General features: G+C 29.1%; 56 protein-coding genes (1 of these 56 only partly in view). 16 read left to right on the forward strand and 40 right to left on the reverse strand.

The features are described from left to right. Positions 1-11 precede the first annotated feature (11 nt). The 13 genes from FMG_RS08895 to FMG_RS08960 all read right to left on the reverse strand — a co-directional run bounded on the left by FMG_RS08895 (position 12) and on the right by FMG_RS08960 (position 7,299). Positions 12-1,004: a DNA cytosine methyltransferase gene (locus FMG_RS08895; protein ID WP_012289884.1), complete on the reverse strand. Its 993-nt coding sequence runs from the start codon at positions 1,002-1,004 to the stop codon at positions 12-14. Between the two features lie 110 nt (positions 1,005-1,114). Then, entirely contained in the window at positions 1,115-1,561 is a 447-nt protein-coding gene (locus FMG_RS08900) for a hypothetical protein (RefSeq protein ID WP_012289885.1), read from the reverse strand. 18 nt (positions 1,562-1,579) lie between these two features. Next, positions 1,580-2,008, reverse strand: a complete 429-nt coding sequence (gene dut / locus FMG_RS08905) for a dUTP diphosphatase (protein WP_012289886.1) — start codon at positions 2,006-2,008, stop codon at positions 1,580-1,582. Between the two features lie 11 nt (positions 2,009-2,019). Next, positions 2,020-2,622, reverse strand: coding sequence for a hypothetical protein (locus FMG_RS08910; RefSeq protein ID WP_012289887.1), 603 nt, complete (start codon positions 2,620-2,622; stop codon positions 2,020-2,022). Positions 2,623-2,640: 18 nt separating this feature from the next. Then, a complete protein-coding gene (locus tag FMG_RS08915; RefSeq protein WP_012289888.1) occupies positions 2,641-2,883 on the reverse strand; it encodes a hypothetical protein in 243 nt (80 codons plus the stop codon). Positions 2,884-2,918: 35 nt separating this feature from the next. Further along, complete coding sequence (locus FMG_RS08920; RefSeq protein WP_012289889.1) at positions 2,919-3,713, reverse strand: hypothetical protein; 795 nt, start codon at positions 3,711-3,713, stop codon at positions 2,919-2,921. A 51-nt stretch (positions 3,714-3,764) separates the two neighbouring features. Then, complete coding sequence (locus FMG_RS08925) at positions 3,765-3,971, reverse strand: hypothetical protein (RefSeq protein WP_041250685.1); 207 nt, start codon at positions 3,969-3,971, stop codon at positions 3,765-3,767. Further along, the gene (locus FMG_RS08930; protein ID WP_012289890.1) at positions 3,972-4,544 is read right to left on the reverse strand and encodes a hypothetical protein; all 573 of its coding nucleotides are present in this window, start codon (positions 4,542-4,544) and stop codon (positions 3,972-3,974) included. Positions 4,545-4,881: 337 nt separating this feature from the next. Then, a complete protein-coding gene (locus FMG_RS08940) occupies positions 4,882-5,118 on the reverse strand; it encodes a hypothetical protein (RefSeq protein WP_012289892.1) in 237 nt (78 codons plus the stop codon). Positions 5,119-5,247: 129 nt separating this feature from the next. Then, positions 5,248-5,784, reverse strand: coding sequence for a siphovirus Gp157 family protein (locus tag FMG_RS09485; RefSeq protein WP_012289893.1), 537 nt, complete (start codon positions 5,782-5,784; stop codon positions 5,248-5,250). Positions 5,785-5,963: 179 nt separating this feature from the next. Next, positions 5,964-6,227 (reverse strand): hypothetical protein, encoded by a 264-nt coding sequence (locus FMG_RS08950; RefSeq protein WP_012289894.1) that lies wholly within the window; start codon positions 6,225-6,227, stop codon positions 5,964-5,966. Between the two features lie 43 nt (positions 6,228-6,270). Next, positions 6,271-6,483 carry a hypothetical protein gene (locus tag FMG_RS08955; protein WP_012289895.1) on the reverse strand — a complete coding sequence of 71 codons (213 nt, stop codon included), beginning with the start codon at positions 6,481-6,483 and terminating at the stop codon, positions 6,271-6,273. A 144-nt stretch (positions 6,484-6,627) separates the two neighbouring features. Next, the gene (locus FMG_RS08960) at positions 6,628-7,299 is read right to left on the reverse strand and encodes a hypothetical protein (protein ID WP_012289896.1); all 672 of its coding nucleotides are present in this window, start codon (positions 7,297-7,299) and stop codon (positions 6,628-6,630) included. A 257-nt stretch (positions 7,300-7,556) separates the two neighbouring features. Here FMG_RS08960 and FMG_RS08965 point away from each other — a divergent pair, with 257 nt between their 5' ends. The 5 genes from FMG_RS08965 to FMG_RS08980 all read left to right on the forward strand — a co-directional run bounded on the left by FMG_RS08965 (position 7,557) and on the right by FMG_RS08980 (position 10,585). Then, entirely contained in the window at positions 7,557-7,991 is a 435-nt protein-coding gene (locus FMG_RS08965) for a hypothetical protein (protein WP_012289897.1), read from the forward strand. A gap of 15 nt (positions 7,992-8,006) precedes the next feature. Then, entirely contained in the window at positions 8,007-8,132 is a 126-nt protein-coding gene (locus FMG_RS09925) for a hypothetical protein (protein WP_262348804.1), read from the forward strand. A gap of 102 nt (positions 8,133-8,234) precedes the next feature. Then, the gene (tnpA, locus tag FMG_RS08970; RefSeq protein ID WP_012289898.1) at positions 8,235-8,630 is read left to right on the forward strand and encodes an IS200/IS605 family transposase; all 396 of its coding nucleotides are present in this window, start codon (positions 8,235-8,237) and stop codon (positions 8,628-8,630) included. Continuing rightward, positions 8,631-10,052 carry a hypothetical protein gene (locus FMG_RS08975; protein ID WP_012289899.1) on the forward strand — a complete coding sequence of 474 codons (1,422 nt, stop codon included), beginning with the start codon at positions 8,631-8,633 and terminating at the stop codon, positions 10,050-10,052. Between the two features lie 221 nt (positions 10,053-10,273). Further along, the gene (locus FMG_RS08980) at positions 10,274-10,585 is read left to right on the forward strand and encodes a hypothetical protein (RefSeq protein WP_148161032.1); all 312 of its coding nucleotides are present in this window, start codon (positions 10,274-10,276) and stop codon (positions 10,583-10,585) included. A 77-nt stretch (positions 10,586-10,662) separates the two neighbouring features. Here the strand turns inward: FMG_RS08980 and FMG_RS08985 are convergent, their stop codons facing one another. The 8 genes from FMG_RS08985 to FMG_RS09020 all read right to left on the reverse strand — a co-directional run bounded on the left by FMG_RS08985 (position 10,663) and on the right by FMG_RS09020 (position 14,371). Continuing rightward, complete coding sequence (locus FMG_RS08985) at positions 10,663-11,292, reverse strand: hypothetical protein (RefSeq protein WP_041250686.1); 630 nt, start codon at positions 11,290-11,292, stop codon at positions 10,663-10,665. Between the two features lie 134 nt (positions 11,293-11,426). Next, positions 11,427-11,852 (reverse strand): hypothetical protein, encoded by a 426-nt coding sequence (locus FMG_RS08990; protein WP_012289902.1) that lies wholly within the window; start codon positions 11,850-11,852, stop codon positions 11,427-11,429. Further along, on the reverse strand, positions 11,852-12,070 hold the full coding sequence (locus FMG_RS08995; RefSeq protein ID WP_012289903.1) for a hypothetical protein: 219 nt from the start codon (positions 12,068-12,070) through the stop codon (positions 11,852-11,854). Before FMG_RS08995 ends, FMG_RS08990 begins: the two co-directional genes overlap by 1 nt. Positions 12,071-12,098: 28 nt before the next feature. Beyond that, positions 12,099-12,674, reverse strand: a complete 576-nt coding sequence (locus tag FMG_RS09000; RefSeq protein ID WP_012289904.1) for a hypothetical protein — start codon at positions 12,672-12,674, stop codon at positions 12,099-12,101. Positions 12,675-12,705: 31 nt separating this feature from the next. Next, positions 12,706-13,191, reverse strand: a complete 486-nt coding sequence (locus FMG_RS09005) for a hypothetical protein (protein WP_012289905.1) — start codon at positions 13,189-13,191, stop codon at positions 12,706-12,708. 5 nt (positions 13,192-13,196) lie between these two features. Beyond that, entirely contained in the window at positions 13,197-13,676 is a 480-nt protein-coding gene (locus FMG_RS09010) for a hypothetical protein (RefSeq protein ID WP_148161033.1), read from the reverse strand. Positions 13,677-13,709: 33 nt separating this feature from the next. After that, positions 13,710-14,081, reverse strand: a complete 372-nt coding sequence (locus tag FMG_RS09015) for a hypothetical protein (protein WP_012289907.1) — start codon at positions 14,079-14,081, stop codon at positions 13,710-13,712. A gap of 14 nt (positions 14,082-14,095) precedes the next feature. Beyond that, positions 14,096-14,371 (reverse strand): helix-turn-helix transcriptional regulator, encoded by a 276-nt coding sequence (locus FMG_RS09020; protein ID WP_158297419.1) that lies wholly within the window; start codon positions 14,369-14,371, stop codon positions 14,096-14,098. Positions 14,372-14,898: 527 nt separating this feature from the next. Here FMG_RS09020 and FMG_RS09025 point away from each other — a divergent pair. From FMG_RS09025 to FMG_RS09045, 5 genes are all read left to right on the forward strand, one after another. Then, a complete protein-coding gene (locus FMG_RS09025; protein WP_012289909.1) occupies positions 14,899-15,675 on the forward strand; it encodes a ParA family protein in 777 nt (258 codons plus the stop codon). A gap of 12 nt (positions 15,676-15,687) precedes the next feature. Then, entirely contained in the window at positions 15,688-15,942 is a 255-nt protein-coding gene (locus FMG_RS09030; RefSeq protein ID WP_012289910.1) for a hypothetical protein, read from the forward strand. 212 nt (positions 15,943-16,154) lie between these two features. Beyond that, positions 16,155-17,021, forward strand: coding sequence for a sigma-70 family RNA polymerase sigma factor (locus FMG_RS09035; protein ID WP_012289911.1), 867 nt, complete (start codon positions 16,155-16,157; stop codon positions 17,019-17,021). 624 nt (positions 17,022-17,645) lie between these two features. Further along, entirely contained in the window at positions 17,646-17,882 is a 237-nt protein-coding gene (locus tag FMG_RS09040; RefSeq protein ID WP_012289912.1) for an AbrB/MazE/SpoVT family DNA-binding domain-containing protein, read from the forward strand. A gap of 3 nt (positions 17,883-17,885) precedes the next feature. Continuing rightward, entirely contained in the window at positions 17,886-18,965 is a 1,080-nt protein-coding gene (locus tag FMG_RS09045) for a tyrosine-type recombinase/integrase (protein WP_012289913.1), read from the forward strand. 93 nt (positions 18,966-19,058) lie between these two features. Here FMG_RS09045 and tnpA (FMG_RS09050) read toward each other — a convergent pair whose 3' ends face one another. Then, complete coding sequence (gene tnpA, locus FMG_RS09050; RefSeq protein ID WP_012289914.1) at positions 19,059-19,472, reverse strand: IS200/IS605 family transposase; 414 nt, start codon at positions 19,470-19,472, stop codon at positions 19,059-19,061. Between the two features lie 97 nt (positions 19,473-19,569). On the opposite strand from tnpA (FMG_RS09050), the gene FMG_RS09055 reads away from it, so the two are divergent. Next, positions 19,570-20,961 (forward strand): RNA-guided endonuclease InsQ/TnpB family protein, encoded by a 1,392-nt coding sequence (locus tag FMG_RS09055; RefSeq protein WP_012289915.1) that lies wholly within the window; start codon positions 19,570-19,572, stop codon positions 20,959-20,961. Between the two features lie 158 nt (positions 20,962-21,119). Here the strand turns inward: FMG_RS09055 and FMG_RS09060 are convergent, their stop codons facing one another. The 8 genes from FMG_RS09060 to FMG_RS09095 all read right to left on the reverse strand — a co-directional run bounded on the left by FMG_RS09060 (position 21,120) and on the right by FMG_RS09095 (position 34,331). Continuing rightward, positions 21,120-21,725, reverse strand: coding sequence for a TPM domain-containing protein (locus FMG_RS09060; protein WP_012289916.1), 606 nt, complete (start codon positions 21,723-21,725; stop codon positions 21,120-21,122). Between the two features lie 926 nt (positions 21,726-22,651). After that, positions 22,652-23,170, reverse strand: a complete 519-nt coding sequence (locus FMG_RS09065) for a hypothetical protein (protein WP_012289917.1) — start codon at positions 23,168-23,170, stop codon at positions 22,652-22,654. Positions 23,171-23,178: 8 nt separating this feature from the next. Then, positions 23,179-23,874, reverse strand: a complete 696-nt coding sequence (locus tag FMG_RS09070; protein ID WP_012289918.1) for a hypothetical protein — start codon at positions 23,872-23,874, stop codon at positions 23,179-23,181. Between the two features lie 22 nt (positions 23,875-23,896). Next, positions 23,897-25,537, reverse strand: coding sequence for a hypothetical protein (locus tag FMG_RS09075; protein WP_012289919.1), 1,641 nt, complete (start codon positions 25,535-25,537; stop codon positions 23,897-23,899). 126 nt (positions 25,538-25,663) lie between these two features. Next, positions 25,664-29,896 carry a toprim domain-containing protein gene (locus tag FMG_RS09080; protein WP_012289920.1) on the reverse strand — a complete coding sequence of 1,411 codons (4,233 nt, stop codon included), beginning with the start codon at positions 29,894-29,896 and terminating at the stop codon, positions 25,664-25,666. Further along, complete coding sequence (locus FMG_RS09085; RefSeq protein WP_012289921.1) at positions 29,897-32,791, reverse strand: hypothetical protein; 2,895 nt, start codon at positions 32,789-32,791, stop codon at positions 29,897-29,899. It abuts the gene before it with no gap. Further along, positions 32,791-33,876: a hypothetical protein gene (locus FMG_RS09090; RefSeq protein WP_012289922.1), complete on the reverse strand. Its 1,086-nt coding sequence runs from the start codon at positions 33,874-33,876 to the stop codon at positions 32,791-32,793. The genes FMG_RS09085 and FMG_RS09090 overlap by 1 nt, the downstream gene beginning before the upstream one ends. Before the next feature lie 14 nt (positions 33,877-33,890). After that, the gene (locus FMG_RS09095) at positions 33,891-34,331 is read right to left on the reverse strand and encodes a hypothetical protein (protein ID WP_012289923.1); all 441 of its coding nucleotides are present in this window, start codon (positions 34,329-34,331) and stop codon (positions 33,891-33,893) included. A gap of 577 nt (positions 34,332-34,908) precedes the next feature. On the opposite strand from FMG_RS09095, the gene FMG_RS09490 reads away from it, so the two are divergent. Next, on the forward strand, positions 34,909-35,631 hold the full coding sequence (locus FMG_RS09490; RefSeq protein WP_012289924.1) for a C39 family peptidase: 723 nt from the start codon (positions 34,909-34,911) through the stop codon (positions 35,629-35,631). A 62-nt stretch (positions 35,632-35,693) separates the two neighbouring features. On the opposite strand, the gene FMG_RS09105 is transcribed toward FMG_RS09490, so the two are convergent. Continuing rightward, on the reverse strand, positions 35,694-36,023 hold the full coding sequence (locus FMG_RS09105) for a hypothetical protein (protein ID WP_012289925.1): 330 nt from the start codon (positions 36,021-36,023) through the stop codon (positions 35,694-35,696). Between the two features lie 350 nt (positions 36,024-36,373). On the opposite strand from FMG_RS09105, the gene FMG_RS09495 reads away from it, so the two are divergent. Genes FMG_RS09495 through FMG_RS09125 form a run of 4 tightly spaced genes read left to right on the forward strand, consistent with a single transcriptional unit; the run spans position 36,374 to position 38,857 of the window. Further along, positions 36,374-37,042, forward strand: coding sequence for a glucosaminidase domain-containing protein (locus tag FMG_RS09495; protein WP_012289926.1), 669 nt, complete (start codon positions 36,374-36,376; stop codon positions 37,040-37,042). Then, positions 37,042-37,473, forward strand: coding sequence for a hypothetical protein (locus FMG_RS09115; protein WP_012289927.1), 432 nt, complete (start codon positions 37,042-37,044; stop codon positions 37,471-37,473). Before FMG_RS09495 ends, FMG_RS09115 begins: the two co-directional genes overlap by 1 nt. A gap of 15 nt (positions 37,474-37,488) precedes the next feature. Next, positions 37,489-38,148, forward strand: a complete 660-nt coding sequence (locus FMG_RS09120; protein WP_012289928.1) for a hypothetical protein — start codon at positions 37,489-37,491, stop codon at positions 38,146-38,148. Beyond that, positions 38,141-38,857: a hypothetical protein gene (locus tag FMG_RS09125; RefSeq protein WP_012289929.1), complete on the forward strand. Its 717-nt coding sequence runs from the start codon at positions 38,141-38,143 to the stop codon at positions 38,855-38,857. Before FMG_RS09120 ends, FMG_RS09125 begins: the two co-directional genes overlap by 8 nt. Positions 38,858-38,943: 86 nt before the next feature. Here FMG_RS09125 and FMG_RS09130 read toward each other — a convergent pair whose 3' ends face one another. From FMG_RS09130 to FMG_RS09170, 9 genes are all read right to left on the reverse strand, one after another. Continuing rightward, complete coding sequence (locus tag FMG_RS09130) at positions 38,944-40,443, reverse strand: albumin-binding GA domain-containing protein (protein ID WP_041250687.1); 1,500 nt, start codon at positions 40,441-40,443, stop codon at positions 38,944-38,946. A 602-nt stretch (positions 40,444-41,045) separates the two neighbouring features. Beyond that, complete coding sequence (locus FMG_RS09135; RefSeq protein WP_012289931.1) at positions 41,046-44,165, reverse strand: G5 domain-containing protein; 3,120 nt, start codon at positions 44,163-44,165, stop codon at positions 41,046-41,048. 189 nt (positions 44,166-44,354) lie between these two features. Beyond that, positions 44,355-44,996 carry a class A sortase gene (locus tag FMG_RS09140; RefSeq protein WP_148161038.1) on the reverse strand — a complete coding sequence of 214 codons (642 nt, stop codon included), beginning with the start codon at positions 44,994-44,996 and terminating at the stop codon, positions 44,355-44,357. Next, positions 44,986-45,537, reverse strand: coding sequence for a SpaA isopeptide-forming pilin-related protein (locus FMG_RS09145; RefSeq protein ID WP_012289933.1), 552 nt, complete (start codon positions 45,535-45,537; stop codon positions 44,986-44,988). The genes FMG_RS09140 and FMG_RS09145 overlap by 11 nt, the downstream gene beginning before the upstream one ends. After that, positions 45,524-46,183 (reverse strand): sortase, encoded by a 660-nt coding sequence (locus FMG_RS09500; protein ID WP_158297420.1) that lies wholly within the window; start codon positions 46,181-46,183, stop codon positions 45,524-45,526. Before FMG_RS09500 ends, FMG_RS09145 begins: the two co-directional genes overlap by 14 nt. Positions 46,184-46,217: 34 nt before the next feature. After that, positions 46,218-48,155 carry a SpaA isopeptide-forming pilin-related protein gene (locus FMG_RS09155; RefSeq protein ID WP_012289935.1) on the reverse strand — a complete coding sequence of 646 codons (1,938 nt, stop codon included), beginning with the start codon at positions 48,153-48,155 and terminating at the stop codon, positions 46,218-46,220. 1 nt (position 48,156) lies between these two features. Continuing rightward, entirely contained in the window at positions 48,157-48,900 is a 744-nt protein-coding gene (locus FMG_RS09505) for a class C sortase (RefSeq protein WP_012289936.1), read from the reverse strand. A 40-nt stretch (positions 48,901-48,940) separates the two neighbouring features. Next, entirely contained in the window at positions 48,941-50,893 is a 1,953-nt protein-coding gene (locus FMG_RS09165) for a SpaA isopeptide-forming pilin-related protein (RefSeq protein ID WP_012289937.1), read from the reverse strand. Between the two features lie 38 nt (positions 50,894-50,931). After that, positions 50,932-57,671 carry the 3' portion of a Spy0128 family protein gene (locus FMG_RS09170; RefSeq protein ID WP_012289938.1) on the reverse strand. It continues 2,788 nt past the right edge of the window, so the window shows 6,740 of its 9,528 coding nt (coding positions 2,789-9,528); its start codon lies off the right edge, out of view; it ends in the stop codon at positions 50,932-50,934.

Raw genomic sequence — 57,671 nt, forward strand, 5'->3', positions numbered from 1 at the left:
AGGGGAGAGAACTAACAATATACTGACATTATATGACTTTTTATATTCATTGCGATTACAAATGCTAAATTGATTGGAACTGCATTTCCTATCATCTTATATCCATCATTCACATCTTTATAGTAGAAAATAAAATCATCGGGAAATCCCTGAATTCTAGCACATTCTCTTACTGTCAATCTTCTATACAGTTTTTCCTTACCTGGTACAAATATATGTTTATCCTTACTAATTTTAAGCATTTTAGGGGCTTGTGGGTGCAATTGACATTGTCTTCCAGAAGCTTGAATTGTAAAGGCCGGCTCATTCCACGACCTAACACGATTTCTACTCATAAATATAGGGGAATAAGAACCAGTAAAGTATTCGTGATTTGTAACCTTACAATTATCACCATTAGTCTTGTTTCTATTCAAAGAAGGTATTGCTGTATCTTTCAAATCATATATAGCATCTTTCAGGGTAGGCTTATAATTGAATTTTTTTGGAGGATTATCAAAACATATGTTTAAATCTTTTCTGAAGCCAACATAAAAAATTCTTTTTCTATCTTGAGCAACACCATAATCAGAAGCGTTTAATAAGTGTATAAAAACATCATATCCAGCTTTGTTAAATTGTGAAATTATACTTTGAACAGCTTTATTATGTCTTTTTGCCATCATTCCTTTTACATTTTCCGCAAGAAAAAATTTAGGACTTTTATCTCGTAAAATCCTTATATATTCATAAAACAACTGCCCTCTTGGATCCTCTATCCCTTTTAGAGAACCGGCTTCACTCCAAGACTGACAAGGAGGGCCGCCTATTAAACCGTCACAATCTGGAAGTTCATTAGACCTCACATTAGTTATATCATCTTTAATCAGCCTTGTTTCATAATTCTTTTCATAGGTTTCCCATATTCTTTTGTCATATTCATTAGCCACTAAAACATTAAATCCCGCTTTAATAAAGCCTAAATCTAATCCACCAGCACCAGAAAATAAACTTATAAGATCCATTTAATCCCTTTCTTATTATTCTCCTTTGTTTCTTTGTTATATGTAATATATCAACAAGTGACAACACCACAAATAAGTAACCAACCTAGAACATGTAACAAAACCCCATGTTATGGGGCAGGGGAATAATCAATTCTTAAGGCAATTAAGATTTGTTTTTTTTGCTCAATCAACTTAGCTAATTTATCATATTCAGATTTGTTAGATACGTCAGAGCAATTTGAATTCATATTCATTGCTTTGTCTATTTTTTGAGATACTTCATCTAACATTGAAGCAAGCATAAACCCATCTTTATTAAACTTTACGCCTAAGATATCATCACGTTTTAACAAATAAGCATCTTCTTCGGATTCAGAATATATAAATTCCGAATTTTGATTATCTACAATGTTTTGATTTCTATTGCAAATCATCTTAAGATCTCTATAATTAAGTTTTAGATAAATTCCATTAAGATTTGTTTTAAGTTTTACTAAACAGTTAAAATGGATTAGATCAGCTTTATAATTGATTATGTTAAAATTTTCCGAAATTAATTTCTTTGTATCTTCCATAATATTCCTCCTATATTCCTATCTATTTGTGCTTCCAAATCCACCAGCACCTCTTTCAGTTTCGCTTAGTTCGTTTAATGTATCTACTTTTTGCAAATCAACTGAAGTATATGGTACTATAATCATTTGTGCGACATACTCACCGTCTTCGATAGCGATATTTTCATTACCATAGTTAAAGAATTTAAGCTTAATCGCACCACGATAGTCAGAATCGATAATCCCTACGGTATTTTGTAGTGCTAAATGTTTTTTAGTTCCAATAGATGAACGGGGAACGACCATTCCGAAGCAACCTTGTGGTATTTCTACGTGAATTTTCGTATTGATATCTACATATTCTTTAGCCTTTACTGTTGTTTTTTCGTCTAAACAGGCTGGAAGATCAATTCCTGCACTGTCCTTTGTTCCTACTTTTAAGTTGTGTTTTTCTGTGAAATATTTCATAATTTATTCTCCTATTTTTGTTTCAAATTTTTATCTAACATTTCAAAAATATGTTCGAATATTTTGACAATGTCGTCTATTTCGTCTGTCGTACTGTGATAACTCATAAAGTGTTGTCCTAAGCGGTTAATACCTATTTGAAGGTAATTATCATCATCTAAAGATAGTATTTTTGTTGTTACGTTGTCTTTTTCAATAGAATTTATAACTAATTTATCGTCTTTTTCAGAAAATGCGTTCATTAGACTTTCGACTATATTGATTAGGTCTGAAGCGTGTTCGGGAGTTATGCACACATCACAATTTGATGATAATTCTATCAGTTCCATAATGTCATATTCGTCACGATTGTTATAAACTTTATTATATTCTTTAAAATAAACATTATACTCAGGCAAATTGCTATAGTCATTATAATCTGACATTATGTTTATAAAATTAAAATAGGTTTTAAGTTTATCTTTATCGTAATTTTTTGAATTGATGACAATTGGGAAAAATGATATATCATCTAAAAATTCATTGTCTGTGAAACCTAAAATGCAGTCATTATAAGAGAAGATAGAAATATTATCTATTTTCTCTATATTTAGATTTGTTTTTTCTAATTTCATAAAATTTTTACCTTTCTTTTAGTTTTTCCAATTTTTTAATTTTTTATCGAGTTTTTCTTGATATTCTTTACTTACATTACCGAATAAATTCGACACATCAAGAGTTTTAAAATTTGACTTTTGATAAAATTCACTTTGATTAATGTTAATTTTAGAAGTATTTTTAGAGTTCAAAACAATTTTAATACTTGTAAATGAAAGTATTATGCTGATCACAGACATTATTATTGTCAATGTAGTTATAAAATGTTTTGTTTTCATTTACTTTCCTTTCTTTTATTTTTTTAAAATTTCTATTATTCCCAACTAATTACAATCCATTGATTTTCTGTATTGTTGATGTTCTTTATTAACTTTTGCGATATCTCAAAATTATTTTTTAAATCGTCTTGCAAAATTTTTATTAAGGTATTTGCCTTAATAGGGTTATTTTTTAATGATTTTTCGAACCTTTTTTTATTTTTCTTGTAATAATTGTCTTTTTCTAATTCTTTTAATTGTTCGGTTTGGATATTTAAAGTAACATATCCTTTATTATTTACAGGTATCAATAATATTTCATTTGAATCACTATGTTTTGTCGCAATGTCTATCATATTTTGCAAAAATTCTTGTTGAAAACTATTTATAGATTTTTTGTTTGGTTTTTCAAGTTTAAACGTTTGAATTTCTTGCGTGTTTCCTCCTATTTGATCTAATATTTCTGGATGTGAATTTTTCAAATATATACAGTAGCCTGTCAAAAGAATCAACATCACCAAAGTTAGTCCAAATATACTCCATGTTCTATACCAATCGATAGTAGATTTTATATATTCAAACAATTGTAATAATGTAATGCCTAAACTAATTATTATTACACAAATAAAAAGAATTATTGTTATAATATCCATTGTTTTTGCTATTCCTAATAGACATGTTACAAACATGATGATACTATCAATTAAAAGAATAGGATAAAACATATCTAGCCATGGTTGAATTGCCTTTCTAGTTGAATAGTCTATATTATCTGTTAAATTCAAACATAATAACCATAATACAACAAAACACACAATACTTATTAAATTTATTTTAATTACCGTCTCCATTATTCCTATCCTTCAAATCTCTTTTTCTTATTAGTCTTTCCATTTTATTTCTTAATCCAAAACACTTAGTGTACATATAACACCAAAAATTGCCAATAATGCTAAAAGTACGACTATTGTTGCTTCTAGCCTATTATCTATAGATTCTACAGAATTTTCGTATTTTACAGTTACATAAATCGACAATGATGTTGTTATAAACGCAATAAAAGTTGTTATAGTTTGAATAACAAATACAAACATTATCTTTGTACTCACTTACTTCCAACTAATAACAATCCATTGATTTTCTACACCATTGGATTCTTTTATTGTTTCTTGTGTTACCGCAAAATCATCGTTTAAGTCGTTTTTTAATATCTTTATTAACGTTTCTGTTTTAATAGGGTTATTTTTTAATGATTTTTTAAATTTTTCTTTATTCCTTTTAAAATAGTGATTTGTTTCTAATTCTTCAAATTGATTAGTTTGAATATCTAAACTGATATACCCTTTGTTGTTTAGTGGCATTAATGTTATTTGTTTCGACTTATTATTTTTCATTTTAACATCTATGATGTTTTGCAAAAATTCTTGTTGAAATTTTGTTATATATTTTTCATCGGCTCTTTCGATCTCAAAATGTTGATTAAACTTTTTAGCGTTTTGTTGTTCTCTACTATCATCCCAACATTTTGCATCATATATTATGCCAATTACTAGCAATATTACAACAAATATTCTAAGTACATGATAATTGTAATTTCCTTGAATCCAACGTTTCAGATCATATCCGAGAATTATTACTAATAGTATCCAAAGAGCTATCATAATAATTTGATATTTTCCCATTATTTATTTTCCTTTCTTTTTTTAATATTGAGTTATAATATTCAAATTTGTTATACCCACATAACAGGTTGCCCATAAAAATACAAAAAGTCACTTGTGATTAACCCACAAGTGACAAATGACTTTTTTAAGCTAAAAAATCTACAACGTATAAATCTAAAAACCCGAACAAATACCCGATACCCGCCCATAACAGTATTAGTTTACGATATTTTTTGTTGTTAGTTCTATAATATTTCACATGCAAAAAAGCTTCCAACAGTATTATCGGAATGAATTCGCCTAATAGTATTATTGTTAACAAACGCTCATTATTCGACATCAGTTTCTCCTTAATTTAGTGCCAACGACTGAACACGATCTTTTCTCTTCGATACACAGATGAATTAGCTATAGGTTGGTCTGGTTCTGCTGCAAAATTGTTTTGCAATAAAGTACACAAGTTTTCTTTTAACTCTTCATCAGACATTTCAGAAGCTTTTTTTAATCTGTTTTTATTTTTGAACAAAATATTTTGATTATTTGTAAAAACCTCTCTGTTATCTTTATCGTACCAAACTGGGAATAAAATCATATTTATCTCTCCTTTAATTAATTATATATGTAGAATATCAGGAACAGGGCAGTGGTCAATAAATTAACAATCCTACTACAATGTACCAAACAGACACAAAAATAGGGGAGACCAAGCTCCCCTTAAATGTTATCTAATTCTTAATGATTCACTATATTCTAATTGAACACCGTCAATTATCAACCCTTGATTAGCAATATCGTCATATAGTTTTTGTTTGTCAGGTTTAGGCGGTTGAGGTATCAGATACTCATCAGATAGTTTTGCTTCATCTTCAATAACAACCTTGCCTTTTCCTTTAGCTAGTGTAAATGTATATAATGCTGTTTTAAGTTTTTTCTTGTCACAAAGATTAAACAATGTTGACAAAGCCGATTTCAAAAAACTTATAGAATTATTAAAGCTATCTTTTCTTGCTTTAAGCCTTTTAATTTCTTCATCAATCTCTTTGACATTGTTTTCTAAATGTTTTATATAACCAGCTGTATTATTCGCTTTTTCTTCTAAAGATTCGGTAGAGTCTCTAAACTTTTCAAGCAATAATTCACGCTCTAATTTAATCCTGTGTTCATCCATTTCTGTTTCAGGAACCATTTGATTAAGCTCTGCTAATCTCTCAATAATTTGGTTAAGTTGAACGTTTTGTTCGTATAATGTGTTTTCCATAATTTTCTCCTTTGTTTTTCTTATGTATGTAATATATCGACAAATGACAAGACCACAAATAATTAGCACACCTATGACATGTACCAATATATAAATAAAAGCCCCCACAAAGATTAATTGTGGGGGAGTGTTTCTAAGGAAATATTGACTAATTTATATATTTTTTATTTTTGGGCTGATTAAGTTTTAGGAATAATTCTCATATTCCACGATTTTCTTCCCGTGATTTCCTCTGCTCTTTTCTCGGCTTTCATTACAATATCAAACTCTTCGCAAATTAGTCTATTAAATGGATCCCCATTTTTTATTTCTTCTTCTGTCATTTCTTTGTTGTATTGTTCGTATTTTCTATCCCACTCATCCTCATAAGCTTTTTGGCAGTCTTTTATAGTTTTTGCTTTTTTCAAAGCACATCTGTATTTGTTACTCATCCTGTATCCCATAATATACACTCCTTTATTGTTTTCTTTTATTTTATTTGTTTTGCTAGTTCCACAAAAGCATAAATATCAATTTAAGCCATACGAAGTTTAATAAAAAGAAGAAAATGCTCATTATTATTAATATAAAACTTAATGACTTACAATCTGCTGATGTTAAATATGCACATACTAACGCATGTTTTGATACAATATTTGTCGCAAAAATTAAACATATTATTAGCAAAAATAGTACGATTTGTGCTACAATAGCTATCATTATTGTCCTCCTTTGTTGTTTTCTTATGTATGTAATATATCGACAAGAAACATGTATATGAATTATTCGCTAGGCTATACGTTGAACCTACCTATGAGTAAAAAATTGCCCCACAATATTGTAGCGGGGCATTGTTCATTCAAATTATAGTTGATATTCTGTTTGCAATATTGATAGCCAACTTTTGACTTCTTCATTTGTTTTGCAATTAATGTGTCCGATTGGCTCGTTATTTTTGAAAATTGTTATTTGATTTTTAATATCAAGCCTTGATGATGGAGAAATAATAACTGTACAATCTTTATTTTTCGTTTTTATAGGGTCTAATAAAGGCTCTAAATCTACATTATATGCCCAATCAGATAAAATTCGATCATAAATAAATTTAGTTATTAGGTCGATATTTACAATTTTCGTTATTAGCATTTTTTCACTCTCGAAAAAGCCATTATTTATAAAATCTTGATTAACAAAATCTGATATCATATCTTCAATTCTATTAATAGTATCTATCATTACAAAACATTTATAATTATCGAAAAACTCTATCTTTACTATGGTATCGGGCGAAAGTTTCTTTCTATCAAAACGCTCTAATAAATCTTTTTTTAAAGTTTCGTAATTATTTACCAAACTATTAAGATCTGTACTATTAGTTGAACCATATGGAGCAGATTGACTCGTTTGGATCCAATCATTACCCACATCAGTTATTTTTTCTATCTCGTATTGAACAATATGTTCAGCCGAAAACCAGTCTCCATCCATCAAAATGTTTTTCCCTACAAGTTCTTTTTTTGATTTTACAGTTATCATAATCTACTCTCCTTTTTATTCATTGTTTTCTTATGTATGTAATATATCGACAAATCACAATGAAATTATTTATTTGTGACACTACAAGATGTACCCATACTCACATATGTTTCCCAAATTATATCAACGAAATAGCTAGATAATTCCAATCGACAATATTATAACGATTGAACAAAAGTTTATTAGGGGCTTATTTAATTTTTCTCTAATGTTTTGTGATAAAATAATGATAAATACATGGTAGAGGAGTTTTGTTTATGGATTTAGAAATTAGGAAGTTAGAAATTTGGAAAGCACGAGAAGCATTAGGTTCTGGAATGCCACTAGAAGAAATCGCAGAGAAAACCGGATTAGACTATGAATTAATTGTAGGGCTTCGAATGGGATATATGGAATTCGAAAATCTTAGAATATCACAGGTTATGAAACTTATTGAGTTAGGCGAAAACGAGTGCATAAAAGAAGACTATAGAGAATTGATGGGGTATATAGGTATTGGCTCTTTTAACGAAAACAGTGACTACGTTGCGATTGTGAGAGACTATGAATTATATGGTTATCAGCCGATTATTTCTTATTATCTACAATCTGAATTCAGTAAAATCAATCAACAATGCGAAATTGTAAAAGTAGAAGATGCTTTGAAAGAAATGGAAAAGTACTGCTACGTTGAACCGGAAGACGAATTTTAGATTGTAGGCGGAAAAATGAGTTCAAAAACTATTGATATAGAAAAAATAAAATTATTGTTAGAAAACGAAGCGTTCAAATCTGAACTAATCGAACAAAGCACAGGTGTTAACAATAAAGCTCCAGAAAGCCCCCGACTTTAGTCGTGGAGATGAATGGGAAACAACCTTTAAAGAAAAATTTAAAAGATAGTTTATTATTGATATATCTATTATTATATGGCATAATAAATGTAGGTGATATCAATGGTTAACTACACTAGAAAAAAAGGCATAGTATACAAACATCAATTTCATATTATCTTTTGTCCTAAATATAGAAGAAAAGTATTAGTAAACGGAATTGACGATAGATTAAAAGAGATATTTCTAGAAATCGCTAAGGATGAAGAAATAGATATAAAGGCTATAGAAATAATGCCAGATCATGTTCATCTATTTATAGAATTTGACCCTAGAAAAAGTCTTCATAGAGTAATAAAAGCACTAAAAGGGAAATCTTCTAACATACTAAGGAATGAATTTCCAGAGTTAAAAAGTAAAATACCAAGTTTATGGACTAGAAGCTATTTCTCTTGTTCTGTAGGACACATAAACGACAAGGTAGTAAAAAAATATATAGAACAACAGAAAGGTGTATAAATGAAAGCTAAGACATCATCGTATGTAGTTGAATATGAACTATTGACAACTACTAGAGATAGAAAAAGTTTGGAAAAGAAATTTAATAGTGCCAAGTCTATATACAATGCTTGTCTTAATGAGTGTTTGAAAAGACTTAAAAGATTAAGAAACAACGAAGAATACAGCAGTCTTTTGAAAGAAAAATCAAGTAAGGAAAGAAACAGAAAACTTAAAGAAATAGAACTATCTTTGAACTATTCAGAATACGACATGCATAAATATGTTAAAGACATAAGAAAGCTGTATGCTAAACATATCGGATCTCAAGAAGCACAAAAACTTGCTACTAGGGCTTTTCAGACAGTGGGAAAACTACACTATCATATTGCTGATAAAGTTAATTTTAAAAACAGATATAGCGATATGTCTGTTGAGAACAAAAGCAATAATACAGGTCTTAGATTAAAAGATGATATCGTAATATGGAATGATTTAAAGCTAAAGATTAAAGAAAAGAAAAATGACATATACAATATCCAATCAAGAAACGATAAGACTAAATACATTAGAATACTTAAAAGAACAATCAGAAGAAAGACTAGATATTTCGTTCAAGTAATCAAAGAAGGTATTCCTCCTAAGAAAAGAAACTACGGAAAAGAATCAGTCGGTATTGATATCGGAACATCATCCGTTGCTATAGTATCGGATAGTTGTGTTAAATTAGAAAAGCTATCTAATACCGAAAATGAATACAAAAAATTGAGACGATTAGATAGAAAACTAGAACGATCTAAGAGAATAAATAATCCCAAAAACTATAATGATGACGGAACGGTTAAAAAGGGCTCAAAAAGATGGATATATTCTAATAGATACATTAAGTTAAGGCAAAAAAGAAAAGACTTGTACCGTAAATTAGCGACTAAAAGAAAAGAATATCAAGAAATATTGGCAAATAAGATAATAGAATTAGGTGTAGATATTAAAGTCGAAACAATGAGATTTAACGCCCTGCAAAAAAGAGCAAAGAACACAACGATAAACAAAAAGAACGGAAAGATTAATAAGAAAAAGAGATTCGGAAAGTCTCTTTGCAATAACTCTCCTTCCCAACTGTTAACTATCATAGACAGAAAACTACACTATGTAGGTAGCTATTTAAAAAGAATAGACACATTCGAAGTTAAGGCAAGTCAATTTAATCATAAAACGAAAAACTGTGTTAAAAAGAAACTATCCCAAAGATGGAATGTAATAGATGATATTAAAATACAAAGAGATTTGTATTCGGCATTTTTAATTCAAAATGTTAGTGATGATTTAAAATCAGTAGATACTGATTTGTGTGATAAGAAGTATGACAAGTTTGTTAACTTGCACAATATAGAAATTAATAAACTAAAAGAAATAAAAGAAATGCGTTGGTTAATCGCATAAATTTATTAATCAGTCGGATTGACTGCACCGACTTAAATAAGACAAAATCATAAGCACATAGCAGGTCTTTTAAAGGCTGGGCTAGTGAAGTGCATATCATACGATATAGATTTGTTGAGTTCTCTGTTAAAGAAGACTAGATCATTTATTTAATGAAGCAATCTTCGGCTATGCCAAAAGAGAACCCCCTGACTTTAGTCGTGGGGAGTAGTCAGAAAGGAATGATTGACAGTATAAGAGCAGGGGAGATGAATGTCGAAGACCTAGACCTGCAAACAGCCTTCATATTATCAAGATTATGTGACGGAATAAACATATCTTACGATTATGAAAATCTTTTGGAAGAATTTAGAGAAGACCTACATGAGTTTAGTCCTAAGCTTGTAGCCATAGTTAGAGAAGATAGGGGAGTGTATAAGCCGATAATAAACTATTATCTTCCACAATCATTCAATAAAATTGATGAACCTTGCGAAATTGTTTATGCAAAAGATGTGCTACAAGAGATGGAAGAGATGAACAAGCTAATATAAGCCAAAAAAAGCAGGTGCTATATACCTGCTTTTTGACTTTTTCCAATAGAGAACGGGAGAAAGCCAGCCCTCAAATTCTAATACCAACATGTATAATAAACATCTTCATCTTCTGTGTTCATCAAAAAATCTTCAACATTTTCGAAAGCTTCTTTAACTTCTAAAATATCTAACAGATAGTAGATATTTAGCTCATAGTTACCGTAGAAAAAGCCTTCTGTTATCGGAAGCTTTTCTTCGACTATTTCAGAACATTCCTTATTTTCTGAAACAATTTCTTTAAATCTTTGATTAATACTATCGAAAATCTCTGTATTAATTTCTCCAGCGTTGCTTTGGTCTATTGTGATATTCGAATAATCAATGCTATATTTCTTAGCATATTCTTTTAATGACAAATCACAATAATCTTGAACCTCTTGAATGAAGTCTTTCGAAAAACATTTTAAAAACTTATTGCAAACATTAAGCAAATATTCTATATCCTCGTCAGAAACTCGAACATATTCGCAGTTATCAATGTTGTATTTTTCTTCGAAATATCCTTGCAATATATTGACTTTTCTGAAATATGCTAATTCTGAACAATGATACAAGTAGTTATTGTCTTCATCAATATAATCGCTTGCAAAAAACCTGTCTGGAAAATACTCCACGTCACCAATATTGCTAAAATAAACAGCATACAAATTTTGATCTAATCCCATAGTTATTTCTCCTTTATATTTTTTATTTCTTGTGTATATAAAATAGCGAGAATACCGATAACACCACAAATTAACACACCTAATCAATGTACCAAAAAAGGAAGTCGACAAAAGCCCACTTCCCACAGTTAACATTATTCAATTTTCACGCAATCTAAAATCTCTATATTATAAGAATCGCAAACAGTTAATAGGACATCAATAATACCTGATGCAACAAGCTTTTTATAATTTTGAACACCTACGATAAAATTAATAAGTTTCGCTATTTGTTCTATGATGATTAGTTTACTTTCACAAGGTTTTTTAGAAACTTTTCTGAACTCTCGCATAATCGTATAAATTTTATTTAAATCTACTTTAGAATCAAGTTCGTTTCCAACAACGAGTGTTATATACACATTGCAGATACTGTCTTTTATCAGGTCAAGATCGTCTAAGCACACTCCTTTTAATAAATCCGATAACTTTTCTATAGTTGCAAGAACGTTATTATAGATATCCACATATAGATCAAGGTCTTGTGTCACATTTAATATTTTTTTGTTTAATTCTTCCATTATTCCTCCAAAACCTTTGTTATCGCTTGAAGTGGGCTTCTAGCTTTAACCAGGCTTATTATTTCTTTCCCTTTTTTTCTAATAGCATAAAGCTCTGATTCCAAATAACAATATTCGAACTCCATATATTTTTTATCGAGGTCGTATGGTTCTGGAACGCTATGATATATATTTTCTTTTATCTCTTTATACAAATCGTGTATTTCTGATGATCCCATATTTACATCTCCTTTTTTATTTCGTTACCTATTGTTCGTTGTGTTGAGAAATATCTATCATTTCACATAAATTAGCAGATTTATATTTATTTTTCAAGTAATTACACTCTTCTTCAGTAAATATATTTCTTATACCAAAGATCTTTTTGTTTCCATCAAATAAAATCTTTTCTTCATCATTTTTAAAATCAACGACATTTAGATATCCGTAATCGCCCAATTCTTCGTTATATAGATGATAGTTTTCACTAATTTCTTTAGCATTGAAGAATTTATCAAATTTTGATAATTGTCCTTTGTTTTCTTGCCAAACATTGAACATTGGGTCTTTGTAATATAAGATATTATTTGAGATCTTATATCTTCTGTTGTCTACAATATATTCTGTATTTTCTTCCCAACCCAGGACAACGCATAAACTATTAGTTATTAACGCCTTCCCAGATTCACGAGTACTTATTTTTCTTTCCAATCTTTTAATTTGTCTAATAATTTTCTTTGCTTGTTTTGTGTTTAATTCTTTCCCTAATATTTTGTCTACCGTATCGATAAACACAGCCATATTGATATCTTGAATTTCTTTTTCTGTTCTTGTATTTTCCATAATATTCTCCTATAAAACAATGGGCGAGAGTCTAGTCTACGCCCACGATATAACTTTCTGACATTAATGAATATTCGTAGTCTTCAGTTTCTTTATCTAAAAAATTATAAATAAGATTGCTTAGTTCTTTTATTTTTTCATCGCCTAGACTTTCTTTTAAACTATGTTTATCATAGGCAAAATTAATCTCATCCCAATAATTTTCATCAATAGTTTCAACAATCCATTCTCCACAGTTTTGTGGAATTTCAGGTTTTTCGAACTCAATTATCCAAAATTCCTTTATTGTTGATAAAGATATAATTTCAGAACGATTACATGAATCCACTAATTCCACTAATTCTTCTGCAAAAATATCTTGATTGGGGATATAGTCAGAGTTATCTATGTTTTCGTTAAACTCTCGTAAAACCCTTAGACCTTCAGTTTTTGCCTTATCAAAACTATCGAACATCTCGTTCAAATACGTTCCCTTATCTCCATAAAGGCTACAACAATATGTTTTGTTTTTATCCATAATACTTACTCCTCTTTTGCTTTCCAGCCTACGCCATAATCATTCCACAAAAAACATTCGCAAAATGATTTGATTTTAAACCTTGCAAATCTTTCATCTTTATCAACTAGGGTAGCGTAACATCTGAATTTTTCTTTAGTGTTATTCACATCATAAATAGCGTATTTTTTACCTGTTACAAATCTTTCTGCTATCTTGTTTTCTTGTTTTACCCTATCAAAATATCTTTTATAATCTATTTTGAAATTACCTTCATCATCTATTACTGATTCATCTTCATCGTATAAATCCTCACTCATGATTTGTCTCCTCTCCTTGTTTGTAAATATCTCGTATTCTTTTCTAAAATCAATAATCTCAAGATTATATAGAAGAAAAGATCTAACAGAGCTATAGGTTCTATCTAATTCTTTGGTTATTTCTTCTGCAACCTTAGAAAGTGTTTCTTTAGGATTATCTTGAATCACCTTTTTACATACTTGCATTTCTTCACACGACCACCTCAACTAACTTCCTCCTTATAGTTGTTCTAATATATCTTTTAGTAATTCTTCATCTTTATTTCTTTTAATTGCACCCATTCTTTCAAAATATGATACAAATTCTTCTTTAATTTTTAAATAATCTTTATCAAATCTACAGTCCAAAATATCTGCTTGCATATCTAAAACATCAGCCAATGTAAGCATTTCTACATCACCATTTTCAAAAGAATATCCACTATCAGTGAAGAGGGTACTGTCTCCATTTTGAAGATTTGAGTAAACTAGATTTTTATTTTTAAAACTTAATCTATCGTGAATGTTAGTACCTATATAATGATTTGATCGAGGACAAGCTTTGTCAATAATCTTTATTAACGGTATTCGCAGTTTGTAATTGCTATACATACATATCCCTCTTTCTAGTTTTCTACATTTACATCATAGAAAATTTCTTGAACTGTTCTATTAGCTAACGTAGCTATTTTTGCCATTCTTTCTCTTGCTGGAAGACATCTTCCTTTCTCGTAATGACCCCAAGCAGTTCTTGAAATTCCACAAAGTTTAGCAATGTCCTTTTGAGATAGATGTAGCTGTTTAATTCTAATATGTCGAAGCTCCTTAGCTATTTCTTTCTCAGGTTTTAATTTGTAATCACTTTCATCAAGCGGTCTAATGTTGTTATAATCTATTTTCATCACTATTTTGAGTAACAGATCAGACATTACGATAATGTATATCTGATCTTTAACTTAACTCCTTTCAAATATATTTATGGTAGAAAAATTCACCTCACACACCATGAATGACAGAAATTGTTGCATTTAAAACAAATCAAACACTCAAGAGTATGTACCGATTTAATTGTAATGCCTAAATACACAAAATCATTTAAAAGAAAACAATGTAACAAAGTAAGAAACGCTATAAAGATAAAATAATAACTATAATACATAAATTGACAAGTAAGCACAATAGATATGGAAATATATCGAGAATATAATAACAAAATAATACATCAAAATACTTAAACAAATAAAATAATATAAAAGAAAACAATGCTACAAAACAAGAGCATGTATAAAGATAAAATAATAACTACAATGCTACAAAACTACAAGTAATTAAAATACATATAGAAATGTGTTGCAATTACATTAACACAATGGTATAATGTAACTATAATACAAAACACATGTAACAAATGACAAGTAAAGGAGGAAATATGGTTATAACTATAGGCAATAACAAAGGTGGAGTAGGAAAAACTACACTTAGCACTGTATTCACATATATACTTAGTGATCTTAGAAAAGAAAAAGTATTGGTGATCGATACAGACCAACAATCAAATTTATCTAAGCTTTTAGAAATAACTTATGGAAAAAAATTTGATGAAAACAAAAACATATACCAAGCTTTATTTTCATCTGGAAGCATAAAAGACTATATTCAACCCGTAACAAGTACATTAGACATACTAGTAGGTAGTTGGGATATGGCGAACTTCGAAAATAACGTTGGAAAGGTTTATAAAGAACAATCCATTCCTTTTATTTTAAGGACTAAGCTAGACGAAGTTAGAAATGACTATGATTATATAATTATTGATACATCTCCTACAACGGGATTGTCAACACAAAACGCAATAATAGCAAGTGATTATGTAATTATAGCAACACAAACAGTACCACTAGCATTTGATAGCACAGACAGATACTTTATGTTTTTAACACAAATATCAAATCAAGTATTTGATGGATTTGAATTATTAGGAATAGTTCCATATTTAGTGGGGGATTCATCTACCGACAGAACGTATATACAAAGATATAATAGCGAATTTAACGTAGATTGTTTTAGCAACATGATTAAGGCATCAGACAGGGTAAAATCGTGGTCTAATAACGGAATAACAAGCCATTTACCATATGACAAGCGTACATTAAAAATGTATGAAGATGTTTTAGATGAAGCACTAACTAGAACCGTAAGTATGTAGGGGGGGAATATTATGAAAAGCAGAGATTATAGAGACGATAATAACAAAAAGAACAAGAACATTATAAACACTAATATTTTGGAAAGAAAGACAGATAATTCAAAGAGTATTAGAATATATGAGGAAGATTATAATTTTATTGATTTCTTATCAATTTGGAAGAAAGATACAATGGTAAGCTTAATCAATTCAATGATAAAAGAGTATAAGGAAAGCCATCCAGAAGAAGTAGAAAAATATAAGGCATTTCAAGAATTTCAAAAATAAATAGCTAATTATAACCGTAGATGCAGATTCTACGGTTATTTTTTTGTCTTAATCAAGGTAGTATATTATATAAATAAGGCATTGTTATAAAATAAATATAATTCTATAGACCTATTTCAGAATAAATATATGACAGAATTTCTATCCCTATATTTTATATTTTAACACAATAGACAAAAAACTTGATAGAATAACTATTGAGGAGGAAAAGTGTGAAAAATAAAAAATATACAATTGTTAAAGGGCTAAAGAAAGGCATTGCTAGAAAAATAACGCCATTTTCAAGCTCTAACGAAACAAGGAAAAACATTTCAAAAGAGGATGAAGAAAACTTTTTCAAAGCATACAATAATCCTGATATAGACGAAAACTGTAGGCTAAAATTAGCGAATAATTTCTTAAAAGAACTTATCCCGTTAGTTTATTCTTATGTAAATTCATATTGCCATCGTAAAAATTATCAAAACTTTGATTTCTCAGAAATTCGAGACGATCTTGTTTCAGAGGGATTGACCGCTGTGTATCGATGCTTTGATACATTTGATCCATCTAAAAAGATAAGGTTTACTACATATGCTTCAAGTTGCATACAAGGTAAAATTAAAAATTATTGTAGAGACCATCATTTGAGACACTTTACAGGCACTAGAACGCTTTATGAAAATATCCAAAAAGATTATAGAAAAGCGAAACAAAAGGGTATTGCTAATGATTTTAAATTCGATAAGTGCAACTACGCTACAGTAAAATCTTTAGACGAGTTAACCGATGCACAAGACAAAGATATGTATTTAGAGTTTCATAATGATTTACAAATACAAAGCTTATACAAAGATGACACAAATATTAATGAAGTATATTCGGAAAATTATGAAATCTTTAAACTTCTTTGTAAAGGCATAAATAAAACAGAATATATAATGACCATGTTGTTTTATTCGAACTACTCCAAACCACAAATTGCTGAAAAGTTTAACGTTGATAGAAGCGTTGTTGAAAAATGTATCACAACTACTTTAAAGAAAATGCGAAACAGAGCAGCTATTCTTGGACTTAGCAAGGACTATTTTGGAAATTAACCAATCAATAGGGCAAATCACGAAATTGCAGAAATATAAAAAGCATTATATTATGGAAATAATATAACGTTTTATGCCACATACGATAGAAGAAAGCCATTAATTGGCTTTTTTTATTTATTTTTTAAGTTTCATAAAATCACCTTAAAAATAAAATCACCTTAAAATTATAACATGTTATTTTAAAATGCTCTACAAATTCCAAAAAAATATTTTGTTTTCAACGAGCTATTATTCTCTTCATCATTGTTATACCCACAAATACGATCTCTGTTGAAAATTTTATAAATTATTGTGCAATTTTTAAAAAATTTGCTTATTAAGAAAATTTTAGCCAAAACTTGCTAAAAGTATGTTAAATAAATATTTAAGTAGCCCCATTTTGTGTTAAAAGCTTTTATGAGCCATTTTACCACGTTTATACTAAATAGACATATGATTATATACCTCAAACATTAAAACCCTCGTATAATAGCTTATATGAGGTCTTTTTTTATGGATTTTAGAAAATTTATAAAAAAATAGCTGCCCCACCATCCTATTTCTGCCTCACCCGGCATATTGACAAAATATTGTAATTGTGTCAGAATATAGTTAAAGAAGAAAATCAGAAAGTAGGATATTATGATTATAGAAATTAAATCCAAATCTCAAATAACAATTCCAAAAGAAATTATGCAAGAATTAAACATAGACAAAGGAACTAATCTAGAATGTAAAGTTATTAATGGAGAAATTGTTCTAACACCTATTAAATTTATCGGTAAGACGGACATAGAAGAAATAAAAAAGAAATTGAACGACATAAATATATCAGAAAATGAATACAACGAGATTATAGGTATTCTAGAAAGGAAATAGAAAATGAAACAAAGAGATAGTCTTTTAGAAAAAATATTAAATACAAATTCTAAATCTTTAAAAGTTGAAGTAACGGAGGTTCCCCCATTTATTTCAAACTACGTTAAAGATTTATATGTAATGTACAACCTATCGAAGCATACTATCATTGATTATTTTTCTCTAATTACGATATTTACTAAAAAGATGTTTTTAACTTTTTACGAGAAACCATACTATGATATCATAACAGGAAAATATGACGAACATTATTTAAGTATTGATGAAAAGTTTTATGAACAAGTTGAAAAAAGACACGTCAATGATTTCTTAGCCGAATTAAAGCTTGAAAGAAATTTAAAAGAATCTTCTGTCATTACTAAGATAAGACAATTAAAATCATTCTACTCATATCTCGAAGAACATTACGATATAAAAAATAACGTAAAGAATATAAGAATTCCAAAGGCTGAAAAAAATCTACCCGTATATCTTACGTTGGAAGAAGCCGTATCTCTAGTTAATGTAGTAGATAAAGATATTGAACAACATAAAGGTACAAAAACTAAATGGATCTGTGTTAGAAATAAGTGTATGATAGTAATGTTATTAAACTGTGCATTAAGACGTTCTGAATTGCGTTCTATAAACATTGAAGACATAAAAGAAGATTACATTATCGTCATGGGAAAAGGTGCAAAAGAAAGAACAATATATCTAAATGATTTAACTAAACAATCAATCAACGATTATTTAAGAGTTAGACCAAAAGATGCAAAAGACAATAAAGCTTTGTTTATAACAAAAAACAAACACACATATTCTAGAATTAGTTGTGAAAGAATTGGAGATGTTGTTAAAAAATATTTAAGAGAAGCTAACCTTAATGATCAATTGTTCTCTACCCATAAACTTAGACACACATCAGCAACCCTTATGTATCAACATGGAAATGTAGATTTAAGAAGCCTTCAGCAAATTCTAGGACACGCCAGTTCAAAAACTACTGAAATATATACCCACGTTTACGATAAGAATTTAAAGAGAGCTGTCAACACTAATCCGTTGAACGTATTATACGAAGAAAACAAGAAGGGCTTATAATGGCTCTTCTTGTTTTCTTATCCACTCAATCTATTAATCGCCAAGAGTACTCCATTCTATAGCTTGCTATAGGTGGAGGTGAATTGGCATATTTTAATCTTGTTGATTCTTAATATATTCTTTAACCATTTGAGCATTTCTTTCGCTTATTGTCACGATAAAATAAGATCTAGACCAAAAATATGGCTTCAAATAATATTGACTTAGTTCATTTTTAAACCTTTGTCTTGCCATTCTAGCAGATACAGTTTTTAAGCCATTAATTAGGTTAGTTAAGTTAATTGTTGCAGGGGTCTCAAAAAGTATATGTATATGGTCAAGATTACTTTCAATTTCGATAACATTACACTTATTACTATTTAAATACCTTGCGGTATAGTCTTTTATAAACTCATCAACCTTGTTTTGTAAAACTGGTTTTCTGTATTTTGTTACAAGCACTAAATGATACTGTAGTAAAAAAGATGCGTGCCTGTTTTTGTAATAACCTTGTTTGGTTTTTTTCATGATAAACTCCTTTATTTACAAAACTGTCTTTTACAACTATAGCTGTTTATGGTATAATTATATCATAAATAAGGTTTAAAAGAAAGGAGTAATTTTAATGGAAAATCAAACAGTTCAAGACAAAAAATACAACATTTATAAGTGCTATATAAAAGATGATAACCCTTTATATAACACATTAGATGAGTGGTCACATCTTGCAAATAATTTATATAATGAAAGCATCTTTATCATGAGACAACTTTTTACAGGGTTAACAAAATCATCTGATAAAAGACAGAAATTAGAAACTACAACTATAGAAAATGTACTTAAAATAGCAAAGTTGTATAATAAAAACATCATTTTAAATGAAGAATATAGATTAGTTAACTACCCTTTTTTAGACTTTTATTTTAAAAAGACAAATAACGAAAACTATTACTCATCACTTCCTAGACAAACAGCTCAATCTGTTATAAAAGAAGCAAATACTAAGTTTAGTGATTGGTTAAAAGCTTTAAAAGACTATAAGAAAAATCCATCCAGATATACAGGCAAACCTAAAATGCCAAAGTATAAAACAAGTGGTGGTTGTGCTACCTTTTCACTAACAAACCAAGATGTAGTATTTAAGAAAAATAAACATAATTATATTATTAAGCTTCCCAAGACAAAAGCTACTCTTTCTTTTAATAAAAAACTAAAAAATGAAAGATTAAAATCAGTTAACGTTAAAAAAGAATATGGCACGCTTAAAGTTACCTTTTTATTTGAGAATTTATGCGATAAGAAAGCTAATTTAAAAAGCGGTGTGTTTTGTGGAATTGATTTAGGAGTAAATAATCTTGCAGCCATAGTAACTAGCAATGGTAATAGCCTGTTAGTTAAGGGTGAGTTTATAAAATCTAAAAATCAATGGTTTAACAAAAAGATCGCAAAAAACTTAAAGGGTCAAACTATTGGCACTGACAAGAAAGCTATATCTTCAAAGGCTTTAAACAATCTATACAAAAAAAGACAATTTTTCATTGAAGATGCTATGCATAAAGTTGCCAAAAAGATAGTTTTTTGGTGCATTGGAGAAAATGTTTCAAATATTGTTATTGGTAAAAACAAAGGTTGGAAACAAAAATCTAATATCGGAAAAGTTAATAATCAAAACTTTATACAAATACCTCACGCCTTACTAATAAACTATATAAAAACTATTGCTGAAAAAATTGGTATGCAAGTAGTTGAAACTGACGAGTCTTATACATCAAAGGCTAGTTTTGTAGATATCGATCAAATCCCAACTTACAAGAAAGATGCTAACATGACTTACTTTTTTTCTGGCAGTAGAGTGAAAAGAGGTTTATATAAAGATAGCCTTGGCAGGATAATTAATGCTGACCTAAATGGTGCTGGCAACATTATGAGAAAAATATTAGCCGATGAAAACATTAAGGTAAATGTTAATAATTTAATATCACCAATTAAATTAACAGCTTCTGAAATATATGCTTAAATGTGATCCAGTTAAATGGATAGAGGGTGCAGTGAACCATCCTTATAGGAAAGACAACTTGTATTATTAAGTTGTTGGAGCTTATTAAAAAACTGTAGTTTTGTTTTCTACAAACAAAGAAACTCCACTCTATAGCTTGCTATAGGTGGAGAGGTTCATTAATCGTCTCTTGACATAAAAAACATAAAAAACATAAAAGGAATAATACTTGATAAATATAAATTAATATTATCATCAGCTTTTTCTTTCTCTTTCTTTTCGCTTTTTTCTATAATTTTATATATTTCAGTAAAACCGTTAGCTATTCCCTCATCAACTTTATTATTTTCGAATGAAGGCATCATTTTATCCTCGATAATTCTATTAACTTTATTATCAGAAAGAATCTCATCAAGACCTTTACTAGTTATAATCCTAAAGTATTGTTCGCCTCTAGAAGTTTTTGCTAATAATATTAATACGTCTTTTTTATTATTGGAACTCTCCAAACCACATTTCTCAAAGGCTTTATCTGCATATTCTTTTACATCGTATTCAAGATTATTTACCGTTAGAACAAATATTTTGCCATTATTTTCTAAATTATTATTTGCCTCGTTTATTTTATCTTTAGTTTCATTTGACAACACATTTAAGTTGTCTTCATAATACCATTCTGAATCTGTTCTGCTCGCAAAAACCTGATTATTATTGTTAAGCATTGTTAGAAAAAAGCCAACAATAACAACACTGATTAACATTTTCTTAATTTTGTTTAATTTCATTTATAATACCCCCTCATTATTTATCACTCGCTATTTGCGAGAAATTATTAACCTATGCAACATTAGTGAATTCCTTCTGAAACACACTCGCTATTTGCGAGAAAAAGGTTAATTGTCCTTAATCTTGTTATCCCACGAAAAACACTCGCTTATTGCGAGAAAAACAATAAGTATCTAGAAAACTTTGCTATTGCAAAGAATTGTATCATGTGTACCAGCAATAACATCTGAAAAACACTCGCTTATTGCGAGAAACAAACGTTACACTTACTGAAATACACTTGCTATTGCAAGAAAAGACAGTTACGGTAACAGAAAAACACTCGCTTATTGCGAGAAAAATATTATAGTATCTTGACTATTTGGCTAAATGATCGAAACACATCCGCTTTTGCAGATAAACTTTCAGGACACTTATGCCAAATTTTCTGAAATACACTCGCTTATTGCGAGAAACGAATGTTACGGTGATTGAAAGACACTTGCTAAATTGCAAGAAAAACACGCATAATCGGCACGAACCTTTTTCTGTCATTTTCAGAAATACACTCGCTTATTGCGAGAAATATCTGGTCGTGTGTAGCCGCCAGAAACACCCCCGCTTGTGCGGGTAAAATTTTATTTAGAACTAACTGAGTCAGGCAACAGGAACACCCTCGCTTGTGCGGGTAAAAGGGAACTAATATGAATTAAGGAATGGCAATATAAGAAACACCCCCGCCTGTGCGGGTAATATTAATTAAGGAATAGTTTTCATCAGAAACGCCATCGCCATCAGGAACACACTCGCTTGTGCGAGTAAAATAAAAAAAATTTAGGAAATGGTGTTATGAGACAGAAACACACTCGCCATTGCGAGAAATATATAAACGAAACCTGCAAAATAGTTGAATTTCAGGAAGGGAAACCATATATACACGATTATGTTATTTTTTATATAAATCTTTTTGCATAGTTTCGCTATATTCTTTTAGAGTCTTTGTAGCCTCAATTGTTCTGTTAATTTTAATTAACTGTTCTTCCTTATCTTTAGAATTTATAATATTTCTTAGATAATCTATAGAATATTGTTTGTAAGTTGAATATAATTCTTTGGAATAGTTAGTCCAATTGTCGAGTTCTGGATAGCCCTCATATTTATCTATTGCATACTTTAGTATTTTGAATTCCCCATCTAACCCATTTACAGTTGATGCTAAAAGGGATCCTTCTTCCCCCTTTGTCGGTTGATTTTCGAGAACCCATACTTTTAATTTCAAAAGCGATGCCGGAACTTCATCTAGCTGGTTATCTATTTTCTTTAATTTAGACTTATATTCACTTATTGCATTTTGCTTTTCCTGTAATGTTAGTGTTTGCTTATTTGAATTGTTTTCAGCTGAACAAGAGGTTAAACACATACAAAGCACAAACACTGTAATAAAAATCTTTAATAATCTTTTCAAAACATTTCCTACATTTCTACTTTAATTGAAGATGGCCCTTCATCTTCTTTGTTATCCTCTGACTTTTCTTCTCCATCTGTATCTTTTTCTAATTCATCTTCTTTTTCTTCAGAAGTATTGCTGTCAGTTTCTTCTTCGGTATTCAAATCTACTTCTTCAATTAAATCTTCATTTAAAACCTCATCCTCATTTTCTTCTTGAATCTTTAATTCATCAGGAAGTTCAATCTTTGGAAGAGAATCTTCTTGTGCTTTATTGATAGTTTCTTCTATACTATCGATAATTTCTTTTGAAGATTCATCGTTAGCATCCATCTGAACTGATAAAATCGGATTAAATATTTCACGATACGGGGTTGCATTATCGTTGATATAAAAATCTGCAACAACATTTTCTAAAGCATCATCAAATTGTTGTTTATATATTTCTTTAAGTTCATCTTCTGTGTATTGTTTGTTTCCTAAATCGTCAAACGTTTCTTCAAGCTTTGACACTATATATAATTGCATAGTTAACACATCTTTAATTTCATCATTATATAGTTTCAAGCCTGTGTTATTTAAAATATACTTATCTATAGGGTCTGTATTTTTTTTATCTGCATCAAAAGCAAAAGCTGATAGAAGTGCTACACTCATACGAGATGCCCTCATTTGTCTATAATCGTCTTCTGTAAAATAAAATCTCCATGTTTTCTTTTCCATTGTTTTTTCTCTCCTTTGTTTTTTAAAATTCTGTATTTGTTATATCATCATCAAGAATGTCTTCAGGTTTTCTTATTTCAGTTCCACCTTTCTTGTTTAGATATCTAATACCTAATTGTTCTTTTATATAATCTGGATCATCTTGCATTTCTAATCTTGCTTCTAATTCACCAGGATATTCGAACATAGCGAATGTTTGCCAAGCATATCTTTTATTAAAAGCAACAGCTAATACATCCAAATCCTCTTTATGTTTTTGATAAAGTTCTTCTTTATCAAATGCAAAAAATCTAGAGATTGAATATACTTTCTTGTCGAAGGAAACTTCATGCGTGTCATACATCCATACGAATGTTGCGATATACTTAGCTTCTCCATCTACATTTTCTGAAACATCACACATACACCATGTTTCTTTAACCTGACTAGCATTTCTATTTTGATCCAATGCTACTGTTATTGGATAATAGAAGATTTCTTCATATCCCAGCTTATTTTCTCTTTCTAAGGACATCATTTCTTCTAGTTCATCTGTAAAGTAGTATCTGAAGATTTCGTCAGTCTCATAAATGCCGTTAACTGTAAATCCAATAGTTGGATATAGGTCAATTTTTCTATCGTAGAAGTTGATTTCTTTTTCTCTAAGTTGATGAACACCTTCAAATGTTTTTTCATCTTCAAAATCAATTCTTTTAGCTATAAAGCTAAACCATTTTTCCCAATCTTTGATCTGTGTTGTTCTATTTATGCTTTGAACATCTTCTATTTCAGATGAAGCGATATTGAATTTGTCAAAGTTGTTGTAAACTAGGTTATCTTTAGAAACATTACTTAATCTTTCATAAATTCTACCTGATGATGATAAAAGGTTGTTATTATCCTCTTGGTCTGTTTTTAAAATATTGAAAAACTCATCTTTAAAATTCTTTGGGATATTAGAAATGCTTTCTTTGTTAATTTGGAAGAATTGTCTTGCTGCCTCTATAGAAGCTGTGTCTAAAGGTGCAATGTTAGAAATTATTTCATCATTAAATTCTAATTTATTACCTATTCCCTCAAAAGTTGTTGGAATAAATCTTGTAGAATCGAAATCAAAATTAATAAAAGCATAAAGTTGAGAATGGTCTTTTTGCTTTTTATAGTATTCTTCTTTCTTTAAATCTTTAAAATACAAAGATACAGCTATCTCTAGTAAGAAATCTTCTTTAGAAGCCAATTCTTTAGATTCTGTCGCTAAAGATTCTACGATGTCTTTTCTATCATTTGATAAATTTTTTATGAAATCATCGTACAAAATCTCTGCTCTTTCTTTTAAATCTGGGTTTTTAGCCAAGAACGTATCTTTAAACTTTTGATATATCTTTTGTGAATTTTCTAAATCTTCTGAATAAACAAATTTATTCATAGTTTTAAAATTAATACCTACGATATCATCGAAATAGTTTTTATCTTCTAGTCTCAAATACACCATTGACGGTAATAATATTTCAGAATCATTTTCTAATGTTGTAGAGTAATTATAGTATGCTTTTACAAAATAAATGTAAGGGCATTTCAAGTATTTAGACAAATAATCATTGTCTATGATGTTTTTTGGAAAATCTATAACATCTTTTGTGTAATTGTATAAATCTTCTCCATTTTTTAAATAATTTTTAATCATATAAATCTCCTTTTATTGGCTCAAGAGAGCTGTAAGACAACCCTTTTGAGCCTAATTTACTACTAATTTGATAACGAATAGAAAAAGATATGAAAATACGGTTTATTCTAAAAGTGTGTACCAAAATTACATTTCCATTCCTTCTTCTACTTCTCTTTCTGTCGTATTACCAATATCGATATTTTCTTTTACATTTTCAACATTTTCTTCAATTGTCTTTTCTTCAACTTGTTGTTCTTTTTCTTTAGCCTTTTCTTCTCTATTTTCTTTAAATTCATTTAGAACATCTTCAAAAATCTTATTTAACGATTCTTTTAGTGCATTGTTTTTAAGATTATCTTCATTTTCATCTAGGAATTTATATGTTCCAGATTCCTTTATTTCGGACAATTCATCTTTAATTTCTTTAAGAATTGCCATTCTAACCTTTAACATTTGCATTTGATTTGGCATACTTTCTAAATTCAATTCTTTTGAGTTATATAGTTGGGCTAAGAACTTATTAGACAGATCCCTGATATTTTTTGGTTCATTTTGCAACGCTTTTGAATCATGTAGACTTTCATTAAACTCGTATTTACCTATTCTAAACAGAAGCTCTTCGTTAGTTTTTACTACCTCATTAGTATTTTTGTTTTTTATTAACCCAGATTCAAAATCGACATCAAGCCCCGATTCATTCAATTCTTTTAGTTTGTATTGCAACATTTCATTAACATCTTTAATTCCGTTTTTAGAATCAACCACTATAGACTTAACCGTTGGAAGCTGATTTTCAAGTTTCAATCTGGCTTGTGTTCCTGCTTGGTCGTTATCTAGCATTAATATTACATGCGAAGGATCAATGTTATTATGAAAACAATAATCTCTCAAATCTAAGTTTCTAGCATTACCAACGCCTAATATTGATACAAAATTTACTTTATCTTGTTTAAGGTCAATATCTTTTAACGAGTTTTGAAGATTGTCTCTATAAGGGTTATACAAATTTTCTTTAATTTCTTCTGGACTCTCTAGATTGAGATCTCTCATGTAATCATATCTATTGTCAATTTTACATAAGCTTAAAGCACTAAGGGCATCTATTGTAGCCTCTGTTATAATTGTGTATTCATGGGCTTTTCTTTTTTCTGGTGGATAATCCTTTAGACTATTTCCTACCCATGACTTAACGACACCAGACGGTAGTTTCGAATTCACCTTAGAACCTTTCAATCCATCCATCTTCTTATTTATATTCTTGTTAAATTGCTCTTTCTTAGACTTAGCACCTATTTGATATCTTTCCTTATCACTATCAGATAAAGAATTGTATTGTTTTTCAGTAATTTTTGAAAAAGGACTTAAATAAAGATGATAATCTTTTTTACTAACCTCATCTAAAGAATTATATTGATCATAACTAATATATTTTTTATAGTCATTTGTTCTATATGATTTTTGGCAATACACCTTATTTGAAATGTTTCTTTGTTCTTGTTGCATTTGAACATTACTATATAAGTCTGTAACCTCTGTTATCATATAAGGCTCATTATTCTTTGGATCAATACTAGCTTTTATTATAGGATTATTTTTATTAACCTCTTTTAAAATAGTTCCTGGTATTTTTCTTTTTTCAACCAAATAGTCTTTTACCGCTTTTGTTGCTGAATCCATTAAGAAATTATCAGTATTCTTATCGGACAAATATCTCGAACTATAGCCGATTTCTCTTGCATATAAAAGTTGGGATTTGTTAAAGTTTTTAGAAGAATCTCTTCCAGAACGAGTATCAATTGTTCTTATTTGATTAACAGTTAAGTTCATATCGTTGTTACTCATTCTGTAACCAGACATTGATCTAACCTTTGATATCTCCAATAATAATAATCCCATTTGATAATCTGTTAATGGTCTTTCTGTAATCTTTTGATATTTTTCAATTACATCAAAATAAGTGTTTACTTTATCATCGATCTCGTTAAATTCCTTTTCTTTATTTAATTGTCTCTCGTCAAATGCTTGAAGTGATGTTTTACCTTGTAATTGTTTTATTATATTGTCTCTTTCAGCTGCACTTCCAGCTACTTTATAAAAGTCTATTGTATTCATCAATGCACTAAATAAGTCATTGTCTTTTTCTTTATTAATAACGACTTTAGAATTTTTAGCATATTCTTTTTGAATATTTTTAACTAATAAATTGCCGTTGAAAAAACCAAGAGAAGTTTGAGTTCCTAGATTATTTTCTCTAATTTTTTTGAAATCCCCTATTTTATTTCTGTAACCGTTATATGTTTCTAAAGCTTGTGCATTTTCTTTTTCAAATTCCATAGCTTTTTCCCAAATTACTTTTAGTTGAGGATTAGTATTATCTAAATAGCTTAGCATTTTCTCATCTGATCTAAACATATTTTCTAGCTGGATGCCTTTACTGTGACAATAAACACCTAAAGCTGAATTCATCCAAGGCTCTCTTTTGCCATCTTTAAAGTTATATAGCGTTCCTGTCTTTTCGAATTTCCATACATCTTGCTCTATTTTATGCCTATCATAATCCCAAACATCACCGTAAATCTCCTTAAACATATCTAAAGGTGATTTTCCGTAAGTATCTGTGAATTGGAAAATATTATTATATACATACTTCTTTAAATCATATGAAAGGTTTGCTTTTGAGTTATAGATAATGCTGTCATCTTTTAATGTACAACTGCTCATAATAGATTTTAATGCCGAAGCACCTAAGCCAAATCTCGCATTATCAATGTATTTTTCAGTATCATAGAAATCTTTGTTAGATTTTACATAAGTGTTAACTGTTACACGCTTTGTTCCGTAATCTGAAGTTCTTTTATTAAGATTGTTATTAAGGTTAGTCGCCATAGCATTTTCAGATGTTATATTATTATCTTTCCAGTTAATTCTTGATACATCTGGAATATACGCATTTTTAATATCGTCTAATTTCTTGTTGAATAATTGGGAAGGCGTATTTTTATCTATCTTAGCTAATAGGTTAATTACAGGACTACTGTTAGAATAAGTTACTAAATTAACCCCCGTTGATTGTTGAAGCTTATTTAAAGAATATGAAAATTCTTTTAAAAAAGCTCTATCATCAATTCTTTTTAATGTTTTCGAATTAGTCAAATCTACAGTATTATTAGCAAGTTCTATAAAAAGTTCTGTGTAGTTATTTAAGCTATCATAAGAGCTTAAATCAAAGGAATAAATGTCCTTTTCATCTCTAACATAGATATTACTCATTATGTTATTTACCGTTAAAACGCTTATATTTTCATTTGTTGGTAGATTTTTTAAACCTAATTTAATGTCTGTATTATCATTAAAAAACTTAATATATGATTTAATATTTGTTTGTGCAAGTCTTTGATTAGATATATTGGAATCTAGATTTTCTAATGTTCTTTCAGCAATAGCACTTCTATACTCCCCTCTAAATAGGCTTGAAACTTTATTGTTTATATAATCCATTTTTGTATTGTGTAAATACTTATTAGGATCAGAAAACGCCTTAGCTAATATATCTTGATTTTTCTCTATATCATCTAATGTTTTAAAAGAAATATTCAAATCTTTCTCAATTGATTGAAAAAAACTTGTATAGTCATATCCTGTTGCGGCCTCAAATATCAATGGTAGAGAGTTTGTATATACACTCTTATCATTTTCTACCCATGTCAATTCTTGTCTATCTTTGTCTAAGAAAAACTTGTTTTCTCCCATTGATTGCAAAATGTTATTGTTTTCGTTATCAGATAAGTTCTTATCGTTAGTGTTGGAGAAATAAATACCAAAAGCTCTAAACATTCTCACTTGTAGCGTATTTTCATTGGCATTTTCTTTGTTTTTAGAAAATTCTAAAACTGTAGATAAAAAATCTTTGAAATCTGATTCAAAATATATTTTTGCATTTTCACTATCATCAAATTTATAATCATCCTTTAAATCTATAGGAACGAATAAATTACTTCTATACTTTTCTGAAAACTTTTCAAACGTATCTAAATCGGTAGCTAAATTGTTGTTCTTATAGAAGTTTTCTCTGGTTAAATCAGACTCTCTTTTAGTGTTATTTTCAAGTCTTAAATCTCTCTTTTCGGCAAATGCTAATTCATTATCGGTTACTAATATCGATATGTTGGAATTATTAGCTTGAAAACTTAAAGCCCTGTTACCTAGCGTTTTATTTTCTATTCTTTCTAATGCTTCAGACAAGTTCATTCTTTCATTTAATAGCTTATTATCTTCAACAATATACTCGACCTTATAACCGTTATTTATTAAAATATCCTTAAGATTAATATCGAAATCTTCGTAGTAAATCTTATCTTCATAAATATTAAAATCCAATTAAACTATCTCCTTTCTTTGAGCCATATAACTATCCAAATATCCGCTGATACCGGATCTTTTAAATTCCTCAAACATCTTTTCTATGTTCATATATAATTGTATATTGTAGAATATACTGTCTTGCTGTCTTGTTAATAAATCAACATAGATGTTTAAGTTTAATTGTAGTGAACTAGTAGTTCTTAATATTGATTCGTATATTTTATATTTCTTTATAAGGCTATTTATTGAGATATTCGAGTTAGAATATCTTTCTAATGTGTCGATGAATTTTAAAATTGATTTGTCATAATTATTATTAGTCAACATATCAACACTTTTAAAACTATTTCGTAATTTCGAAATAAATGTAGTAATGTCATTTGTAGATACATCACTTGTGGATATTGTGGCTATTAATTCTTCCAGCTGTTTTGATATATCCAATACGGCTGCTTCGAGCTTATCATTAGATTCGTATACTCCATTTCTTTCAAAAATGCTTAGTTTTAAATTATCTATCATGTGTTTTTTGACATTTTCTAAATCTGGGAAGAACACGCATAAATTGCTATCAATATTTTCCAAATCCTTCTTGAACTTTATAATATCGGAATTATTCATTAAAAAATCTTTCATAAAGAATTTACCAATATTTATATAATCATTAAGAATATTCGTATATGCCTGTGATTTATTTTGTATTGATAATTTCATATTGTTGAAATCTTTAATTGGTTCAGTATTTCCACCCGTTATTTCTAAGATTTTATTAATGTATATAATTTTATACTCGTCATTGATTACTCTATTGTTTATATTTAAGAGATTATCTTTTAGTTTATCTTTCATATCAGATATACCAACTACATTTTGCCAAACCCCGTTATTATACATAGGAAGATTTAACAAATCTTGTTTAACTTTTGAAATCTCTTCATCTTCTATGCTTTTCATTTGTTTTTGAGTAGCAAGATATAAATAGAAATCAGAATTTTCGCAAACAAACTCTTTAAAAGAGAATTCCTTAAAACCGTATAGAATATTTCTTTCGTTTTCTTTTTTAATTAAGATATCGCTGTAGAATTCATTATTTTCTTTCAAGGATTTCAAAACCTCTATTTGAACATCTGAATAATCGCTTAAAAAAGTTTTTACAATATTGTTATTAAAAAGATTGAATACAGGATATATTTTAAAAATCTCATCTTCGTAAACCTTGTTTATCTTTTTTCTAGTAGTTATCTTATTGTTAGAACAGTAGTTTCTAAACTTTCTATTTAAACCGTCATATTCGAACACTAGGTTGTACGATCTGATGATTTCTAGAGGATCTTTAAAAATATTTACGATATCTTCTTTAATCTTTTCTTTATTATTCGTATCGTTTGTCGCTTCGAAATTCTTAATCTTTTCTTCAAGCTTCTTTTCAGTTAAACGCAATTTTTCATATTCTTGCTTATTCAACTTAAGACTAATTAGGCAAATAACCTTATCTATATCTGATGGATAAACATAGTTTTTCATCTTTTCGATATCTTTAATTTCAAAAGCAGCAGTAAACTGATTTTGTAATTTCTTTTTATTTATTCTTGAAGATATATCAATACTTCCAAAATCTTGTATTCTATTATCCTCTCTAGACTGAAGTTGATAATATATTTGCCATTTCAAAAAGTTACTATTAATTCTTATCGAATTTTGTTGACTAGATGATAACCTTAATAAGTTTTCTCTATCTATCTTGTTATCTTTTATTACATTATTGAAGTTAGTTTTAATATATAAGTTTTTATATCTTTCTATTAAACGACTTGAAAAAGAGTTATCATCGGTATTTATAACCTCGCCATTTATCAAATATTTAGCCTCGTTATTTTCAATAATTTCACTGTGATTTTCTCTTGTTGTTGGATCAATTATTTGTTTCAAAGATAAGTCTTGAATATCTTTATACGTTAATTTATAGAACCTATCATAAATAAGATATACAAACCTAGCTGACGATTGTTTTATCTCTTCAAACCTGTTATTATCAAGTTTTGATAAGTATATTAAACTATTGTCTCTCAAAACAAAACCTAAATCATTTGAACGCAATTCCTGATTTGGTAATATCTTGATATACATTAAATCTTTTTCTGAAAGCTTTTTTTCTTCTATTATCTTTTTGAATTCCGCCTCTTTATCAGTTGCCACTAAGAATAATCCACCGTAGTCTTTATTCTTGAAATCAGCCTTGTATTTTCCAACTATGTTTCTAAACTTATTTAAATGTTCTGTATTATCTACTCTTTGTTGATAATCCCTTTCCATTTTTACCTTTTCAAAAAAATAGTCACTATTTAAATAATCTAAATTAGTAATATTAACTAAATCGTAATAGATTAAATTATTGCCGTATGATGAAACATCTTTTTTTTGAATGTTTATATAAGTTTGTACAAGCTCTTTATATTTTTCTATAGGAATGTTATATAAGTTAAATCTGTTACAAAAAGCCATAGTCTGTTCTATGTTACGGTTAGTGATAGTTAAAGGTTTTAAACTAATGAAAAGAGTTAAATCAGCATTTGGATTTAAAGTTAAATTCTTAATATCCGACAAAATCTTACCTGTTAGATAGACTATATTAGTTTTAAACGTAATTGCTACTTTGTTATCCATAGCTGATTTATTGTTTTCTATTCTTTTCGAAAAATCTTCATGAATTCTTGTCAAAGCATATTGTAATTCTTTGCTATACGGATCTTCATTATCGAACATTTTTCTAACAATTTTACTAGGTATTAAATATGGAAAATAATCTTGCATTTGCAATTGCTCAAACATCTTAGTAGTGTAGGCATAAGGCTCGTGTTCTCTTGTAAAAGCTTGTGTATTATCCGTTATATAGAAAAATAATCCATCCATTATTCGAAATCCCCCATAGCCACATTAATAGTCTCTACACCTTTATTTTCTAAATTACTGGATTTAACACCATCTTTGAACAAATCTATTATTTCAAAAAGTTCGCCTTTCCCTTGGTTAGAAAACTCTACATAATCAGTGTTCGCAGTATTAATATCTATCTCTAGTCTAGTATTAAGTATTGTTGTGTTATCTTTTTTATATTTCTTTTCCAGCTTTTGAAAAGCCCCTAAGTCATATTCTGAAATCAATTGATTTGTTGAATTTAATACGCTATAACAATATCTGTGAATATCTTTAAGAAAACTTCCTACATAATAAATTAAATAAACAAAACCTAAAAAATCATATTCGTTTATTTCAAAGCCGATATCAACTTTATATTGGTTTTTGTCGAATAAATAATTTAAACTGTTATTTAATATCGTCTTTGACTTATTCTTATAATCTAGTTTCGAAAAACTTTTTGTTTGTTTAAATAAATCCTTGGAATCTAAATATTCTTCTACATTATTAAATCTATCGGTTAAAAGCTTTATAAATTCGGGCTTTTTAAACAAATTGTCTAAAATTTCATCAATTTTTAAATAATTACTTTCTTTTAGAAAATAAAGCATACTTTCTCTTATACTTTTTAACTTCAATTTATCTATCTTGTTGTATTCTTCTTGCAAAGAAAATGGAATAAACGTGTTATCCAATATGCTTTCTATTTTATTAGCCACATCTACAATGTCAGAATATTCTGACATTTCAGAAGATGAATAAAAAATGTCAAAAACATTATTAAAATCTGTAGAATCGTATCCAATCCAAAATAGGTAATTTAGAAGTGCTGTTTGTTTTTCTTTCCCACCATGGCTTATTTCTATAAGATGTGTATATAGATTATCAAACTTTAAATTTTCGAACTTTTTTGTGTTTCTATACCTTTTTCTCGCCTCTTCTATGTTTTTGGAGATATGATAGTTCAAAATAGCAACTTGCTCTTGGTTTTCGCAGATATTAAATTCTTTAAAAACACCTATTATTCCCTTTTTTATTCTCTCTAATGATTCTTTTAAATCGTTATCTAAGTTTTCCAAAATTATCTCACCAATTATTCAAATACCATTCTTTCTATATTTTCCATCTTCTTAAACGTATCTGCCTTAGTATCTAAAATGTCTTCTGGAATATGTTGTAAATCTTTTTCTAAATCCTTAATTAAGCTTATTACACGTTTACAATCCAAATATGTTGCTCTCATTTTTACAGGAAGGATTTGCTCTTTAATAACATCGATTAACATATCCTCGCAGGACTCATCATAAACATAGATTTCCGCAGGGTTTAATAAAAACTTAGATGAAAAAACAAACATTCCATCGGGCAATCTTTCGTTCAATTCTAACGTTATTGAATTTCTATATGATTTTACTTTTGAATTATATTCGGAAGAATCACCGCAATTTAATCTTATTACGCCCTGTGATCTAACTTTATTACTATAGCTATCTATAGTTTCTTGCTTAAATATATCTTTCCTTTTCCTTTTCATTTTCTACTCCTTTAACTTTACATATTGAAAAAGGACTGTTTCCCTTATTTCTCTGTTCTTGTTATACCCGAGAAAAATAGGACTTTGGAAAAATTGAGATTTATTTGAAAAATAATATCATTGGAAAGGAAAGAAATACTGTCATTAAGTTAAAAAAGTGATAAAATTTTTTTGATTTTTTTGAAATTTATAAAATTCTTGGGTATAACACTAGTGAGAGATGGAAAAAAGAATAAACTTCTTTATTTGTTTAATTTCATTGGTTTAAATTCATAGCACTTCCATCTCTCCCTAAAATTTTAGCTTTCAGGAACTTAAATAGAAAACTAAACAACATTACGATAGTAATTCTTTGACATTTAAAAAAATATTTTTCACACGACACGCCGATTAGCATTGAAACAAAACCCCCTCCTCTATTTTGGGGTTAATCCATAAATAATGCGTAATCATATAATCTAATTTGTTAAGTTGAAATTTTCCTAAAAGCGAACAACAACCCGAACATATTCTTAACCTTATATGTAAGGGTTGTTGTTAAATCAAAATTATGTAAATTTGTTTGAGGTGTTATAAAATGCTTAAAAAACACAAAAAAATATTAATTTTTTGCCTACTGTTATCATGTTTAGTTAATACTCATAGTTATGCTAGTACTAACCTAAAGATCGATAACGATGAAATGACAGAAAAATTAATCGAATTAGACAATAAATCACTAAAAACAAAATTCTTAATTAATAATATAATAGAAAAAAAACACAGACTTTCTGAAAAATATGAAAAAGAACAGAGTTTTCAAGATGTTATATACTTTAATCAAACTGATCCTAGATTTGCCTATACCCCATACGGTGATGGCGACTTTGGAATAGTTCAAAACACAGGCTGTGGCCCGACATCTGCTGCTATGGTTGTAAGTACACTAACTAAAACCTACACAGACCCTAACGAAATAGCAAGTTGGGCTATGTTTAATGGATACAACATGGGAAATAACGGTTCATCTTGGGAACTATTCCCTGCTGTTGCTAGAAAATACGGTCTTGATTATCAGTTTAGCTACAGTATAGAAGATGCAAGAAATTGCTTAAAAACTGGAGGGCTTGTAATACTTAGCCAAAACTCATCGCTTAATAACTACTGGACTGATAGTGGTCATTTCATCGTTCTAACAGGCTATGAAGATAATTTATATACCGTAAATGATCCATATAGCATATATAGAACCGAAATATATCACACACAAGACCAAGTGTTTATTCCAAATAAAGCAATCTTTTGCTTTTGGAAAAATTAATTACACCTTTTTTTAAATTTTTTTATATATAAAAAAGCAAGCACAACATAGTGCCTGCTTTTTTAATTCCATGGATCGTCTTTATCTTCTTCCACTTTATAATAATCTGTCATTATTGTTTCATCCATATTATTATCTTCTTTCATATAATCCTTTTTAATTGATTTTGCCTTCTTTTCCATTTTACGTCTATCGAATGGTTCAAGTATCAATCCTAAAATTGTCGTTAGAAAATGCAAAATACATAAGCACATGAATTTAAAAAATTCAAATATTGCTCTTGCTACTGAAAATAGCGGTTTGAATATAAAGCCTAATATTGCAAATACGATTGATATAATCCCCAATGCTACAAATATTAAAAATATATCTCCCCAAATTCCTAAATCCATAACTACTACCACCCTTTCTTAATAATAATATATCACAAATCTTATTCTTACTATATATATATCGGAAAAATATCTGATAAAAAATAGCCCATTTTTTCTAAAAATTATACCTATCCCACAAAAACCCATGGTTTTTGTGGGTATAACAACAATGCAAGATAAATACTACTACACCTGCTTTATGCAGGAGAAATCGGATTGATTGCACCGATTTCTAAGGAAAATGCCAATAATATCTATTATTCGCCAAGAGTACTCCATTCTATAGCTTGCTATAGGTGGAGAGGTTCATTGGCCGTTTTCCTTAAAATAAAAACGCAATTTAAAATTATACGAAAGAGGAATTCAAAGTGAAAATCAAAAATAAAATACTCGCATTAACTATGGCAACAGTAATGATCCCTCAGATCTCTTTTGCATGTAGTAATGAAGTTAATGAAATATATTTAAAAAACAGCCAAATATCTATGCTAATAGAAAAGTGCAAAGAAGAAATATACAGAAAAAAAGAAGTAAGCCAAATGATTAAGAATGTAGAAAGTTTTAGAAACGATATGTATAGTAGCCCGATTTATAATCCTGTTCATATCACATACATATCATCTGACGGATTAAATAAACTTTTAGAAAATACTGGTTTAGAAAACCTTGGAGAAAGTTTTTATAAAGCTGAAGAAAATTATGGTATTAATAGTGTTTTTCTTATATCTTTAGCAATGCTCGAATCTGGTAATGGATATAGCAGAATTGCAAGAGAAAAAAATAATCTTTTTGGGTATAACTCAAACGATAGAAACCCTTACGGAGATTCTTTCGCATTTGAATCAAAAGAAGACTGTATCGATTATGTGGCTGAATCAATAAAAAGAAATTACCTATCAAGTGACGGTAAATTCTTTAACGGTTATTCAATAGAAGCAATGAATATCAACTATTGTAGTAAAGATAACTGGCACGAGCAAATCAAAGATATAATGTACAATTTATATCGTGAAATAAACGAAAGGGATATAATCTAATGTACGGAATTATAGTTAAAAAAGATAACACCATATTACCACCATCATATTATCCCCTTATGCAAGGTAAAATATGCTTTCAAGACGGTAATATAAAAATATTCTTTGAAGGGGCAATGATGAGAATGATGTTATCTAATCGCCCTCTTTTTGGTATGAACAAAATAAAAGACGATAAAGACGAATACAAAATAAGTGTTAACAATATCAATTTAGAGTTTAGAAACATATCGAGCTTATTAAAAGATCGATATATAGGTACTAAATTCGAGAATAACGATATGACTAAAGATCAGTTCTTGATGAGCTTTACGACTAATCATAAGTATGAAATTATGTATGGATTTGGTATTGGAAATGATGCAAAAAAATTCTTTTTAAGTCAAAAATACATTGAATTAGCCAAAACATCAATGAGCTGGTATAAGTAATTTTAAGGAGTTTTTATGAAGATTAAAAAAATATTTTTAATAATACTCGCTTTATTAACACTCTCATCTTGTAACAAAGCTAATACCGATATCTTACAAGAAAAAACTACAAGAAAGCAAAAAGAAATCACAATGAAAGATAAATCACTTGAGGAAATAAAAGAAGATGATATTAATAAAATCATTGAAAAACAAGACAAATTACTTAAAAGAACAGATGTTAACAAAGAATTAAAAGGCAAAGACTTAATATTTTTTAAAAGCGAGAATATTGTCGAATATGTAATAGAAGAATCTAAAAGCAAAGGGCTTCACGATTTAAAAGAGATATCTCACGAAGAAAAGCAAAAAGGAAAAACTTTTAATAAAAACTTAAATAAGTTTATGGAAAGTTTTAATAATGTTAAATTAAAAAAACAAGAAAATATATTTTCTGATTTAGAATTAAAAGACAAGGTAAACAAAGATAAAAAGTACATTTTTTTCAGCTTTTATGTAATTGAAAAGTCAATAGCTTATCAAATAGAACTAGGAATTGACGAAAACGACAATATAATCTATAAAGTTAATAATCAAAAAAGACCATCAGCTATGCTCGGTGAAAGCGGGGTCTTCACAGCTAAAAAAAACACTTATTCAAATATGTTAAAAATATTAGGAGGAAAAAATGAATAAAAAAATAGCCTTATTACTAACATTTTTCTTAATTCTACTTCTCCCCTCTTGCAAAACAGCTAAAGATAAATTTAAAAATGTATCTCCAGAACAAGCCCTAACAAATGCTATAAACGACTGGAACACAAGTAATAGCTTAAATGCCAACTTTGAAAACCCATCTACTATGACTGATTACTTTAACAAATACTATTCCTTTGCTAATCAATCTCTGTATTCCCCATTAAGATGTGTTAAATTCAATATTAAAGACGAGAAGGATAATAGATTTGACTATAAAAATCCTCCCGATGTTTATGTAATGCATGTAGATTTTATTAGCTACAATGCCTATGCTAATTATTACAACTATCTAAAAGATAAAGTATCATTAGGACAAGAAATCGCTGAAAAAAACTTAGAAAAAAACTTGTTTAAAGACCAACCACAAGAAAACAGCGAAAATCGTCTTAAAGACGAAGAAAAAGAAAAGAAATTTGTAGCCGATGAAAAAGACTGTGTAGTTTTTGAAAATGTCGCTATTAAGTTTCTAAGAAACCCTAACGGTGATTATGTAATATCTTGTGGAGAATTTCAAATTGAAGATTATACCGCTATCTTTAACGGCGACAATACCAACATTGAATTGTTCAATGTTCTATCTGGAAACTCTCTAAATGCCTATATAGACTTCCAAAAAGAAATTGTAAAAAAGAGTGGAATCAATTAAGACCCCACTCTTTTTTATTGTATAGGTTTAAACTACTTTTACTACTATTATAATTATTTTTGGTTATTATGTCTACCTACTATTTACTATTTACGTTTTTTAAGTGAAATAAAAGCACCCGCAACGCTTGTTAAAGCAGCTGCTGCTAATGTTACAACTTCAGCTTCACTACCTGCTTTAGGCAATCTAGTTTTTCTGTTTTGCACTTTTACATTCTTATTAGCTTTCTTAGGATTATTAGCTTTTTGTTCCTTACCAGCTTTTTGATCCTTACCAGCCTTTTTATCATCTTTCTTTTCGCCCTTTTTCATTTGAGCTTTTAATTTATCTAATTGTTTAGAAAGTTCTTCTTTTTCTTTCTTAACCTTTTCTAATTCTTCTTTTTGTTTTGTAGAATTTTCTAAAGCTTTTTCAAGATTTTTAATTTTTTCTACAACATTTTCTTTAGCTTTTTCTTCTTCTTTTTCTTTCTTATCAGCTTCTTTTTCACCAGCTTTTTTATCTTCAATCTTTAGTACATAGTAGTATCTTCCATCTGCACCTTGGCTAATAGAATATGAGTTATTTATTTTATCATTTTCTAAAGCTTTCTTAGCTGCTGCTTCAGCTTCTTCATATGTTGCATATCCATCTTGTACTTCTGAATCTTTTTTATCAGCTTGTGCCTTTTCATCTTCGGCGATTTTCTTAGTCCAGTAATCAGCTACTGCCTTTTCATAATCTTGTTCAGCTTTAACCCATTTATTGTATTCTTCTTTTGAAGCTTCTTCTAATGCTTTTTCACCAGCTTTTTTATCAGCTTGTGCTTTTTCATCTTCCGCAATCTTCTTAGTCCAGTAATCAGCTACTGCTTTTTCATAGTCTTGTTCAGCTTTAACCCATTTGTTGTATTCTTCTTTTGAAGCTTCTTCTAATGCTTTATCAACATCTTTTGAAGAATTTTTATGAGATTTAATTAATTCTTCTTTTAAAGCCTTAACACCTTCTACAGTCTTTCCAGCGTTGATTCTGTCAACGAAGAACTTAGAAGTAATACCATTTGCTTTTAATTCTGCAATTGCTTGTTCTTTAGCTTTCTTTAATTCTTCTTGTTTGAAAAGCTTGTTGTATTCTTTTTCAGCCTTGTCTAAGTATTCTTTTTCAGAATTCTTGTTATTGTTTTCTTTAGATTCTTTTTCTAAAGCTTTTTGTGGATCTTGCTTATGAGCTTTAATTAACTCAGCCTTTAATGATTTAACACCTTCTACAGTCTTCGCAGATTCAATTTTATCTAAGAACAACTTAGATGTAATTCCGTTAGCTTTCAAATCAGCGATTGCTTGTTTTTTAGCTTCTTCTAAAGCTTTAGAATCTTTTTTAACATCTTTTTTAGATTCTTTTTCCTTAGCTTCTTTTTCTTTTTCAGCTTTTTCTTTAGCTTCTTTTTCAGCCTTTTCTTCTTCGGCGAATTTCTTAGTCCAGTAATCAGCTACTGCATCATCATAAGATTTTTCAACTGCACCTGGATCTCCTACTTCACCTAAGTAATCATCAGCAAATGTGTTGATTGGTGCTAACAAAGTAGCAGCTAACGTAATTCCTGACATTACCTTCCACAACTTTTTACTATTTTTCATGTTTCTTTGACAATGGAAACCCTATTATAGGTTGGAATTTGTCTCCTCCTTTTTAAAAATTTGCATAAAATTTATGCTTTTAAAATCAAATTCGTTTCCAAGCAATTTTATTGCTATTCCAGTACGCTATTGTTATACCCACGAATTAGGTATATTTGGAAAAATTTGAAACATTTTTTCATATTTTTCACTTACATCTTTAAAATATCGTGATTTATAAAGACACAACAACGATTAATTCTATAAAATGTACCAATTTATGAACCTCTCCACCTATAGCAAGCTATAGAGTGGAGTTTCTTTGTTTGTAGAAAACAAAACTACAGTTTTTTAATAAGCTCCAACAACTTGATAATACAAGTTGTCTTTCCTATAAGGATGGTTCACTGCACCCTCTATCCATTTAACTGGATTACATTTAAGCATATAACTCAGATGTTGTTAATTTAATTGTTTAAATATGCCAATTCACCTCCACCTATAGCAAGCTATAGAATGGAGTACTCTTGGCTAATAATAGAAAATAGAAGCTAGAAAGATTTAGCCTCTATTTAGCCTCTATTTTCCTAATATTATTTTCTACGTTTTTTAGATAAGCTTATACCTCCTATTGTAGCTAATGCCCCGACAGCTAACGTCAATATTTCCGAGTTTACTCCTGCTTTTGGCAAATGTGAAACTTTCTTTGGTTCATGACTATTATCTTTTTCATCATTTTTATTAGTCTTTTTAGCTATATCCTCTATCTTTGTAGCTGGAATTGTCTTCTTGGCTATATCTTCTATCTTTGTAGCTGGAATTGTCTTTTTAGCTACATCTTCAATAGTTCCTATCTTTGTAGATTTATGAGTTGTAACTTTAGGATTTACAAGCTTGCCTGTTTCTTTTTCCACTTCATAGATTGTTGTAGTTGTTGTTGTAATGCCATCTTTAGTTTCAACTTCAACTTTTTTATTACCTACTTTAGTTAATCCATCAACTTTATCTTTGATTACTTTTTTAGTCACTACATCCTTTTTGCCTGATTGAGATACAGTAGTTATTTCTTTTTCGCCATCAACAGCCTTTTTAACTTCTTTTTGTTTTCCAAACTCTAATATTTCATCAGCTTCATAAGAAACTTTAGCTTTAATTGTTTCTTTAGTAGTCTTTGTTGTTTTAGCTACATCTTCAATAGTTCCTATCTTTGTAGATTTATTAGTTGTAACCTTAGGATTTACAAGCTTACCAGTTTCTTTATCTACTTCGTAGATTGTTGTAGTTGTTGTTGTAACACCATCTTTAGTTTCAACTTCAACTTTCTTATTACCTACCTTTGTTACACCGTCAATAGCCTTTCTAGTTTCTTTTTCTGTTACTATATCCTTTTTGCCTGCTTGAGATACAGTAGTTATTTCTTTTTCACCATCAACAGGCTTTTTAACTTCTTTTTGTTTTCCAAACTCTAATGTTCCATCAGCTTCATATTGAACCTTAGCCTTGATTATTCCTTTAGTAGTCTTTGTTGTTTTAGCTACATCTTCAATAGTTCCTATCTTTGTAGATTTATGAGTTGTAACTTTAGGATTTACAAGCTTGCCTGTTTCTTTTTCCACTTCATAGATTGTTGTAGTTGTTGTTGTAATGCCATCTTTTGTTTCAACTTCAACTTTCTTATTACCTACCTTTGTTACACCGTCAATAGCCTTTTTAGTTTCTTTTTCAGTCACTACATCCTTTTTGCCTGATTGAGATACAGTAGTTATTTCTTTTTCACCATCAACAGGCTTTTTAACTTCTTTTTGTTTTCCAAACTCTAATGTTCCATCAGCTTCATATTGAACCTTAGCCTTGATTATTCCTTTAGTAGTCTTTGTTGTTTTAGCTACATCTTCAATAGTTCCTATCTTTGTAGATTTATGAGTTGTAACTTTAGGATTTACAAGCTTGCCTGTTTCTTTTTCCACTTCATAGATTGTTGTAGTTGTTGTTGTAACACCATCTTTAGTTTCAACTTCAACTTTCTTATTACCTACCTTTGTTACGCCATCAACTTTATCCTTGATTACTTTTTCAGTCACTACATCCTTTTTGCCTGATTGAGATACAGTAGTTATTTCTTTTTCGCCGTCAACAGCCTTTTTAACTTCTTGTTTCTTTCCAAATTCTAATGTTTTATCAGCTTCATATTCAACCTTAGCCTTGATTATTTCTTTAGTAGTCTTTGTTGTTTTCGCTATGTCTTCAATCTCTGTTGCAGGAATTACCTTTTTAGTACCTACTTCAGTAATTTCTTTAACTGGTTTGACAACAACTTTTTCAGAAATTTTCTCTCTCTTTGTTTCTTTACCGTTTTCGTAAGTTACTTTATAAATAATTTCTTTAGTGCCATTAACACCTTTTTGAACTACTTTAGTTTCACCCTTTTTGAGCTTAGGATTTTGTTTAGTTTCTGTAGTATATTTAATAATTTCTGTTTTCTTTTCTTCTTTAGTTTCTTTTTTAACCTCTGTCGAAGAACCTGTATTATCCTTTGAATTTATTGCTATATTCGTAATACTAGTGCTATAATATTCCCAAAAAGCACTATCATTAGCTATGAGTTCACCACTTGAAACCCCACCATCATGTTTATTAAAATCTATTGACTTTTTATAAGATAAATTACTTAAACGATAAATATATTTTTTACCAACAGGTATAGAATTTTCTACTTCAACAACTATCTTAGACGGTTCACCATATTTACCTTGAATTACATCAATAACTTTTAATGAACCGCTTGAATCAGATTTAGAATAATCAACACTATATGGATTGTTCGAATTATAATCTTTTTCATAAATAGAAGAACTTGAAGAAGATATAGTATCACCTTTTTTTATTAAAGATATGTCGAAACCATTATCAATTTCTAAAGTAAATTTTTCTCCTTTCAAGTCATCTTTCTTTAAACCACCTTTTTCTCCACCATTACTTAAAGATAAAGATAGATACGATTTATAAAAACCATTAGAATCTTTATCATTATAAGTATAGGTGTTCCCAAACGGATACACCAACGTAGCTTGAGCATTAAAAATATTGGTTGAGACTTCTTTTTGACCATCAATCAAAAACTTATAAGAATAATTAAAGGTTCTACTATCAGGATCATAATCTGATATAGAATAACGTAAACCCGGACTAATTTCACAATTTATGTGCAACTTGACATCATTTCTATCAACTATCTTGTCGGTAAAAACAACCTTAAGTATTCTAGGAACATTAGTGTCAGTACTATAACTTGAGTCAGTTTTAGACCTTACTATATTTTCTGTACGACTTGTAACATAACCAATTTTGACACCATCTTGAACAATATCAAAACTTGTACGTAAAAGAGTAGAGCCTAAAACTTTTATTTCAATATAATCCCCTGCTTTATAGGGTTTGTTGGATTTAGAAATTAATTCAAAAGATATTTTAGAATATGGATTATAAGGGTTTCTGTCTGTTGAAGATATTTTAAAATTCTTAATTAAAAAATTACTACTTACATCGCTACCAGTAGCTTTAACTGGTACTCTTTCAATATTATCACTAATTTCCAAACCTACATTAGGTGCTAAATCATCATTTGCTATTTCAGCGAATGATGGACTTGTCATCAGTATTGTTCCCAATATGAATGATGTAGACAATACTTTCAACATTTTTTTGTTTTTCATTAAAAACCTCCTAAAGTTTTTTTAATTTTCTCTGACTACCCCCCCCACAATCAATATCGTGGGTTTTTTGACATTATTGTTATACCCACGAATAAGGCGTATTTGTAAAAATTTGATTTTTTCGCAATGATAACATAATCAAGCCTAATTTCCGAAAGAAAAAATAAGGGCTAGGTATAAACCCAACCCTTATTTTCTTTTATAGACTTTATCTAATGTTGCCCTTACAACTATTCTGTTTTTGGGATAAAAATGATTAACGTCATCGCAAGTGTACAAAGTAATCAGCCTTTCATTTGTGTTTTCGTTAATTAGCTTTGTATCGTTTTTATTTACTCTTTTAACAAAATTTACCTTATACAAGTACACATTGTCATTATCACTAACCTTAATAACGTCGCCTCGTTTTAAGTAGCGTAATGATGTAAACAAAAACTTTTTATTATATCTGCTGCAATGACCGGCAAGTATATAATTACCAACCTCACCCATTCTAACCTCATTCCTAGGAAGTTGTTCGCAAGCACCCTTCATTAAATTAGCATTATTTAAGCCTTCATAGATTTTAAGGTTTAGACCTATTTGATCTATTACTAGTTTTCCTTTAGGCATAGCTAAGTTCATTTCATCTTTGTATTTTAAGATTGTTCTTGCTGACAACATTTCAACATTGTCTTCATTATAATCGGGTATTAATCCTATTTCAGAGTTTTCTTTGTAAGATGTATTATATAGTATTATTTTCTCCATTAATTCGTCAGATTTAAAATAGAGAATGGCAGAAAACAAGATAAGCATAATACCCAACATTATAACCAACTTATTTTTCATATCTAAATTTTCTTTTTCCAAACACTAAAGGTGTAATTACCATACCCATACCTAATACTAGAGGTATAATAAAACCAAAATTACTAATATTTGTTTTTGCGTATTTGTTTGTCTTTTTAGTGTTTGTAGTTTTTTCTTGAACTTGATTTATTTTATTATTATCTTTAGGTGTTTTCTTATTTGTTTTATTTTCCTTAACTATTGCAATATGTTTTGGAAAATATTTTACAGTTTTTGGTGTTTTATCGTCTACTGTAAACAAAAAATCTTTAGATTTAATAAAACCATTTGCTGTTGCTTTTTCCTTAATGACATATTCGCCTTTTTCTAATTTCACTGTTTCTTTCGACTTGTTTTTCATGTCAATTACAGATTTTCTATCTTTTGTTTGATTAGATATTTCGTACTCAAAACCTTTAATTGGGTTTTTCTGTGAATCTATATTTTCTATCACGAAGTTTATTGAATCATCTGTATTTTTAAAGCTAGAAAAAGATAAGCACATAATTAAGCATAGAAATAATATTTTAATTTTTTTCATGTCTTTCTCCTTTACCAACAAAACTTAAAATTAACAACAATAAAGCTAAAACCGATATTGATAATAGGACAATCTCGTAGATCGATATTTTAAATTTAAACTTATCCATACTGCCACTAAATTTAGTCTTTTTCCCTATTACATGAATTCTGTTAGCACCATCTAAACTACATGTTCTAAGTGTAACGTACTTGTTGTTGTCGTTAAATTTTTCAATAAAATTACGCTCATTGTCAGGGCTTACTAATTTATTCTCGATGACAGAAAACTGTTCTATTTCATTTTTGGTGTTTTTGATATAGAATTTATCTTTCTTATTTAAGTCTTTAATGTTCATTAATAAGACACTATCAGATAAGCCATTGTGACTAGTCAAGACCTCATTATTTGTGTTCTCGTATTCTTCAATACTTCCTACACCATTTATTAAAGCCATTTCACTAACATCTTCATATATCGGAAGCTTAACATCTATTTTAGGGATATACAAAACCCCCTTAACTTTTAATAGATTTTTAGCTATATTTGTATTATCATTGTCTTTAATTTCAAATTGTTTTTCAAAAGCTTGGATAGTTTTTTGTTGTCTATTATGATTGTAGATTCTAATTTGATAGATTGGCATAATGGTAAAAATAATTACCATTATTAAGCCTAATCTAACAAATATTTTTAAACCATTATTTAGCTTTTTCTTTTTCATCTTTTTTAAGTTTGATATAAAATACCGATATTAACATTAAAGAGCCACCAGCTATTGCAACTGTCTTTATTAAATCTTCCTTACCCGTTACAACGAGTTCTCCATCTTTCGAGTTTACAATATCTTTAATTGTTCCGTCTTTAACACTATCATCTTTAATTACAATCTTTGTCTTAGTGTCTTTTGATAACCTATATCCACTAGGAGCTTTTATTTCTCTAAGATAATATATACCAGAAGATAAACCTACAACATTAAAACTTCCATCATCTGATGAAATAAATTTATACGCTTTATTATCGTCAACCTTTTCAAAGCTTATCGCTTTTCCTTTTTCGTTTTCCTTAAAGCCTACAAACTTTTCGCCTTTTTCGTTTTCTAATATAAATTCAGCACCTTTTAAACCTTTTTTATTAGTTTCAAAAATGGTATCATTAACTTTTTTGACCTTAAAACCATAAGTTGTAAACTTAGTTTCTTTATTTTCAACTCTGTCTTTATTGTTGTTATATTTTGAGTTGTTAAACACGAATTCAACTTTGTTTTTATAGTCACCATTAGCAACTATGTTGTTTTTGTTTTTAAACTGTGCCTTGTATTTTATCGCTATGTTATCTTGTAAATTTTCATTGTCGATAAAACTAATTTCAAATGCGTTTTTATCCTTGTTAAAAGCTATTTTATAGTCTTTATCTTTTTCAAGTAATGACGTTTTTGATTTTATGGTAAAAGAATTTTCAATATATTCTAGGTGATCTGTTATGTTGTCTCCTAAAACCAACTTATCTTTTACAACTAGCTTGGAATAATCTTTAATGTCTTTTGGAACATCTACATCTATTCTAAAATCTATGTCTTCAAATATTGCGTAATTGTTCTTTTTTACTTTAGATAAGTCTTTAGATTTTGTTTCGTTAACGATTCTTTTATTAGAATACGCTCTTTCGTAATTTACAAAGTGTTTAAACTCTTTTGAACTGTTGATATTTCCATTTTCATCTACACTAAACGATAACTTATTATTAGAATCTAATTTTGAAATACCGCTAACTAAATACTTAGAATTGTCGTTATCTTTTTTTAAATCATCAACAAGAGAATCTACAGCTTGTTCAACTAAGAAATAATTGCCCTTGACTAGATTATTAAGAGTAATCTTTCCGTTTTTTGTTTCTAAAATCATATCTTTATCGAATGATTTTACAACTTTTGCGTTTTCGATATCACTTGCTTTTCCGTAATATAGCTTAAATCTTGCACCGTCTAAAGGTTTTTCTTCATTTTCTTTATTATCTTGTGCAAATTTAAAGAAATCTAGACTTAAATTATTTGCTGGATTTATTTGGTTTTTAGGATATAAGTGTAATTGTTTAGTATGGCCATTATATGGAATACTAAAACATATTGGCTTTGATCTCTTAATAGTAGATGTAGGGCTTGTAGTTTCGACTAAAACATACAAATCATCATGTTTTGGGTTTTTAATCTCTATTTTAGAAATCCCTTCATCATTTACCTTTATTTCATCATTTATCTTAGAGAACTTAAATGATGTTTTCTTATTATCTAATACTGCTTTTCCCACTTCATCTGCTATTTTAAACATATCTTTTTCTACTTTTAAAACAGAATTGTCTACTTTATATAGAGAAAAACCGACATCACCATATTTTTGTCTGTTATATGGCTTTACATCAGGATTATCTATTTTTAATTCATCGCCTGTGTTTTTGATAAAATCATTTATCTTGTTTTTATACATCAGTTTATGAATGTAGATAGTAAATTCCTCTGTTTGCGTTTTACTTGTGATATTAATATTATTAATACCACTTGCAAAAGTCAGCTGTGGAATAAGCATAGCCAAAGATAACGTTGATAACGTCAAAACCTTTAGTAATCTTTTTGATTTCACACTATCTCTCCTTTCTTTTATTTTTTAAAAATTGTCTAATGTTTGATATTAATAATATTAAACATATTAGAAAGATTATTATTAGGAATATTTCAAATTTTGACAAGATAAACTTTGGAGAAGGTATTTTTTTAATCTCCTTATTAAATCTACCTAGAACATGTAATCTATGTGAATTTATTCCTGTCGGCGTACATGTTCTTAAAGTTATATACTTTTCATCCTTATTTGGTTTTTTGAAATATTGTAATTCACTTGCAGGTGAAACAACCTTTTTGTCTATGATCGTATACTCACGAATCTTGTTGTCAGTTGTTTTGATATAGAATTTATTTCCTATTTTTAATCTATCTAAATTTGTAAATAAGTCTTTAACAGATGATCCATTGTGACTTGTTAGAATTGTATTTTGACCTTTTGTATCTAGGATATCCCCCGTTCCCTCAATAATTCCACAACCCTCATTTAATGACTTTTCCAAAGAGTTGTTATATATTGTTGTGTTTAAGTTGATATCCGGCACATTTAAAATACCTACTGGTGTATTTAAAGCCTTGGCAACGGATAAACTACTATTATCTTTTTTTTCTTCAACTTTGATATTGTCTAATCTCTTGTTAAATTCTTCAATCTTCAATCTTTCTTGATTCTTAGAAACAACCTCGATATTATACAAATAAAAAGCTGATACAAACATTATGACAATTAATATGAAGCTTGAAATATAATTTCTTAAATTTTTCATATTTTTTTAAAGGGGATAACTTAATATCCCCTTATTTAATTTAAGCATTAACTTCTTTTTTCTTTTTAGTAACGACTGCAACGCCTAATAGACCAACTGTAGCAACTACTGTATAACCCATAGCATCCAAACCTGTTACTGGAAGTGGAGTATCTTTGCTGTTTTTAATATTAACAGCTGCGTTATTAGCATCTTTTGAGTTAGCATCTAATGTGAACTCAGTAATAGCATCGTCTCCATCAGGTAATCTAAATCCTTCAGGTGCTTTAGTTTCAACTAATCTATACTTACCTTCCTTTAATCCTTTGATTTCAAAAGAACCGTCTTCTTTACTTACTACATCTTTAAATCTTTCAACAATTTCCCAGTTGCCTTTGTTTTCTTTTTCAAGTCTGAAGTGTGCATCTTTCAATCCACCTTCACCTAATAATGTAGTTCCCCAAAGACCAGCATCTTTCTTAACAAATCTCTTACCATAAGAATCGACATCAACGTGATTATCCTTGTCGCCGTCTCCACCTTCACCCGGATTTTCTTTAGGATGAGTTCCGTTATCGTAATCAATACCTGCGTTATTTGACAATGTAGCGTTTAAGTCAACACTTTCATCAATTGAAGCGTTATATTGAACTACAACATCCCTACCAGCAAATTTTCCAGCTAACTCTGGAGACAATTTCAAAGCTATTTCAAAAGCCTTACCATTAGTTAAACCTTCTGTCGTTAATGTATAATCCTTGCCGACCGTTAATTCTTCTTCGTCAAGGTCTACATATTCGCCTTCTTTTTTAGCTAATTTAACTTTAATTGATTTTGTATCAACTTTTAAAGATTTATTAGGAGTGTCTGATAATTTGAAATGATCATAATCTTTGATGTCATTTGGAATATATGTTGTCAATTCAAAAGGAATGACTTCTCCTGCATCATAACTTAATGTTTTTCCTGCAACAGCACCTACTATTTGTTTCTTTAATTCTGGTTTTTCATAGTTAACTAAAGGAATATTATTATATTTTTGTCCACCATCAGTAAGTTGAATAAGAGCAATACTTCTAGTATCGTTAATATCTTTTCTCAATATCCTAACATCACCTTCTTTAGTAACTCCGAAACCTAAACCGTTGTTATCATCATTCAAACAATACTTAGATATCAATTTATTATTTGCAGAAGCTGTTTCAACAAAATAGTATTCTCCGACTTCTAAGTCATTTACGGTTATTTTACCTTCGCTATTAGTTTTTAAATCTCCACCAACTTTTATACCTTTACCTCTTTCACCTTTGTAAAGATTAAAAGTAGCTCCTTCTAGTGGACTATTCGTAAGTGGATTATCTGTTTTTCCTTTTTCACTTTGAACTTTTTTCAAAGTAAATGAGATAGCTTGCACTTTATTTTTAGGATATAAGTGAATATCTTTTTCAAAACCCTTACCTTCAGTATTTGTCATAGGCAAGGAAATAAACATTGGTTTCGCTTTTTGTTTAGTGTTACTATTACTTTTTTCAATTATTACATAATCGCCTTTTTCAAGTTCGAACTTAACATTACCATTTTCATCTACTACTTGTGATGAAACCTCTTGAACACCATATTCCTCTTTTACGTTTCGTTTTTTTGAGTGTTTAGATGGTTTTGTAGTGCCTAACTTTTCAACTATATCAGCTACTGCTTGTGGGGATTCTTCTTTATATCCACTCGCAGGCTTTGTTAGTTTATATACATTAAATGAAATTTCACCGTACTTAGCTTTGTTGTATGGCACTGCTCCTTGCAAATCTTTTAGTTCTTTACCAGTGTTTTTAAGTTCAATATCTTTTTCACTGATAAGTTTATGCAAAGTTACATTGTACTTTTCATTTTGTGTAGCTGTAACAGCAGGTTGTGTAACTGCTGCTGCATTTGCTTTAACTTCTGAAATAATTGGTTGTAGCATTAAAGATAATGCTAAAGTTGTCATTACTGCTTTTTTAATTGTGTTTTTGTTCATAAAATTTTACTCCTTTAATTTAATCGGTTAGGAGGAAATTATTCCTCCACCGATTTTCTTTTCTTTATTACATAGGCTATTGCTATTAAGCCTAGTAAACTTACCATTACTATCATTGATGAGTTAAGACCGGTTACTACAAGTTGTTGATGAGCATTAGTAAATATTATGTCATCAGTATTTACAACACCTGTGATATTACCTTCTCCATCATCTTTGATTTCTACTTTTACTTTGTAAATCTTGTCATCATATTTAATATCTTTTTGCCTATCATTAGATTCAAAGATTTCATACTCATAAGTCTTTCCAATATCTTCAAAACCTAGAGTAATATCTTTAAACAAGATTTCACCATCTTCGTTATTATAGGCTTTCTGTATTAATTCACCGTCTTTAACTACTGTAAATGTGAATTTATACTTAGAAATGTCTTTGCCTAATAACTTCTTAGTACCTTTGAAGTTAAAACTACCAATTGGCTTGTATTCATTAACTAATTTTAATTCAGATGTCTTATCTTTGATGATCTTAGTTTGAACTACTGAATTACTGTTTAATTCAAAACCTTTAGGTAATATTTCTTCAATTTTTACATCAACATTTTCAGGTAATTTTTCAATAGTTAAAATTTCATTGTTTTTAATGGTCAAAGTTGCACCATTTTTAACAACTTGTGTTAAACCATTACTAGATTGTGCATTATATTCACCAGCTAATGGTTTATTATCTTTAGTTAATGAAATCTTAAAACTATATTCTTTGTTTTTAATACTGTCAGTTAGGTTAAGAACATTCTTACTAATCTTTAAGTTTCCAAAATTTTCTTCTTTAGGGATTTCAGGCTTGTAATTATTCTTAAATACTGCACCGTCAGCATCATAAGCTACATTAACTTTCAAATTACCATTGTTTTCGTCTACTGCATTTACTTTCACGATTTCTTCGTGAGTATCATAAACTATATCTTTTTGGCTATCGTTAATTTCTTTAATCTTATATGTGAAATTACCAGCCTTTTCAATATCTACTAAACCAAAATCAATATTGCCGTTAGAATCATTGTTAGATTCAGCAACTGTCTTGTTGTTTTCGTCTAATAGGACAAACTTAAATTGACCTTGCTTTAAGTCTTTATTTTCAAGTAACTTCGTAGCCTTGATATTAAAACTACCTTTAGCGTTGTACTCATTAGTTGCAATTACATTTACTACTTCGTTTACACCAACAATACCACTAGCTTTATCAATAGATTTCAACTTGTATCCATCAGGGATATTTAATTCCTTGATTTCATAACGACTATCAGCTTTCAAATTAGTAAATTCTTTAACTTCATTGTTCTTCAAAGTAATTTCTTGAACATTTCCATCAATATTTACGCTGAATTTAAAGTTTTTAGTCTTGTTATCAGTTCCTTCGACAAGTTTCTTTAAAACTAGCTTAGAAGGTTTAGTCTTATTGTTGAAAATTACTCCATCACTATCATAAGTTATATCTGCTTTTAAGTTGCCTTTTTTATCTTCACTAACAACTACTTTAACTTTTTCTTCATGTCCGTCATAAATGATATTATTGTCACCACCTTTGACTTCTTTTATAGTGTAGTTAAATTCGCCTTTAGTGTTGAAATCAAGTTTCTTAAAGCTTATAAAACCACCTTCAGTTGATGTTTGAGTATCAACTACTTGATTATCTTTAATAAGATTAAACTTATATCCTGAAGCACCTTGTCCGTCTAATAGTTTTCTACCTTTGATATAAGCATTAGTTGATTTAGGATCATACTTATTAGTAAACGTTGAAACAATTTCTTCGTTAGGCTTAATAACACCTTTATCATTCTTAGCTTCAACAAGTTGCCATCCTTCATCAGTTTCTTCATAGATTTCATACTCTAATCCTGAAGGTAGATTATCAAAAGTTACTGATTCATTAGCCCTTAAAGTAAATTCACCTTCACCATTTTTGATTTCAACTGAATTATCTTTATCCTTAAATATCGCATAAAGTGTAACAGTCTCACCAATATTAGCTAAATTACTATAAGACCCGCCAGCTTTATAACTTGTACCAGTTCCATCAGGACTTGTGTTCCACTCTACAAATTCTTTGTTAAACAAGTATAAATTACTTGCATCAGGTATTTTAAAGCTATCTCCGTATTTAACTTTCATATCTTCAACTAAGCCGTTAGCACCATTACTATTGAATTTAACTGTATAACTTGTAGGTTTTTTATCTCGAACCCACCATCCTGCCATCGCAGAAGGGTTAGAATTAAATTTATCTGCAAAATCCCAAGATGATATCTTTATATACGTCTTGTCTTCTCTACTCCACGAATATAAATATTTTAATGAATTGTAAGCCATATCAGCCAATTTAGTATCATCTTTAAACTTAAAGTTTGAAGGTATATAAATTTTAGTTGCTTTAGCTTCATAGAACATCCCACTCATAATAGTTACGTTTGATGTATCGAACTTATCTCCGAGATTGATTGTCATTGCTTGAGAGCGATAAAACATATTTTGCATATTTTCTACATTCTTCGTATTAAACATATCTCCGAGATTGATTATTTCTGCTTCTGAATCAGTAAACATATGACTCATGTTTGTTACATTGCTTGTATCAAACTTATCGCCGAGGTTGATTGTGGTTGCTTGAGAATATCTGAACATATTATCCATGTTCGTTACATTGCTTGTATCGAACTTGTCGCCGAAATTGATTGTGGTTGCTTGAGAATTATAGAACATACCGTCCATGTTTGTTACATTGCTTGTATCAAACTTATCGCCGAGGTTGATTGTGGTTGCTTGAGAATTATAGAACATATGTTCCATGTTTGTTACATTGCTTGTATCGAAACCTTGTAAATTAATCTCTTTGGCTTGAGATTTTTCAAAGAAACCAATCCAAACCTTATACAAGCTACCAATAGGTCTTACAGTACCTTCCACTCGAATCTTATCAAAAGTTCCTTCATAATTATGCCAAGGTGCATAATTTCCAGAATAATCATTAACAGTAAACTCACCAACACTACCCGATGTTGGTCTTAAAACAAGCTCTCTGTTGTCAAATATTTCCCAAGTAGTTGTACCCATAGTACCCGAATGAACTATTCTAGGTGCCGCTGCATAACTTGTCGTAGGCTTAATCAAACTTACCAAAGCCGTTCTCGAAGATTTCAAAATCTTTCCAAAATCATTTGCTAAATCATTTTTAGCAAACATTGTGTTAACTTTATTTAAAGCTTGATATGTGCCTCTGATGATTCTTGAACGGTTTAACCAACCTTTGTTTATCATCTTGTCAATTGAACTTTGAGAAACATTATCACCAATATAGACTTTAGTAGCTTTTAGCTTATAGAACATATAGCCCATATTAGTCACTTTAGATATATCGAACTTATTTCCGAGGTTGATTGTTATAGCTTTTGAATCATAAAACATATAATGCATGTCAGTTACATTGCTCGTATCAAACTTATCTCCGAGGTTGATTGTAGTAACTTGTGAATTATGGAACATACCATTCATATTCGTTACATTGCTTGTATCAAACTTATCTCCGAAATTGATTGTAGTAGCTTGTGAACCTCGGAACATATCCTCCATATTAGTTACTTTAGATGTATCAAACTTGTCTCCAAGATTGATTGTGGTTGCTTGAGAACTAGCGAACATACTACGCATATTAGTTACATTTGATGTATCAAAATTATCTCCTAAATTGATTGTAGTAGAATGTGCATTATAGAACATACTATTCATGTCAGTTGCTTTAGATGTGTCGAAACCTTGTAAATTAATTTCTTTAGCTTGAGAACTGTTAAAGAAACTTATATTATTTTTTATCAACAATCCAGAAAACATCAGATGACCTTGAGACGTAAACTTATCAACATTACAGATATCGCCGTTAGCTATATTAACTAAAGTTCCAGCTTTAAATGTTTTATCATAAATATTTGTACTATCTTCAGCCCAGTAAATGTTGTTCAAATCATGTGATTTACCAACATTACCTTCTGCTGAATACATCAGCATGTCCTTTGAGCCATTATTGTCTACGATTTTAACCAAGATTTTGTCAGTAAATGCTTTAAAGATTATCTTGTTATCTTTAACAACTAAATCTTTATTATCAAAAGCAATATTACCATTACTATCTACTGTATAACTAAACAAAGTATCGGCTTTATAAGTTTTACCATTGTTTTGCCAATCATAATACCATTTATCAGCTTTAGGAAGTATGAAACTGTGAGTACCTTCTTCGAGACTTAGTGTGATAGGGTCTGGAGCTTTTCCTTCACTCACTTCAAATACAGCTTGTAGTGGTTCTTTTAACTTATCTCTTGTCAAGTTAAATTTACCTGTTGGAATATCTTTTTCATCGCCAGTAAACTTAATTTTAAACTTAAATTCTTTATTAGGATCTCCGTTCTGGATTCTCTTTTCGACTTTAAGTTTTCCAGGCAAATACTTGTTAACAAATACAGGTTCGTTTTCCTTGTTGTTGATATCGTCAGTTTTTAAGTCCTTAGTTATTACATCAAACGATAATTTACCATCACCATTATCTACAACTTTTACAGTATATTGAATTTGTGAATTGTCATAGATTATGTTTTTGTCATTTCCTTTGATTTCTTCAGCAATAAACTCAAATGTTTTACCGATATCTTTTTCAGCAAACTTAATCTTTGAGAAATTAATTTCACCTTTGTCGTTATTAACACCTTCAGCAACTTTCAAACCTGTAGCTTTGTTCTTTAAGACAAAGTTAAATGTCGGATAAGTTTTATCAACGCTTCCCTTAACTTTTTTATAAGCTTTTATGCTTAAATCTCCAGTTGCTTTGTAGATGTTCTTAAACTGTGGAGTATTTTCACCATAATCTGGCGTAATTGTCAAAGTACCGTCACCGTTATCTTTAATGCTTACTTTTACTTTTTCTTCGTGAGTATCAAAAGTCATTCCTTTTGAATCATTCACTCTTTCTTTAATTACATACTCGTAAGTTTTTCCTACATCTTTGTTATCAAAGTATAGTGATGAAAAGTAAACTAATCCATCTTTTAGATTAGATGCTGATTTTATAATTTTACCGTCTTTATACAAATCGAATATAAAATCATAAGCGTTTAAGTCTTTATTTTCTAAAACCTTTTTAGCCTTAATATTAATCTTTCCAGTAGTCTTATAGTCATTTTGAGCCACTAGACTAACTTTATCATTAGCTTTAGGTTCAGCTCTTAAATCATTAACTAATTTAAAGCCAGCTTTTTCCTTTTCTTTAAATTCAACTTTAGAATAAATTGAAACATCTTTAATAACTATCTTTTGGTTTTCTTTTAATTTAAAAGTATAACCATTTTTAAGTTCACCCTTACCATTTGGAAGAATAGAGTTATTGATGATTTCATACTTGTAGGAACTACCATCAGCTTTACCATCTTTGCCTTTAAAGTAAACTGTAAACTCATATTCCTTACCCTTTGTTGCATTAGTTCCATTAAGAACTTTCTTTTCTAACTCAACATCACCATAAGGATAATAATGATTTTCTATTACATTATCTTTAACTACCTGATAATAAGCTTTGTCAGTTACTTCTTCTTTAACTTTGTAATCAATTAGCTTACCATTTTCATACTTAAATAAATCTTTAAATTCGTATTCCCAATTATTTCCAGTACCTCTAATGTTTTGAGTTTTAACAAGCTTGTCATTAGCATACAAATTAAGCTTAATTTCTTTAGGTCTTACTTTATCATTATCGTCAAACCATTTTTTAGTACCTTTGAAATCAATCTTTTCAGGAACGTGAACATTACTTACGTCATAATTTATGCCAACTTTTGTTTCATCAATCTTATTGATTCTAAGATTATATCCTTCAACCTCATCTTCACTGATTGAATATTGAATAGGTTTAGAATTTTCATCTAAATAAGTTACAGCAAATTCACCAGACCATTTATTGTCTTTATTTAACTTAACTATATTGTCTGTTTTCTTACCATTAGCATATAATCTTAAAGTGACTTCATCTACTCTTTTACCGTCTCTATTATTATCATCATCCCAATTCTTTTTAACTTTAATAGAGAATGGTTTTAGACCAACTTTAGTATAGCCGTAGTTAATTAACTTATCCTTACTTTCAACACCTTTTTTTGCATCGATTTGTGTCATTATTGAAACTACGCTATTGTACGCATGAGCACCACCTGATAAACCTTCTTCAGTTTCCCCAACTTTTCTTTGTTTATCAAAATAATCATTCTTGTTAGCTTCTTTAATCTCCGGTGCTTTCATCTTAACAAAAGCTGAAATAGATTCTTTTAAACCTAATACATAATCACTACCGTCTTCTTTTTTGCTAGCGTCTATTGCAATAGCTTTAATAGTAGACTTATCTTTAGGCATTGTAGTAGTCCAAATACTACTATCTTTTAAATTATTATGCTTCCTATCATTTTCGTTTTGTAAATCTAAATCGTCTCGTGTTGAGTAATAAACTACAGGCCTTATTCCTTTCGCTTTCAACGAAGATAAATCTAAATCTACAAAAGTTCCTTTCCATTGAGTATCTTTATAATCATCACTAGATTTATCGGGAACATACTTTTCTAAATTATCATAGAAAACTATATCTTTAGCTTTCGTAGTATCTGTGTTTTTGATTCTTAGTCTATAAGTATAAAGACCGTTTTCAAAAACATTCTTAGCTAATTCTTCAACTTGACCATCAC

The sequence above is a fragment of the Finegoldia magna ATCC 29328 genome (assembly GCF_000010185.1).
In the GTDB taxonomy this organism is placed as follows: Bacteria; Bacillota; Clostridia; order Tissierellales; family Peptoniphilaceae; genus Finegoldia; species Finegoldia magna_H.

What these genes read in the sequence shown, in the direction of transcription:
- FMG_RS08895 (WP_012289884.1), bottom strand. Translation starts at nt 1,004, where the DNA reads ATGGATCTTATAAGTTTATTTTCTGGTGCTGGTGGATTAGATTTAGGC.
- FMG_RS08900 (WP_012289885.1), bottom strand. Translation starts at nt 1,561, where the DNA reads ATGGAAGATACAAAGAAATTAATTTCGGAAAATTTTAACATAATCAAT.
- dut (WP_012289886.1), bottom strand. Translation starts at nt 2,008, where the DNA reads ATGAAATATTTCACAGAAAAACACAACTTAAAAGTAGGAACAAAGGAC.
- FMG_RS08910 (WP_012289887.1), bottom strand. Translation starts at nt 2,622, where the DNA reads ATGAAATTAGAAAAAACAAATCTAAATATAGAGAAAATAGATAATATT.
- FMG_RS08915 (WP_012289888.1), bottom strand. Translation starts at nt 2,883, where the DNA reads ATGAAAACAAAACATTTTATAACTACATTGACAATAATAATGTCTGTG.
- FMG_RS08920 (WP_012289889.1), bottom strand. Translation starts at nt 3,713, where the DNA reads ATGGAGACGGTAATTAAAATAAATTTAATAAGTATTGTGTGTTTTGTT.
- FMG_RS08930 (WP_012289890.1), bottom strand. Translation starts at nt 4,544, where the DNA reads ATGGGAAAATATCAAATTATTATGATAGCTCTTTGGATACTATTAGTA.
- FMG_RS08940 (WP_012289892.1), bottom strand. Translation starts at nt 5,118, where the DNA reads ATGATTTTATTCCCAGTTTGGTACGATAAAGATAACAGAGAGGTTTTT.
- FMG_RS09485 (WP_012289893.1), bottom strand. Translation starts at nt 5,784, where the DNA reads ATGGAAAACACATTATACGAACAAAACGTTCAACTTAACCAAATTATT.
- FMG_RS08950 (WP_012289894.1), bottom strand. Translation starts at nt 6,227, where the DNA reads ATGGGATACAGGATGAGTAACAAATACAGATGTGCTTTGAAAAAAGCA.
- FMG_RS08955 (WP_012289895.1), bottom strand. Translation starts at nt 6,483, where the DNA reads ATGATAGCTATTGTAGCACAAATCGTACTATTTTTGCTAATAATATGT.
- FMG_RS08960 (WP_012289896.1), bottom strand. Translation starts at nt 7,299, where the DNA reads ATGATAACTGTAAAATCAAAAAAAGAACTTGTAGGGAAAAACATTTTG.
- FMG_RS08965 (WP_012289897.1), top strand. Translation starts at nt 7,557, where the DNA reads ATGGATTTAGAAATTAGGAAGTTAGAAATTTGGAAAGCACGAGAAGCA.
- FMG_RS09925 (WP_262348804.1), top strand. Translation starts at nt 8,007, where the DNA reads ATGAGTTCAAAAACTATTGATATAGAAAAAATAAAATTATTGTTAGAA.
- tnpA (WP_012289898.1), top strand. Translation starts at nt 8,235, where the DNA reads ATGGTTAACTACACTAGAAAAAAAGGCATAGTATACAAACATCAATTT.
- FMG_RS08975 (WP_012289899.1), top strand. Translation starts at nt 8,631, where the DNA reads ATGAAAGCTAAGACATCATCGTATGTAGTTGAATATGAACTATTGACA.
- FMG_RS08980 (WP_148161032.1), top strand. Translation starts at nt 10,274, where the DNA reads ATGATTGACAGTATAAGAGCAGGGGAGATGAATGTCGAAGACCTAGAC.
- FMG_RS08985 (WP_041250686.1), bottom strand. Translation starts at nt 11,292, where the DNA reads ATGGGATTAGATCAAAATTTGTATGCTGTTTATTTTAGCAATATTGGT.
- FMG_RS08990 (WP_012289902.1), bottom strand. Translation starts at nt 11,852, where the DNA reads ATGGAAGAATTAAACAAAAAAATATTAAATGTGACACAAGACCTTGAT.
- FMG_RS08995 (WP_012289903.1), bottom strand. Translation starts at nt 12,070, where the DNA reads ATGGGATCATCAGAAATACACGATTTGTATAAAGAGATAAAAGAAAAT.
- FMG_RS09000 (WP_012289904.1), bottom strand. Translation starts at nt 12,674, where the DNA reads ATGGAAAATACAAGAACAGAAAAAGAAATTCAAGATATCAATATGGCT.
- FMG_RS09005 (WP_012289905.1), bottom strand. Translation starts at nt 13,191, where the DNA reads ATGGATAAAAACAAAACATATTGTTGTAGCCTTTATGGAGATAAGGGA.
- FMG_RS09010 (WP_148161033.1), bottom strand. Translation starts at nt 13,676, where the DNA reads ATGCAAGTATGTAAAAAGGTGATTCAAGATAATCCTAAAGAAACACTT.
- FMG_RS09015 (WP_012289907.1), bottom strand. Translation starts at nt 14,081, where the DNA reads ATGTATAGCAATTACAAACTGCGAATACCGTTAATAAAGATTATTGAC.
- FMG_RS09020 (WP_158297419.1), bottom strand. Translation starts at nt 14,371, where the DNA reads ATGAAAATAGATTATAACAACATTAGACCGCTTGATGAAAGTGATTAC.
- FMG_RS09025 (WP_012289909.1), top strand. Translation starts at nt 14,899, where the DNA reads ATGGTTATAACTATAGGCAATAACAAAGGTGGAGTAGGAAAAACTACA.
- FMG_RS09030 (WP_012289910.1), top strand. Translation starts at nt 15,688, where the DNA reads ATGAAAAGCAGAGATTATAGAGACGATAATAACAAAAAGAACAAGAAC.
- FMG_RS09040 (WP_012289912.1), top strand. Translation starts at nt 17,646, where the DNA reads ATGATTATAGAAATTAAATCCAAATCTCAAATAACAATTCCAAAAGAA.
- FMG_RS09045 (WP_012289913.1), top strand. Translation starts at nt 17,886, where the DNA reads ATGAAACAAAGAGATAGTCTTTTAGAAAAAATATTAAATACAAATTCT.
- tnpA (WP_012289914.1), bottom strand. Translation starts at nt 19,472, where the DNA reads ATGAAAAAAACCAAACAAGGTTATTACAAAAACAGGCACGCATCTTTT.
- FMG_RS09055 (WP_012289915.1), top strand. Translation starts at nt 19,570, where the DNA reads ATGGAAAATCAAACAGTTCAAGACAAAAAATACAACATTTATAAGTGC.
- FMG_RS09060 (WP_012289916.1), bottom strand. Translation starts at nt 21,725, where the DNA reads ATGAAATTAAACAAAATTAAGAAAATGTTAATCAGTGTTGTTATTGTT.
- FMG_RS09070 (WP_012289918.1), bottom strand. Translation starts at nt 23,874, where the DNA reads ATGGAAAAGAAAACATGGAGATTTTATTTTACAGAAGACGATTATAGA.
- FMG_RS09075 (WP_012289919.1), bottom strand. Translation starts at nt 25,537, where the DNA reads ATGATTAAAAATTATTTAAAAAATGGAGAAGATTTATACAATTACACA.
- FMG_RS09085 (WP_012289921.1), bottom strand. Translation starts at nt 32,791, where the DNA reads ATGGATGGATTATTTTTCTATATAACGGATAATACACAAGCTTTTACA.
- FMG_RS09095 (WP_012289923.1), bottom strand. Translation starts at nt 34,331, where the DNA reads ATGAAAAGGAAAAGGAAAGATATATTTAAGCAAGAAACTATAGATAGC.
- FMG_RS09490 (WP_012289924.1), top strand. Translation starts at nt 34,909, where the DNA reads ATGCTTAAAAAACACAAAAAAATATTAATTTTTTGCCTACTGTTATCA.
- FMG_RS09105 (WP_012289925.1), bottom strand. Translation starts at nt 36,023, where the DNA reads ATGGATTTAGGAATTTGGGGAGATATATTTTTAATATTTGTAGCATTG.
- FMG_RS09115 (WP_012289927.1), top strand. Translation starts at nt 37,042, where the DNA reads ATGTACGGAATTATAGTTAAAAAAGATAACACCATATTACCACCATCA.
- FMG_RS09120 (WP_012289928.1), top strand. Translation starts at nt 37,489, where the DNA reads ATGAAGATTAAAAAAATATTTTTAATAATACTCGCTTTATTAACACTC.
- FMG_RS09125 (WP_012289929.1), top strand. Translation starts at nt 38,141, where the DNA reads ATGAATAAAAAAATAGCCTTATTACTAACATTTTTCTTAATTCTACTT.
- FMG_RS09130 (WP_041250687.1), bottom strand. Translation starts at nt 40,443, where the DNA reads ATGTCAGGAATTACGTTAGCTGCTACTTTGTTAGCACCAATCAACACA.
- FMG_RS09135 (WP_012289931.1), bottom strand. Translation starts at nt 44,165, where the DNA reads ATGAAAAACAAAAAAATGTTGAAAGTATTGTCTACATCATTCATATTG.
- FMG_RS09140 (WP_148161038.1), bottom strand. Translation starts at nt 44,996, where the DNA reads ATGAAAAATAAGTTGGTTATAATGTTGGGTATTATGCTTATCTTGTTT.
- FMG_RS09145 (WP_012289933.1), bottom strand. Translation starts at nt 45,537, where the DNA reads ATGAAAAAAATTAAAATATTATTTCTATGCTTAATTATGTGCTTATCT.
- FMG_RS09500 (WP_158297420.1), bottom strand. Translation starts at nt 46,183, where the DNA reads ATGGTAATTATTTTTACCATTATGCCAATCTATCAAATTAGAATCTAC.
- FMG_RS09505 (WP_012289936.1), bottom strand. Translation starts at nt 48,900, where the DNA reads ATGAAAAATTTAAGAAATTATATTTCAAGCTTCATATTAATTGTCATA.
- FMG_RS09165 (WP_012289937.1), bottom strand. Translation starts at nt 50,893, where the DNA reads ATGAACAAAAACACAATTAAAAAAGCAGTAATGACAACTTTAGCATTA.